At 71.4% G+C, this 56603-nt stretch carries 53 protein-coding genes, 1 tRNA gene and 1 pseudogene (2 of these 55 running past the window's edge); 15 read left to right on the forward strand and 40 right to left on the reverse strand.

Annotation, left to right across the window (positions count from 1 at the left end):
• The 7 genes and pseudogenes from AB0J74_RS19540 to AB0J74_RS19570 form a co-directional block, all read right to left on the reverse strand.
• Positions 1-122, reverse strand: partial view of an FxLYD domain-containing protein gene (locus AB0J74_RS19540; RefSeq protein WP_363449747.1) — the 5' end (the start) only. It extends 271 nt beyond the left edge of the window; 122 of the gene's 393 nt are visible here — the first part of the coding sequence; it begins with the start codon at positions 120-122; the stop codon falls past the left edge of the window.
• Between the two features lie 11 nt (positions 123-133).
• Positions 134-718 carry an RNA 2',3'-cyclic phosphodiesterase gene (gene thpR / locus AB0J74_RS19545; protein WP_363449749.1) on the reverse strand — a complete coding sequence of 195 codons (585 nt, stop codon included), beginning with the start codon at positions 716-718 and terminating at the stop codon, positions 134-136.
• Positions 715-1206: a hypothetical protein gene (locus tag AB0J74_RS19550; protein ID WP_363450215.1), complete on the reverse strand. Its 492-nt coding sequence runs from the start codon at positions 1204-1206 to the stop codon at positions 715-717. Before AB0J74_RS19550 ends, thpR begins: the two co-directional genes overlap by 4 nt.
• A gap of 104 nt (positions 1207-1310) precedes the next feature.
• Positions 1311-2057: a maleylpyruvate isomerase family mycothiol-dependent enzyme gene (locus tag AB0J74_RS19555; protein ID WP_363449751.1), complete on the reverse strand. Its 747-nt coding sequence runs from the start codon at positions 2055-2057 to the stop codon at positions 1311-1313.
• A gap of 149 nt (positions 2058-2206) precedes the next feature.
• Positions 2207-3469 (reverse strand): annotated as a pseudogene (locus AB0J74_RS19560) (MFS transporter); the annotation flags it as partial.
• Between the two features lie 68 nt (positions 3470-3537).
• Positions 3538-3987, reverse strand: coding sequence for a MarR family transcriptional regulator (locus AB0J74_RS19565; RefSeq protein WP_363449753.1), 450 nt, complete (start codon positions 3985-3987; stop codon positions 3538-3540).
• A gap of 61 nt (positions 3988-4048) precedes the next feature.
• Positions 4049-5524, reverse strand: a complete 1476-nt coding sequence (locus tag AB0J74_RS19570) for an NCS2 family permease (protein WP_363449755.1) — start codon at positions 5522-5524, stop codon at positions 4049-4051.
• A gap of 137 nt (positions 5525-5661) precedes the next feature.
• Between AB0J74_RS19570 and AB0J74_RS19575 the strand changes: the two genes are divergently transcribed.
• Positions 5662-5889, forward strand: a complete 228-nt coding sequence (locus tag AB0J74_RS19575; protein WP_363450218.1) for a DUF2530 domain-containing protein — start codon at positions 5662-5664, stop codon at positions 5887-5889.
• Here AB0J74_RS19575 and AB0J74_RS19580 read toward each other — a convergent pair.
• A complete protein-coding gene (locus tag AB0J74_RS19580; protein ID WP_363449757.1) occupies positions 5853-6626 on the reverse strand; it encodes a DUF3027 domain-containing protein in 774 nt (257 codons plus the stop codon). The two genes, AB0J74_RS19575 and AB0J74_RS19580, sit on opposite strands and share 37 nt — an antisense overlap.
• A 44-nt stretch (positions 6627-6670) precedes the next feature.
• On the opposite strand from AB0J74_RS19580, the gene AB0J74_RS19585 reads away from it, so the two are divergent.
• The 3 genes from AB0J74_RS19585 to AB0J74_RS19595 are packed head-to-tail and all read left to right on the forward strand — an operon-like array spanning position 6671 to position 9950.
• Positions 6671-8485, forward strand: coding sequence for an MFS transporter (locus AB0J74_RS19585; RefSeq protein ID WP_363449759.1), 1815 nt, complete (start codon positions 6671-6673; stop codon positions 8483-8485).
• Positions 8482-9111, forward strand: a complete 630-nt coding sequence (locus tag AB0J74_RS19590) for a futalosine hydrolase (protein WP_363450220.1) — start codon at positions 8482-8484, stop codon at positions 9109-9111. Before AB0J74_RS19585 ends, AB0J74_RS19590 begins: the two co-directional genes overlap by 4 nt.
• A 5-nt stretch (positions 9112-9116) precedes the next feature.
• On the forward strand, positions 9117-9950 hold the full coding sequence (locus AB0J74_RS19595) for a 1,4-dihydroxy-6-naphthoate synthase (RefSeq protein ID WP_363449761.1): 834 nt from the start codon (positions 9117-9119) through the stop codon (positions 9948-9950).
• Here the strand turns inward: AB0J74_RS19595 and AB0J74_RS19600 are convergent.
• Together AB0J74_RS19600 and AB0J74_RS19605 are read right to left on the reverse strand one after the other, a co-directional pair.
• On the reverse strand, positions 9911-10297 hold the full coding sequence (locus AB0J74_RS19600) for a cold shock domain-containing protein (protein ID WP_363449763.1): 387 nt from the start codon (positions 10295-10297) through the stop codon (positions 9911-9913). The two genes, AB0J74_RS19595 and AB0J74_RS19600, sit on opposite strands and share 40 nt — an antisense overlap.
• Before the next feature lie 42 nt (positions 10298-10339).
• The gene (locus AB0J74_RS19605; protein WP_363450222.1) at positions 10340-10957 is read right to left on the reverse strand and encodes an HAD hydrolase-like protein; all 618 of its coding nucleotides are present in this window, start codon (positions 10955-10957) and stop codon (positions 10340-10342) included.
• Between the two features lie 83 nt (positions 10958-11040).
• Here AB0J74_RS19605 and AB0J74_RS19610 point away from each other — a divergent pair, with 83 nt between their 5' ends.
• The gene (locus tag AB0J74_RS19610; protein WP_363449765.1) at positions 11041-13452 is read left to right on the forward strand and encodes a helicase-associated domain-containing protein; all 2412 of its coding nucleotides are present in this window, start codon (positions 11041-11043) and stop codon (positions 13450-13452) included.
• Between the two features lie 3 nt (positions 13453-13455).
• Here AB0J74_RS19610 and AB0J74_RS19615 read toward each other — a convergent pair whose 3' ends face one another.
• The 4 genes from AB0J74_RS19615 to AB0J74_RS19630 form a co-directional block, all read right to left on the reverse strand.
• On the reverse strand, positions 13456-15348 hold the full coding sequence (locus AB0J74_RS19615) for an ABC transporter permease (RefSeq protein WP_363449767.1): 1893 nt from the start codon (positions 15346-15348) through the stop codon (positions 13456-13458).
• A 2-nt stretch (positions 15349-15350) separates the two neighbouring features.
• A complete protein-coding gene (locus tag AB0J74_RS19620) occupies positions 15351-16121 on the reverse strand; it encodes an ABC transporter ATP-binding protein (RefSeq protein ID WP_363449769.1) in 771 nt (256 codons plus the stop codon).
• A gap of 173 nt (positions 16122-16294) precedes the next feature.
• Entirely contained in the window at positions 16295-16513 is a 219-nt protein-coding gene (locus AB0J74_RS19625) for a hypothetical protein (protein WP_363449771.1), read from the reverse strand.
• Positions 16514-16541: 28 nt separating this feature from the next.
• Positions 16542-17408, reverse strand: a complete 867-nt coding sequence (locus tag AB0J74_RS19630) for a L,D-transpeptidase family protein (protein WP_363449773.1) — start codon at positions 17406-17408, stop codon at positions 16542-16544.
• A gap of 127 nt (positions 17409-17535) precedes the next feature.
• Between AB0J74_RS19630 and AB0J74_RS19635 the strand changes: the two genes are divergently transcribed.
• Positions 17536-19176: a DNA repair helicase XPB gene (locus AB0J74_RS19635; RefSeq protein WP_363449775.1), complete on the forward strand. Its 1641-nt coding sequence runs from the start codon at positions 17536-17538 to the stop codon at positions 19174-19176.
• Here AB0J74_RS19635 and ligD (AB0J74_RS19640) read toward each other — a convergent pair.
• Together ligD (AB0J74_RS19640) and ligD (AB0J74_RS19645) are read right to left on the reverse strand one after the other, a co-directional pair.
• Positions 19173-20117, reverse strand: a complete 945-nt coding sequence (gene ligD, locus AB0J74_RS19640) for a non-homologous end-joining DNA ligase (RefSeq protein ID WP_363449777.1) — start codon at positions 20115-20117, stop codon at positions 19173-19175. The two genes, AB0J74_RS19635 and ligD (AB0J74_RS19640), sit on opposite strands and share 4 nt — an antisense overlap.
• On the reverse strand, positions 20110-21030 hold the full coding sequence (ligD, locus tag AB0J74_RS19645; RefSeq protein ID WP_363450224.1) for a non-homologous end-joining DNA ligase: 921 nt from the start codon (positions 21028-21030) through the stop codon (positions 20110-20112). The genes ligD (AB0J74_RS19640) and ligD (AB0J74_RS19645) overlap by 8 nt, the downstream gene beginning before the upstream one ends.
• 130 nt (positions 21031-21160) lie before the next feature.
• Here ligD (AB0J74_RS19645) and AB0J74_RS19650 point away from each other — a divergent pair, with 130 nt between their 5' ends.
• A complete protein-coding gene (locus AB0J74_RS19650; protein WP_363449779.1) occupies positions 21161-22132 on the forward strand; it encodes a Ku protein in 972 nt (323 codons plus the stop codon).
• Here AB0J74_RS19650 and AB0J74_RS19655 read toward each other — a convergent pair.
• From AB0J74_RS19655 to AB0J74_RS19685, 7 genes are all read right to left on the reverse strand, one after another.
• The gene (locus AB0J74_RS19655; protein WP_363449781.1) at positions 22129-22650 is read right to left on the reverse strand and encodes a GNAT family N-acetyltransferase; all 522 of its coding nucleotides are present in this window, start codon (positions 22648-22650) and stop codon (positions 22129-22131) included. The two genes, AB0J74_RS19650 and AB0J74_RS19655, sit on opposite strands and share 4 nt — an antisense overlap.
• Positions 22647-22937, reverse strand: a complete 291-nt coding sequence (locus AB0J74_RS19660; protein ID WP_363449783.1) for a DUF1778 domain-containing protein — start codon at positions 22935-22937, stop codon at positions 22647-22649. Before AB0J74_RS19660 ends, AB0J74_RS19655 begins: the two co-directional genes overlap by 4 nt.
• Before the next feature lie 41 nt (positions 22938-22978).
• On the reverse strand, positions 22979-24598 hold the full coding sequence (locus AB0J74_RS19665; RefSeq protein ID WP_363449785.1) for a fatty acid--CoA ligase: 1620 nt from the start codon (positions 24596-24598) through the stop codon (positions 22979-22981).
• A gap of 37 nt (positions 24599-24635) precedes the next feature.
• The gene (locus AB0J74_RS19670; RefSeq protein ID WP_363449787.1) at positions 24636-26243 is read right to left on the reverse strand and encodes an MDR family MFS transporter; all 1608 of its coding nucleotides are present in this window, start codon (positions 26241-26243) and stop codon (positions 24636-24638) included.
• Between the two features lie 106 nt (positions 26244-26349).
• Complete coding sequence (locus AB0J74_RS19675) at positions 26350-26883, reverse strand: type 1 glutamine amidotransferase domain-containing protein (protein WP_363449789.1); 534 nt, start codon at positions 26881-26883, stop codon at positions 26350-26352.
• 16 nt (positions 26884-26899) lie between these two features.
• On the reverse strand, positions 26900-27373 hold the full coding sequence (locus AB0J74_RS19680) for an Hsp20/alpha crystallin family protein (RefSeq protein ID WP_363449791.1): 474 nt from the start codon (positions 27371-27373) through the stop codon (positions 26900-26902).
• A 43-nt stretch (positions 27374-27416) separates the two neighbouring features.
• A tRNA-Thr gene (locus AB0J74_RS19685) sits at positions 27417-27493 on the reverse strand.
• Positions 27494-27642: 149 nt separating this feature from the next.
• Here AB0J74_RS19685 and AB0J74_RS19690 point away from each other — a divergent pair.
• On the forward strand, positions 27643-29376 hold the full coding sequence (locus tag AB0J74_RS19690) for a metallophosphoesterase (RefSeq protein ID WP_363450226.1): 1734 nt from the start codon (positions 27643-27645) through the stop codon (positions 29374-29376).
• A 524-nt stretch (positions 29377-29900) separates the two neighbouring features.
• On the opposite strand, the gene ricT is transcribed toward AB0J74_RS19690, so the two are convergent.
• Positions 29901-30746: a regulatory iron-sulfur-containing complex subunit RicT gene (gene ricT, locus AB0J74_RS19695; protein ID WP_363449794.1), complete on the reverse strand. Its 846-nt coding sequence runs from the start codon at positions 30744-30746 to the stop codon at positions 29901-29903.
• A 355-nt stretch (positions 30747-31101) separates the two neighbouring features.
• Positions 31102-31806 carry a helix-turn-helix domain-containing protein gene (locus tag AB0J74_RS19700; protein ID WP_363449796.1) on the reverse strand — a complete coding sequence of 235 codons (705 nt, stop codon included), beginning with the start codon at positions 31804-31806 and terminating at the stop codon, positions 31102-31104.
• Positions 31807-31925: 119 nt separating this feature from the next.
• Here AB0J74_RS19700 and folE point away from each other — a divergent pair, with 119 nt between their 5' ends.
• Together folE and AB0J74_RS19710 are read left to right on the forward strand one after the other, a co-directional pair.
• Positions 31926-32516, forward strand: coding sequence for a GTP cyclohydrolase I FolE (folE, locus tag AB0J74_RS19705; protein ID WP_363450228.1), 591 nt, complete (start codon positions 31926-31928; stop codon positions 32514-32516).
• 13 nt (positions 32517-32529) lie between these two features.
• A complete protein-coding gene (locus AB0J74_RS19710) occupies positions 32530-33756 on the forward strand; it encodes an FAD-dependent oxidoreductase (RefSeq protein WP_363449798.1) in 1227 nt (408 codons plus the stop codon).
• On the opposite strand, the gene AB0J74_RS19715 is transcribed toward AB0J74_RS19710, so the two are convergent.
• The 5 genes from AB0J74_RS19715 to tmk all read right to left on the reverse strand — a co-directional run bounded on the left by AB0J74_RS19715 (position 33753) and on the right by tmk (position 38596).
• Positions 33753-34394: a hypothetical protein gene (locus AB0J74_RS19715; RefSeq protein WP_363449800.1), complete on the reverse strand. Its 642-nt coding sequence runs from the start codon at positions 34392-34394 to the stop codon at positions 33753-33755. The genes AB0J74_RS19710 and AB0J74_RS19715 overlap by 4 nt on opposite strands.
• A gap of 55 nt (positions 34395-34449) precedes the next feature.
• Positions 34450-34752 (reverse strand): hypothetical protein, encoded by a 303-nt coding sequence (locus AB0J74_RS19720; RefSeq protein ID WP_363449802.1) that lies wholly within the window; start codon positions 34750-34752, stop codon positions 34450-34452.
• Entirely contained in the window at positions 34749-35075 is a 327-nt protein-coding gene (locus AB0J74_RS19725; protein ID WP_363449804.1) for a YbaB/EbfC family nucleoid-associated protein, read from the reverse strand. The genes AB0J74_RS19720 and AB0J74_RS19725 overlap by 4 nt, the downstream gene beginning before the upstream one ends.
• Before the next feature lie 118 nt (positions 35076-35193).
• Positions 35194-36378, reverse strand: coding sequence for a DNA polymerase III subunit delta' (locus AB0J74_RS19730; RefSeq protein ID WP_363449806.1), 1185 nt, complete (start codon positions 36376-36378; stop codon positions 35194-35196).
• The gene (gene tmk / locus AB0J74_RS19735; protein WP_363449808.1) at positions 36371-38596 is read right to left on the reverse strand and encodes a dTMP kinase; all 2226 of its coding nucleotides are present in this window, start codon (positions 38594-38596) and stop codon (positions 36371-36373) included. The genes AB0J74_RS19730 and tmk overlap by 8 nt, the downstream gene beginning before the upstream one ends.
• 270 nt (positions 38597-38866) lie before the next feature.
• Here tmk and AB0J74_RS19740 point away from each other — a divergent pair, with 270 nt between their 5' ends.
• The gene (locus AB0J74_RS19740) at positions 38867-40072 is read left to right on the forward strand and encodes an amino acid deaminase/aldolase (RefSeq protein ID WP_363449810.1); all 1206 of its coding nucleotides are present in this window, start codon (positions 38867-38869) and stop codon (positions 40070-40072) included.
• Between the two features lie 7 nt (positions 40073-40079).
• Here AB0J74_RS19740 and AB0J74_RS19745 read toward each other — a convergent pair whose 3' ends face one another.
• A complete protein-coding gene (locus tag AB0J74_RS19745; protein ID WP_363449812.1) occupies positions 40080-40709 on the reverse strand; it encodes a TetR family transcriptional regulator in 630 nt (209 codons plus the stop codon).
• Positions 40710-40878: 169 nt separating this feature from the next.
• Here AB0J74_RS19745 and AB0J74_RS19750 point away from each other — a divergent pair, with 169 nt between their 5' ends.
• The gene (locus tag AB0J74_RS19750) at positions 40879-42192 is read left to right on the forward strand and encodes a D-arabinono-1,4-lactone oxidase (protein ID WP_363449814.1); all 1314 of its coding nucleotides are present in this window, start codon (positions 40879-40881) and stop codon (positions 42190-42192) included.
• Here AB0J74_RS19750 and AB0J74_RS19755 read toward each other — a convergent pair.
• Positions 42181-42888 carry a protein phosphatase 2C domain-containing protein gene (locus tag AB0J74_RS19755; RefSeq protein ID WP_363449816.1) on the reverse strand — a complete coding sequence of 236 codons (708 nt, stop codon included), beginning with the start codon at positions 42886-42888 and terminating at the stop codon, positions 42181-42183. The two genes, AB0J74_RS19750 and AB0J74_RS19755, sit on opposite strands and share 12 nt — an antisense overlap.
• Positions 42889-42953: 65 nt before the next feature.
• On the opposite strand from AB0J74_RS19755, the gene AB0J74_RS19760 reads away from it, so the two are divergent.
• Both AB0J74_RS19760 and AB0J74_RS19765 read left to right on the forward strand, forming a co-directional pair.
• Complete coding sequence (locus AB0J74_RS19760; RefSeq protein WP_363450230.1) at positions 42954-43946, forward strand: AAA family ATPase; 993 nt, start codon at positions 42954-42956, stop codon at positions 43944-43946.
• A 155-nt stretch (positions 43947-44101) separates the two neighbouring features.
• On the forward strand, positions 44102-47176 hold the full coding sequence (locus tag AB0J74_RS19765; RefSeq protein ID WP_363450232.1) for a M14 family zinc carboxypeptidase: 3075 nt from the start codon (positions 44102-44104) through the stop codon (positions 47174-47176).
• 30 nt (positions 47177-47206) lie between these two features.
• Here the strand turns inward: AB0J74_RS19765 and AB0J74_RS19770 are convergent, their stop codons facing one another.
• The 8 genes from AB0J74_RS19770 to AB0J74_RS19805 form a co-directional block, all read right to left on the reverse strand.
• Complete coding sequence (locus tag AB0J74_RS19770; RefSeq protein WP_363449818.1) at positions 47207-47563, reverse strand: DUF1801 domain-containing protein; 357 nt, start codon at positions 47561-47563, stop codon at positions 47207-47209.
• 25 nt (positions 47564-47588) lie between these two features.
• Positions 47589-48389, reverse strand: a complete 801-nt coding sequence (locus AB0J74_RS19775; protein ID WP_363449820.1) for a GNAT family N-acetyltransferase — start codon at positions 48387-48389, stop codon at positions 47589-47591.
• 10 nt (positions 48390-48399) lie between these two features.
• Positions 48400-51213 carry a type I DNA topoisomerase gene (gene topA / locus AB0J74_RS19780; RefSeq protein ID WP_363449822.1) on the reverse strand — a complete coding sequence of 938 codons (2814 nt, stop codon included), beginning with the start codon at positions 51211-51213 and terminating at the stop codon, positions 48400-48402.
• Positions 51214-51399: 186 nt separating this feature from the next.
• A complete protein-coding gene (locus tag AB0J74_RS19785; RefSeq protein ID WP_363449824.1) occupies positions 51400-51987 on the reverse strand; it encodes a hypothetical protein in 588 nt (195 codons plus the stop codon).
• On the reverse strand, positions 51978-52475 hold the full coding sequence (locus AB0J74_RS19790) for a hypothetical protein (protein WP_363450234.1): 498 nt from the start codon (positions 52473-52475) through the stop codon (positions 51978-51980). Before AB0J74_RS19790 ends, AB0J74_RS19785 begins: the two co-directional genes overlap by 10 nt.
• A 156-nt stretch (positions 52476-52631) precedes the next feature.
• A complete protein-coding gene (locus AB0J74_RS19795) occupies positions 52632-54998 on the reverse strand; it encodes a sodium-translocating pyrophosphatase (RefSeq protein WP_363449826.1) in 2367 nt (788 codons plus the stop codon).
• A 199-nt stretch (positions 54999-55197) separates the two neighbouring features.
• Positions 55198-55635, reverse strand: coding sequence for an ATP-binding protein (locus AB0J74_RS19800; protein WP_363449829.1), 438 nt, complete (start codon positions 55633-55635; stop codon positions 55198-55200).
• On the reverse strand, positions 55632-55979 hold the full coding sequence (locus tag AB0J74_RS19805; RefSeq protein WP_363449831.1) for an STAS domain-containing protein: 348 nt from the start codon (positions 55977-55979) through the stop codon (positions 55632-55634). Before AB0J74_RS19805 ends, AB0J74_RS19800 begins: the two co-directional genes overlap by 4 nt.
• Positions 55980-56117: 138 nt before the next feature.
• Between AB0J74_RS19805 and AB0J74_RS19810 the strand changes: the two genes are divergently transcribed.
• Positions 56118-56603, forward strand: partial view of a DEAD/DEAH box helicase gene (locus AB0J74_RS19810; protein ID WP_363449833.1) — the 5' portion only. It continues 2295 nt past the right edge of the window; only the first 486 of its 2781 coding nucleotides appear in the window; it begins with the start codon at positions 56118-56120; the stop codon falls past the right edge of the window.

Here is a 56603-nt window from a genome sequence, read left to right on the forward strand (position 1 = left end):
CGGCTCTCCCGGGCGCCGGACCAGACGCTGACCGCCAGCAGCGCGAGGATGACGGCGAGGGTCGCCGCGCCGGGCCAGGTGGTCCAGAAGTTCTGCTTCGCCGGGCGGGGCGAAGGGGGCATAACGGACGTCACTACCGCAAACTACCCGCCAGGAGCCAGTTCGTCAGGCGTTCGTACGTTGGGTTCGGTCCCAGCTGGCTGCGCATCAGCACCAACTCGCGCACCGGCCACCGTGGACCTTCGTAGTCGTTGAGCGCGGCCCGGTCGGCGTCGACCTCGGCCCGCGGCAGTCGGTCGCCCGGCCGCGCCAGGGTCAGGTGTGGTTTCCATGGGCGCTCGTCGTAGGGCAGCCGGGCCCGCTTCAACTCGCGGCGGAGGCCCTTGTGCAGCGCGCGCATCGGGTCGAGGTCGCCGGTGACGCCGACCCACATCAGCGTGAACGCGCCGCGGCCGAAGCGCCCGCCACCGGCCAGGGCCACCTCGGGCACCGGCGGCGGGACCCGGTCGACGGCCCGGCCGACCGCCACCTCGACGTCGGCGAGCCGCTCGTCGGCGACCTCGCCCAGGAAGGCCAGGGTCAGGTGATAGGTCTCGGGCCGGGCGAGGCGGGTGTTGACGCCCGCGGCCGCCGCCCGGCCGACCCGCAGCCCGGAGACGAAGGCCGCCAGATCGGCCACCGCGCCCGCCGGCGGGTAGGCGGCGACGAACAACCTCACCGCTGCTCGCGGCGCTCGGCCCCGGCCGTCGGCAGCGTCATGCCGCGGGCCTGCAACTCGCCCTCGACCCGGACCCGCTCGATCTCCAGGTCGACACCGACCAACTCGCTCAGGTGTTGCGTCACGCCCAGGCAGGCACTCGCCAACCGGAGTTGCTCGTCGTAGGCGCGCAGCACCGCCGTCTGCCAGACCTGCGACCGCTGCGCCACGCCGAGCCGCTGCTGGCCCAGCCGGTGCAGGTCGGCGGCGATCTGCTCAATGGTTGGACGTTCGTGGTCGTCGGGTGCGACCAACGCGACCTCGACGGTCGGCCCGATCGAACGGTCGAGCCGGCTGATCGCCCGGCGCTCGCGCCGGCTCAGCCTGGCCTGATGCATGGCCCGGGCCGCGCGCTCGATCAGCTCGTCGGCACAGACGATCGCGGCGACGATGGCAGGCAGACAGAGCAGCGTCAGAATCGCCACCGCCAGCACGAGTGTGTGCGGGATCGCCACTCTTCGACGCTATGCGGCTCCGGCAGCGACCGCCACCGATTTGGGTTTCATTTGGTGCACCGACCGGCCATTTCGGGTGCGTACGCCATTCGTTTTGATCACTGCGTGGCGGCCTCCAGGAGCGCGCGCAGCCGGGCCACCGCGGTCGTGTCACCCTCCACACGGACCGCGCTGTCACCCACCCGCCGCCAGAGCCACAACAGCACGTCATGGGGACCGCCGGAGACCTGCGCCACCGCCTGCCCGGCGGTGTCGGGTGCGATCTCGACACTGCCGTGGTCGAGCCGGACCAGCCAGCGGGCGCCGCCGGCACTGACCAGGACCGCCCGGTTGCCGTTGGCGCGCAACAGGTCGCCGAAGTCTTCGGGCCACTGCCGGGTGGCGTAGGACAGGAAGACCTCGAGCACCTCGGCGATGCCGTCGTCGGCCAACTCGGCCGCGATAGGCGAGATCGGGAAGCCGGCGGCCAACTCGGCGTCGACCCGGTGGATCACCGTCTCCTGTGCCATCCGGCGAACCCAGAAGCCGACCGTCTGGTCGGGCTCATACCAGGTCGGGCAGGGCTGGTCGTCGGGTCGGTCGGCGAACTCGGCGACCAACTCCACATAAGCCCGGTCGAGCAGGGCCAGCGTCTTCTCGCCGGTCGGCTCCGGCGGCCACGGCTTGGGCAGGGCACCGCGCCGCATCGTCTCGACCTTGTGCAGGTAGACCTGGGCGACGTGGCCGGCCAGGTCGTCGACCGTCCAGCCCGGACAGGACGGCACCGGTGCCGACAGGTCGACGGCCGCCGCACGCAGGTCGCGGAAGTCGGCGTCGAGACATCGGAGGAATACGTCGCGCGTCATGTCGGACAGCAAATCAGATCGGTACGACGTGGGCGCACCCGCAGCGCCGCCACGGGTCAGACCCGTTCGGCAACCGACCCGGCCGGCACCGCGGCCGGCACGGCACCCACGGCCAGCACGGCCCGCGGCACGGCGCCCGCGGCCGGCACGATCCGGAAGCGGGGCACCGGGCGCAGGTGCATCCGCAGCCGGTTGCCGCTGTGCCGGAGCTGGGCGGCCAGGGCCACCGTGGTCGCGACCAGGGCGGCCGCACCGCCGAGCCAGATCGCGGCGCCGGCGCCGTAACGGTCGGCGAACCAGCCGACCAGCGGCCCGGAGACCGGGTTGACGCCCATGAAGACCAGCACCCAGAGGGCCATCACCCGGCCGCGGTAGGCGGCGTCGGTGCCGAGCTGCACCCGCTGGTTGGCCGCCTGCGCGAACAGGACCATGAAGAACCCGGTGGGTACGAGCGCCGCGACCACCAACCAGTACACCGGCAGGATGCCGACCAGGATGCCGAACGCGCTGAACACCATGGCCGAGGTCAGCACCGTGTAGACCGAGGGCCGGGCCCGCCGGGTGCCGCCGACCAGCGCGCCGACCAGCGCGCCCAGCCCGACCGCGGTGGTGAACAGGCCGAACGAGGCCGCGCCGGTGTGGAAGCCGGTCTTGGCCAGCGCCTGGAGCGTGACCGGGAAGTTGAACAGCGTGAACGCGAGGACGCTCATCAGCACCATGGGGAGCATCAGGTCCGGCCGCCGCCAGACGTAGCGCAGGCCGTCGACCACCTTGGCCGGCTCGCGCGTGGCGGCCGGGGCCAGCTCGGAGCGGTAGAGCTCGGCCGGGCGCATCCGGAACAGGCAGACCAGCGGAGCGACCGCGAGCACGGCGCTGAGCACGAACACCGGGCCGACGTCGAACAGCGCGATCGCCAGGCCGGCCAGCGAGGGGCCGACCACCCGCGCGCTGTTGAAGGTGGCGGCGGACAGGCCGAGCGCGTTGGGCAGCAGCCGGGTCTCGACCAGCTCCGACACGAACGACTGGCGCACCGGCGTCTCGACAGCGCTGGCCACGCCGAGCAGGGTGGCGAACACGTAGACGTGCCAGAGCTGTGCGGCGCCGCTCACGACCAGGATGCTGAACAGCACGCAAAGCGTGGTCCAGGCGAAGTTGGCGACGAAGAGGATCTTGCGCTTGTCGTAGCGGTCGGCGAGCCGGCCGGAGAGCAAGGTCAGCACCAGCACCGGCGTGAACTGCAGCGCCGTGACGATCCCGAGCTGAGCGGCCGTGCCGCCCAACTGGAACACCAGCCAGTCCTGCGTAGTGAACATCATCCACACGCCGATCAGCTTCACCAGCTGACCGAGCGCGAAGAGCCGGTAGTTCCTCACCTGGAGGGACTGGAACGTGGTGTTGAGCCTGGCCCGCAAGGGTGCTGCGCCTCCTCGGAGATACGCGGAAGGTATGCGTCATCCACAAAGGACGAAGCGGCGCGGCCTCAGGCGCGCGCGACCTTCTGCAGGATCTCCGCCGCCCGTCGGAGCGTGTCTCGCTCCTCCGGGGTCAGCGCGGCGAGTCGAGGGGCCAGCCATTCATCGCGGGCCCGCTCGTGCTGGGCAAGGATCGCCCGCCCCGCCTCGGTGGCGGCCAGGATGACCTGGCGCCCGTCGGTCGGGTGCGGGGTGCGTTGCACCAGCCCGCGCTCCTCCAGCTTTGCGACGATCTTGGTCATCGTCGGCGGCTGGACGCGTTCGACATCGGCGAGCTCACGGGGTGACAGCGCGCCCGCCAGCTGAAGGCTGGTCAGGGCGGAGAGCTGGGTGACCGTGAGATCGCCGACGGGGCGGGTCTGCCTGACCCGCCGGTTGAACCGGGTGATCGCGTCGCGCAGCGATGACGCGAGTTGCGCCACCGAGACACGCTTCGCCGTCACCGTCCGCTCCGTCACGATCCTTAGCTTAACTAATGAGCCCGGCTAACAACCAGCGGTTATGGCCGCGGTCACCCTGCTAGGAGATCAACGTCTCGATCGGGCCACGGAGGAAGTAGACCACGAACAGCGCCGCGACGGCGTACAACAGCGGGTGAACCTCCCTTGCCTTCCCCCGGGCGAGCTTGACCAGGGCGTACGCGATGATCCCGGCCCCGATCCCGTTGGAGATCGAGTAAGTGAACGGCATCAGCACGATCGTCAGGAACGCCGGCACCGCGATCTCGTAGTCGGTCCAGTCGATGCTGCGCACGGCCGTCATCATCAGGAAACCGACGATCACCAGCGCGCCCGACGCCGCCTCGAACGGCACCACCGTGACCAGCGGTGCGACGAACATCGCGAGCAGGAAGAGGCCGCCGGTGACCAGGTTGGCCACGCCGGTCCGGGCGCCCTCGGCGACACCCGACGCGCTCTCGATGAACGAGGTGTTGCTGGAGACGCTCGCCGCGCCGCCGGCGGCGGCCGCGACCGAGTCGACGAGCAGGATCTCCCGGGTACGGGGCGGCATGCCGCTCGAGTCGAGCAGGTCGCCCTCCTGGCCGACCGCGACCATCGTGCCCATCGTGTCGAAGAAGTCCGTGATCAACAGGGTGAAGACGAACATCAGGACGATCAGCCAGCCGGCGCGCGACCAGGAGTCGAAGATGTTGAACTTGCCGAGCAGCGACAGGTCGGGCAGGTCGAAGATCTTGTCGGGCAGCGTCGGTACGTTGAGCGACCACCCGGTCGGCACGGGCTTGCCGTCGACGAACGACGGGCCGATGTTGCCGATCGCCTCGACGATCACCGCCAGCACGGTCGCCGACAGGATGCCGATCAGGATCGCGCCCCGGACCCGGCGCACGAACAAGACGATGGTCAGCAGCAGCGCGAACACGAACACCAGCGCGGGCCAGCTGACCAGCCGGCCGTTGATGCCGAGCCCGACCGGCACGGTGGTGCCGGCGGCGTCCGGGATCCGGCGCACGAAGCCCGAGTCGACCAGCCCGATGATCGTCAGGAACAGGCCGATGCCGACCCCGATCGCGGCCTTGAGCTGGGTCGGCACGGCGCGGAAGATGCTCTCCCGCAGGCCGGTGAGCACCAGCACGGTGATCAGCAGGCCCTCGATGACGACCAGGCCCATCGCGTCGGCCCAGGTCATCTGCGGCGCGATCTCGTAGGCGACCATCGCGTTGACGCCGAGGCCGGCGGCCAGCGCCAGCGGGAAGCGGGCGACGACACCCATCAGGATCGTCATCACGCCGGCGACCAGGGCGGTGGCGGCCGCGATGGCCGCGATCGCGAGATGCGCGCCGGTCGCGTCGCTGGCGCTGCCCAGGATCAGCGGGTTGAGCACGACGATGTAGGCCATCGTGAAGAACGTCGCGAAACCGCCGCGCACTTCCCGGCCGATCGTCGACCCGCGGGCGCTGATCGAGAAGTAGCGGTCGAACCCACTCTCCGGGCGGCCTGAGCTGGTGGCCCGCTGTGTGGTCGGTGCCTCGGTCATGCCGGCTCCCCACGGAGATCATCGATTGACGGGGGCATCCTGCCACAGCCGGTGTTTCACCGAAAGATCTTCCTGGTTACCCTTTTCGAGTGGCTGAGCAGCGGCAACAACCTCGGGTGGCACCGCTCGACCCACCGATGACGCCGTTCGCGGTGGGTGGCATCGTCGTCTGGGCGGTCGTCGGGCTGGTGGTGCTCGCCTTTTTCCGCGACGGACGCGAAAACTGGCTGTGGACCTGCCTGGCCGGATTCCTACTCGGATTCCCCGGCCTGGCGGTCATGATCAGGCACGACGCCAACCGTCGCCGGCGCCGGCTGGCCGCACCCGTTCAGTCTTCGACCGACTCGACTTCGCCGTCGTCGTAGACGGTCGGCAGTTCCTCGGCCGGCGCGTTGTCGGCCAGCGCCTCGGAGTGCGCGCCGCAACCGTGGTCGACGCTGACCGCGCGGCCGTCGTCGGGCGCGAACATGTTGCCGCAGACCCCGAACGCCTGGCGCATCGCACCGGCCAGCGGCAGGTAGAAGCCGCAGGTGACGCAGCGTGCCGTCTTCGGCGCGGCCGTCGCGATGGCCGCGTCGGGGCCGTGGTCGCCGTCGTACCACCGCTGCGCGGTCTCCTCGCGCCCTTCCTTCGACATCACCCGGACGCGGCCGAGGCCCAGCTCCCAGGTCACCTCGTCGACGGCCGGGTCGCCCGCGAGCGTGTAGCCCGGCACCAGGCGGTCGTCGTCGGGCGGCGTCAGCAGCAGGTCGCCGACGCCCAGGTCGCCCGGCTGCAGCCGGTCTTGCCAGGGCACCCAGCTCTGGGCGAGGAGCGCGTCGGTGCCGGGCAGCAGCACCGTCTCGCAGATGGTCACGTGCTTGCTGCGCGAGACGCGGGTCACTGTGACCGCCCAGCGCCACCCTCGGTAACCGGGCGTCTCGCAGGCAAAGTAGTGAGTGACCAGTCGCTCGCCCTCGGCGACCACGTCGAGGTGGGGGCCGACCTCCGAAGGGTCGACCTCGGTGACCGCCGACCTCGCGAGGTCTACGGCCGCGGCGCAGACCTGGTCGAGCTTCGCGGATCGCACTGCCGCACTCCTGGTCACCCAGACATTCTTCACTACGCGTGTGGGCCCGCGACAGCGGGATGGGAGAGGATGGCTCCATGCCGTTGATACGTCGCACCGGGTCGACGCTCGGCCGTTTCATCGGCACCACGGTCAAGGGTGGCCGCCTGGTCAGCCGGGGCGTCCGGCGCGGCGTCGGCACCGCCCGCTCGAAGGGCGCCCGCGGCGAAACCGGCATGATGCGCCTGTTCGACCTGCACGCGGCCTCCTGTGCCGGCGACACCCTGATCACCATCGGGCTCGCCGGCACCATCTTCTTCGACGTGCCGCTCGGCGAGGCCCGCGCCAAGGTCGCTCTCTACCTGTTCATAACGATGGTCCCGTTCGCCCTGCTGGCCCCCGTGGTCGGCCCGCTGCTCGACCACTTCCGGCACGGCCGGCGCTGGGCCCTGGCGGCGACCTTCCTCGGCCGGGCCTTCCTGGTCTGGGCGATCGCCGACAACTTCAACTCCTACGCGCTCTACCCGGCGGCCTTCGGGGTGCTGGCCCTCTCCCGGGCCTACGGGGTGGCCAGGTCGGCGGCCGTCCCCCGGCTGCTGCCCGAGGGCCTCGGCCTGTCCCAGGCGGGTGCCCGCGCGAGCATCTACGGCACCGTCGCCGGCGCGATAGCCGCGCCGATCGGGGTCGGCGCCTTCGCGATCGGCCCGGCCTGGCCGCTGCGCATCGCGGCGGTCATCTTCCTGGTCGGCATGGTGATCTCGCTGCGGCTGCCGCCCCGGGCCGACTCCGACCCGCCCGAGACCGTCCCCCGGCCGATAGCCGTGATCTTCGGTGCGTTCGGCCGCAACGGCGACCGGCCGCTGTCCGGCCGGCTGGTGGTCGCGGCGCTGGTCGGCAGTGCCACGCTCCGGGCGTTCTACGGTTTCCTGCTGCTCTTCCTGGCGTTCGCGGTCAAGGGCGGCTATCTCGACACCACGCTGTTCGGCCGCTCGTTCAGCGACGCGATGGCGCTGAGCATCATGGGTGCCGCGCTCGGCGTGGGCACCTTCCTGGCCACCGCGGTCGGCACCCGGCTGCGGATTCACCGGCCGGTGGCGCTGCAGTCGGCCGGCCTGATCATCACCGCGGGCGTGGCGGTGCTGACCACGATCGGCTTCTCGCTCGGCATGGTCGCGCTGCTCTGCCTGGTCACCGCGACCATGAGCGGCATCGCCAAGCTCTCCAACGACGCGACGATCCAGGAACGGGTCCCGGAGCGGATGCGGGCCAGCGCGTTCGCCCACTCCGAGACCGTGCTGATGCTGGCCTTCGTGGCCGGCGGCGGCCTCGGGCTTATCCCGGTCAGCGGCCGGCTCGGCATCGGCCTGCTGGCCGGCGTCGCCGCACTGGCCGCGCTCCGCACCGTGCTGGTCGCCAGCAAGCTGCGCAAGGAACGCCTGCACGGCCGCTTCGACGTGGGCGCCGACGAGACGATCGACGAGTCGGCCCGCGCCGGTGCGCAGCCGACCGACACCGCCCGGCGACCGGCCGCCGACGCGCCACCGCGGCCCCGCCCGGCCACTGGCGGGCCGCCATGGCCAGGCCCAGCCACTCACGCGCCACCGTGGCCCGGCCCGGCCACCGACGGGTCGGCACGGCCGGGTCCGGCCACCGGCGGGAACGCGCGGCCCGGCTCGGCTGCCGAACCCGCGGCCACCGCCGAGTTCCGCCGGTCGGGACGCCGCTGGTGGCGGCGGGCGAAGGTCGACCAGACCAAGCGCACGCTGCCGATGCCAGCCGTCGACCCGGCCGAGGGCGACACCACACAGCAGACCGCGGTCGCACCGCCGGGCTACCACGTCTACCGGCCCAGTGCGGCGGTCGACGGGCCCGGCGAAGACCCGTGGCGCGACACCGCCGGGCCGCCGGCGTGACCGACCTGCTCGTGGTGACGGCCGTCGAAGCCGAGGCCGAGGCGGTCCGGGCCGGGCTCGACGGCCGGCTCACCGTGGCCGCCGTCGGTGTCGGTCCGGCCGCGGCCGCCGCCGGCACCGCCCGACTCCTCGCGCGGGCCGAAGCGGGCGACCGCCCGTACGCCGGCGTGGTCGTGATGGGTATCGGCGGGGGGTTCGCCGGCCGCGTGGAGGTCGGCGGCACCGCCATCGCCACCCGCAGCATCGCGGCCGACCTGGGCGCGGAGAGCCCCGACGGGTTCCTGCCGATCGACGACCTCGGGTTCGGCACGGCCCGGGTCGACGGCGACGCCGGCCTGGTCGCGAGGCTGCGCGCGGCGCTGCCCGACGCGGCCGCGGGCACCGTGCTGTCCGTGAGCACCGTCACGGGCACGGCCGCGACGACCGCCGCGCTCATCGCCCGGTTTCCCGACGCGGTGGCCGAGGGGATGGAGGGCTACGGCGTGGGATGCGCCGCCGCCGGCCTGCCGTTCGCCGAGGTCAGAACGATTTCCAACGTGGTCGGTCCACGCGACCGGGCCGCCTGGCGGATCCCGGCCGCGCTGGCCGCCCTCACCGAGGCCGCGGGGGCCGTGGGGTTAGCGTGAAGGGCATGGCCCTCTCGCTGGCTTTCTCGCCGTGCCCCAACGACACGTTCGTGTTCCACGCCCTCGCACACGGGCTGGTGCCCGGTGCGCCGCCGGTGGAGGTGACCTTCGCCGACGTCGACGTGACCAACACGGCTGCCGAGCAGGGCACGTTCGACCTGGTCAAGGTGAGCTACGCGGCGCTGCCGTGGCTGCTCGACGACTACGAGCTGCTGCCCTGCGGCGGCGCGCTCGGTCGCGGCTGCGGCCCGCTGGTGCTGACCCGCCAAAACGGCCCGCGCGACCTCGACGGGGCCCGGGTCGCGGTGCCCGGCGACCGCACGACCGCCTACCTGCTCTTCCGGCTCTGGGCGCAGGGGCAGCGGCCGGCGGCCATCGACGTCGTGCCGTTCCACGAGATCATGCCGGCGGTCGCGGCCGGTCGCTACGACGCCGGGCTGGTGATCCACGAGGCCCGGTTCACCTACCCACGGCACGGCCTGACCGCCCTGGTCGACCTCGGCGAGTGGTGGGAGGGCGACACCGGGCTGCCGATCCCGCTCGGCGCGATCCTGGCCAAGCGCGGCACCGTCGACCCGGCGCAGGCGACCGCCTGGGTGCGCGAGTCGGTGCGCCGGGCCTGGGCCGATCCGGCCGCCAGCCGCGACTACGTGCTCGCGCACGCCCAGGAGATGGAGCAGTCGGTCGTCGACCAGCACATCGCCCTCTACGTCAACGAGTTCACCGAGGACCTAGGCGACGAGGGCCGCGAGGCGATCGACGCACTCCTCGGCCGCGCCGCGGTGGCGGGGCTCGTCCCTCAGACCTCGAACTCGCGCGCCACCGCGTGGACGAGCTGAGCGACCTGCTGCGCGGTCTTCTTGTCGGGGAACCGGCCCCGGCGCAGGTCGGGCTGGACCCGGGCCTCGAGCACCTTGATCATGTCTTCGACCATGCCGTGCAGTTCGTCGGCGGGCCGGCGGCGCAACTCCGACACCGACGGTGGCGCCTCGATCAGCTTGACGCCGAGCGCCTGCGCACCCTTGCGGCTGTCGACGACGCCGAACTCGATCCGTTGACCGCCCTTGAGGTCGGTGACGCCGGCGGGCAGCGCGCCCTTGGGCAGGAACACGTCGCCACCCTCGTCACTGGTGACGAACCCGTATCCCTTGGTCGCGTCGAACCACTTCACTCGACCGGTCGGCACTGCAACCTCACTGAATCTCGTCCTGCTGTGGACTTGTTGACCTCACAAGGCTAGCCGGACCAACCCAGGAAGCGCCGCCGGGAATTCGCGGAGGTCGGGCAGAACCAGGTGGGCGCCCGCCGTCTCGAGGTCGTCGGCCGAGCACGGGCCGGTCGTGACGCCGACACCCGGCACGCCGGCGGTCCGCGCCGCGACCATGTCGGCGACGTGGTCGCCGACGTAGACCCCGCAGCCGTGCTCGGTCAGCGCCGCCGCCTTGCCCTCGGCGAACAGGTCGCCGGCGACCGCGTCGACGGTGAGGCCGAGGTGCCGCAGGTGCAACTCGGCGAGCCGGCCGAGTTTCGAGGTGACGACCACCACACGGCCGCCCTGCTCCCGGACGGCGTCGACGGCCTCCCGGGCTCCGGGCAGCAACACGGTCGGTGTGATCGCGTAGTCGACGTAGATCTGCCGGTAGGTGGTGACCGCCGACTCGATCTGCTCGGGCGGGAACCAGTGGGCCAGCTCGGTCCGCAACGGCGGGCCGAGCCGGGAAATGGCGGCCTGCTCGTCCACATAGGTGCCGGTGACCGCGGTCAGCTGCCGGAAAGCGGCGGCGATCCCGGGGCGGGTATCGGCCAGGGTCATGTCGAAGTCGAAGCCGACGGCCAGCGAGGTGATCACGGGCCCGATGGTCGCACACGCTGGGGCGGATGGTCGCTCGCGCTCTGGCCGGGTGGTCGGGCGTATAGCGTGGGTAGACGATGACCACCATGCTCGTCGACCACCTGCGGTCGCTGCCAGACGAGACGCTCGCGGCGTTGCTGCGCATGCGTCCGGATCTGGTCGTCCCGGTGCCGTCCGACCTGTCCGCGCTGGCGCTGCGTGCCCAGTCGCGGATGTCGATCGCCCGGGTCCTCGACGGTTTCGACCGGTTCACGCTGGAGATCCTCGATGCGGCCCGGCTCAGCCGGGGCCAGTCCGGCACCACCAGCCTCGAAGCGATCTTCGCGCTGGCCACCGCGGCCGACCACGACGCCGTCCGAGCGGCCATCGGCCGCCTGCGCGCCCGGTTTGTCCTCTACGGCCCGGAGCACGCCCTGTCCGTCGCGACCGGCGTCGACGAGGTTTCCAGCCCCTACCCCGCCGGTCTCGGCCGGCCCGCCGACCTGCTCGACCCGGCCGCGGCCGAACTCGTCGCCGATCCGGCCCGGCTGCGCCGCACGGTACTCGCGGCCCCGCCGCCGGCCCGGGCGGTGCTCGACCGGCTCGCGGCCGGCCCGCCGGTCGGCACGCTGGCCGGCGGTGGGGACGCCGGCTCGCCGGTGCGCTGGCTGGTCGACAACGCCCTGCTCGTGCCGGTGCCCAACCTCGGTTTCGAGCTGCCGCGCGAGGTCGGCCTGCTGCTGCGCCGCGACACCGGCCCGCTCGGCCCGGTGCACCCGGCGCCGCCCGGGCTCGACGCGGCGGCCCGCGAGCCGAAGGCCGTCGACTCCGCCGGCGCCGGCCAGGCGATGGACGCGGTCCGGCACGCCGAGTCGCTGCTGCTGGCCCTGGAGGCCGAGCCCGCGACCGTGCTGCGCTCGGGCGGCCTGGGCGTCCGCGAGTTGCGCCGGCTGGCCCGCGCGGCCGGGCTCGAGGAGGCCGCCGCCGCGACCCTGCTGGAGGCGGCCTACGCCGCGGGCCTGGCCGGCGAGGCCGACGCGCACGCCGCGCCGATCGGCCGACCGGCGCCGGAAACCCAGGTGCTGCCCACCGCACGCTTCGACGCCTGGCGGGCCTCGTCGATCGCCCGCCGCTGGACCGACCTGGCGGCCGCGTGGCTGACCATGACCCGCCAGCCCGGCCTGGTCGGCCAGCGCGACGAGCGGGACCGCCCGATCACCGTGCTGGCGCCCGAGGTCGAGCGCTCCGGCGCGCCGGCCACCCGGCGCACGGTGCTGGCCCTCCTGGGCGCGCAGTCGCCCGGCGTGGCGCCGACGCCCGACGAGTTGCTCGCCCTGCTCGACTGGGAGGCGCCGCGGCGCACCCGCGGCCGGGAGGGCACCTACCGCGAGGTGCTCACCGAGGCGGCGCTGCTCGGCGTCACCGGTCTGGGCGCGCTGACCGCGCAGGGCCGGGCGCTGCTGGCCGACGACGCCGCCGAACTCGGCCACGACCAGCGAGCCGCCGCCGACCCGCTCGGCACCCGCGCCGAGGGCGTCCGCGCACCCGACGACCCGCCGACCGCGGTCAAGGTGCTCGACGCCCTGCTGCCCGCCCCGGTCGACCACTTCCTGCTCCAGGCCGACCTGAGCGTGGTCGTGCCCGGTCCGCCGGAGCCGGAACTCGCGTCCGAGCTCGAGGTCGTCGCCGAGCCGGAGTCGGCCGGCGGCGCGAGCGTCTACCGGGTGACGCCGGAGGCCGTGCGGCACGCGCTCGACACCGGCTACGCGGCCGACGACCTGCACGCGCTGTTCCGCCGCCGGTCGCGCACCCCGGTGCCGCAGGCGCTGACCTACCTGATCGACGACGTGGCCCGCCGGCACGGCGGCCTGCGGGTCGGCAGCACCGGGTCCTACCTGCGCAGCGAAGACGAGGCGCTGATCGCCGAGGTGCTCGCCGACCGCCGGCTCTCCGGTCTGACGCTGCGCAAGCTGGCACCGACCGTGCTGGTCACCCCGCTGGCCAGCGGGCGGCTGCTGCAGGAGTTGCGGGAGGCCGGCTACGCGCCGGTGCCGGAAGACGCCACCGGCGCGACCGTGCGCGGCCGGGTCCGGGTCCGTCGCGCGCCCGCCCGCAGCAGCGGGCTGGCCCGGTTGGGCGCGGCGGGCGCCGTCGACGCGATCGCCGGGGTGCAGCTGACCCAGCCGCGGCTGCTCGGCATCGTCGAGCAGATCCGGCGCGGCGACGCGGCGGTCCGGGCGTCCCGCCGAGCGCCGGCCGCCGTGCGACCGGGCAACGGCAGCGGCCCGGTCGCGGTGCAGACGCATACCCAGGCGCTGGCCGTGCTCCAGCAGGCGATTCGCGACAAGGCACTGGTCTGGGTCGGCTACGTCGACGCGCACGGCTCGACGACGTCCCGCCTGGTCCGCCCGGTCTCGATCGGCGCCGGCTACCTGCGCGCCGAAGACGAGCGCACCGAGATGCTGCACACCTTCGCCCTGCACCGGATCAGCGCCGCCGTGCTCGACTGAGCCCTACTCCTTCGCGGCGACCAGCCGGATCGCGGGGGTACGGGTGGCCGACAGCGTCGTCAGCACGCTGGCCGTCGCGACCACGACCACCGCGACCGCGACCACGGCGCTGCCCAGCGCCCACGGCACGCTGGCGACGCTGACGCCGATCATGTCGCGCACGGCGGCGGCCATCCCGGCCAGCGTGCCAGCCGCGGCCAGGATGCCGAGCAGCACACCGATCGCGACCACGCCCATCGACTCCGCGAGCGCGGCGCCGACCACCTGGCCTCTGGTCAGGCCGGTGACCCGGGCGGCGGCGAACTCGGCCCGGCGGTCCGACGCGGCGATCACGACGGCGTTCACCATCGCGATCAGCGTGTAGACCATCGCCATGCCGAGCAACGCGATCATGATGTTGGTGCTCATCTGCTGCTGGTCGTCGGTGTAGGCGTCGACCCACTGCGTGGTGGTCATGACCTGCCCGAGCCCGGCGAGCCCGGTGGCGACCGCGGTCGGATCGGCGGCCTGGATGACGTACTGCCGCGGGCCAGCGCGCATGAGGTCGGCCGGGAGCAGGATGTAGGGGCCGGAAACCGTCTCCGGCAGCAGCGCGACCACTCGCAACTGCTGCGGGCCGCCGTCCATGTGCACCGGCATCATGTCGCCGATCCGCCAGCCGCCGCTCTCACTCGGGCTGATCGCGACCGTCGCACCGCGCAGGTCGGCGAGGTTGCCGGCGGTCGCCACCATCCGATGTGTCGCGGTGTATCCGGCGGGATCGATGGCCAGGCCGGTCGTCCCCTCGAATTCCAGGCCGTCTTCGCCGTCGTCCTCGCCGATGTCGAAGCTGACCTGCCCCTCCTCGGAGACGGCCTCGACGCCGGGCAGGGCGGCCACCTGGTCGCGCACCGGCCGGTCCGTCGTGAGCACCAGGTCGGCGCGCAGGTCGCGGCTGATCTCCTGCCGGCCGGCCTCGGTGATCGTCCCGGTGGTGCCGGCCATCCCGACGACGAACGCCACCAGCACCATGATCGGTGCCGCCGTTGACGCGCTGCGCCGCACGCCGGTGCGCAGGTTGGCGTGCGCCAGCACGCCCAGCCGGCCGCGGAAGACCAGCCCGAACGGCAGCGCCACCAGCGGCACGATCAGTGGTGCGAACGCCGCGAACGCGGTGACCAGGGTGAACGACGCGCAGATAGACAGCGGCAGGGCCGCCTCGCCACCGACCGCCGCCACCACGCTCAGCATCGCGATGCTGCCGGCGAGGAAGATGACGCCGAACACCCAGCGGGACGCGGTCATCACCCGGCCCGCGCCGCCGACGTCCCGGAGCGCTTCGAGCGGGCGCACCTTGCCGGCCCGCCGGGAGGCCGCCAACACCCCCAGCACGGCGACGCCGATGCCGACGCCGGCGGAGACGCCGAGAATCCACTCCCGCCACTGGCCGGTGAAGCCGGCCGGCACGAAGCCGAACCGGTCGAGCATCGCGCCCTGCAGCCGCATGACCGGCAGGCCGAGCAGCGCGCCGAAGGCGGAGCCGAGGACGCCGAGCAGCAGCGCCTCACCCACCAGCAGCGTGCGGATCTGGCCACGGGCCGCCCCGGTCATCCGGAGCAGCGCCAGGTCACGGCGGCGCTGCGCCACGGTGAACGCGAACGTCGAGCTCACCACGAAGATGGCGACGAAGACGGCCAGGCCGAGCGTCATGCCGAGCAGGGAGATCGCGCCGACGTACCCGTCGCGAATGGCCCGTTCCTGTTCGGGTGGCAGCCCTGGCGGCACCTTCGCGGTGGCGGCCGACACCAGGGTGAGCAGTGACGACTGCACCAGCGCGACGCCGAGGCAGACGCTGATGATGGCGCCGACGAAGACCTGCCAGCGGTCCCGGAAGGTGCTCCACGACATCCGCAGCATGGCTATTCCTCCCAGCGCGCGAGCCGGTCGGCGACCGCCCGGGTGGTCGGCCGCTCCAGCCGGTCCACCACTCGCCCGTCGCCGAGGAAGACCACCTGGTCGGCGGCCGCGGCGGCGGCCGGGTCGTGGGTGACCATGACGATCGTCTGCCCGCTGGTCTCGACCATCCCGCGCAGCATCCGCAGCACGGTGCGGGCCGACTTGGTGTCGAGCGCGCCGGTCGGCTCGTCGGCGAAGAGCACGGCCGGCCGGGTGACCATCGCGCGGGCGATCGCCACCCGCTGCTGCTGGCCGCCCGACAGCTCGGCTGGACGGTGCCGGGCCCGGTCGGCCAGGCCGACCGAAGCGAGCACCTCGCGCACCACCTTGCGGGGCGGCCGCTGCCCGGCGAGTCGCAGCGGCATGGCCACGTTCTGCTCGGCGGTGAGCGACCCGATGAGGTTGAAGCTCTGGAAGACGAAGCCCAACACCCGCCGGCGCAGCTTGGTCAACTCGGCGTCGGTCGCGTCGGTGATGTCCTGCCCGGCGACCAGCACCCGGCCGTCGGTGACCCGTTCCAGGCCGGCGGCGCAGTGCAGCAGCGTCGACTTGCCGGAACCGGACGGGCCCATCACCGCCGTCCACGAGCCGGTCGGGAAGCCGATGTTCACATTGTCCAGTGCGCGCACGGTCGCGGTTCGCGCCCCGTACACCCGGGTCACCCCGTGTAGTTCGACCGCTGATGGGGTCGTTCCCGGCGCGTCCAGCGGCCGGTGCGTCGCCTGCGTCTCCACCTACTCATTGCACCCGTCGCGCCTCGCGAGATCAGTAACGCCAACGGGCCTCTTGGCGGTAGGGCTGGCCGGACCGCCCTCCGTCGGGGCGTGGCTCTCCCGGCGTGTCGCGGTCGCCACGCCGGCCGCCCGCGGCCCGCGGCCCACGGCCCACGGCCGCGGCTGGCCCCGACCTAGCCGAAGGCCCGGCGGAGGCTGCCGACGATGGAGACGAACAGCAGCGCGGCGAAGCCGGTGCCGGCCGACTCGCCGACCGAGGCGACGAAACCCTGTCGTTGGACCAGCCAGCCGTAGAGGAACCAGCCGAACACCAGCACGCCCAGCAACGCGTAGGCGGCGACGGTCACCCGCGAAACGGGTGCGACCGCCCGCCCCGACTCATCGATGCCCATGACACTCAGCGTCGCACAACCGGGGCGCTCACGTGCCGGGGCGCCGCCCGTACACGTGGACCGGGGTGCCGACCTTGCCCAGGCTCCACAGCTTGCGGGCGTCGGTGGGCAGCAGGTTGACGCAGCCGTGCGAGCCGATCGCGCCGTTGTGGATGTAGGTGGTCGTCTCGTGGAAGCCGATCCCGTTGATGAAGTGTTGCCAGTAGGGCAGCCACACCTCGTAGGGGTTGGACCACTCCTTGAGGTTGCGGAAGTTGATCTTGTAGTTGCCGGCCGGCGTCTGGAAGCCGCCGGCCATGCCGGTGCGGGTCACGGTCGGCCCGAGGATCACCTTGCCGCCGCGGATGGCCATGACGGTCTGGTTGGTCAGGTCGACGCAGAACGTCAGACCGCTGCCGGCCTTGCACTTGCGGGGGTCGGTGGCGGCGATCCGCTTCGCCACGTCGGCCGTGGTCGGACCGGCGCGGCCCGCGGCCGGCGAGATGCCGAACCGCTGCTGGAAGCTCTTGATGGTCTTGCAGTCCTGCGCCGACTGCTTGCCGTCGACCGTGATCGGCCCGAACGAGCCGAGGTCGGCCAGGACCGCCTCGACCTCGCGCTGGCGCTCGCCGGTCGGGCAGCCCACGGGCGTGGTCTTCGGCTTGGGTTTCGGCTTTGGCTTTTGGGTGGTTTTGCTCGGCTCCGGGGTCGATGTGGCTTCCGGAGTGCCCGGTGTTGCCGTGGCGGTCGGGTCCGGCGGGCCGCTCGCCCCCGTTCCGGCCGTCGCGCTCACCGGCACCGGATTCGCACCCGCCGCCGAAGGCTGCGACGGCGCGAACGCACACGCGCCGGCACCGACCACCGTGACGATCGCGACGGCGACGAGACGCACGGTCGTTCCGCGCACACCATGCATCGAGAGGCCCTCCCCAGAGCGGTCGTCGATTGATAGACGTTCGGGAACCCCCGACGGTTGCGGATCGTTTCACGTTTTCTTCCGTGCAACACTGGAGGGTCGCTTTCCGGACCCCTGGAGTGCCCGCGTGAACAACGGCCCGCTGATCGTCCAGTCCGACAAGACCCTGCTGCTCGAGGTCGACCACCCCGACGCGCTCGCCTGCCGGATGGCCATCGCGCCTTTCGCCGAACTCGAGCGCTCACCCGAGCACGTGCACACCTACCGGCTGACCCCGCTCGGCCTGTGGAACGCGCGCGCCGCCGGCCACGACGCCGAGAGCGTGGTCGACGCGTTGATCAAGTTCTCCCGCTATCCGGTGCCACACGCCCTGCTGGTCGACGTCGCCGAGACGATGGACCGCTACGGGCGGCTGCAACTGGTCAACCACCCCACCCACGGGCTGACGCTGCACGCCACCGACCGGGTGGTGCTGATCGAGGTGGCCAAGAGCAAGAAGCTGGCCGGGATGCTCGGCGCCAAGGTCGACGACGACACCATCGTGGTCCACCCCTCCGAGCGCGGCCGCCTCAAGCAGGCCCTGCTCAAGCTCGGCTGGCCGGCCGAAGACCTGGCCGGCTACGTCGACGGCGAGGCGCACGAGATCGACCTCGCGCAAGACGGCTGGCACCTGCGCTCCTACCAGCAGGAGGCGGTCCAGTCGTTCTGGGCCGGCGGCTCCGGCGTGGTCGTGCTGCCCTGTGGCGCCGGCAAGACGCTGGTCGGCGCGGCGGCGATGGCCGAGGCCAAGGCGACCACGCTGATCCTGGTGACCAACACGGTCGCCGGCCGGCAGTGGAAGCGCGAGTTGATCGCCCGCACCTCGCTGACCGAGGAGGAGATCGGCGAATACTCCGGCGAGCGCAAGGAGATCCGGCCGGTCACCATCGCCACCTACCAGGTGCTGACCACCCGGCGCGGTGGCCAGTTCAGCCACCTCGACCTGTTCGGCGCCCGCGACTGGGGTCTGGTCATCTACGACGAGGTGCACCTGCTCCCGGCACCGATCTTCCGGTTCACCGCCGACCTGCAGGCCCGGCGCCGGCTCGGGCTGACCGCGACGCTGGTCCGCGAAGACGGTCGCGAGGGCGACGTGTTCTCGCTGATCGGGCCCAAGCGCTACGACGCGCCGTGGAAAGACATCGAGGCGCAGGGCTGGATCGCGCCGGCCGAGTGCACCGAGGTGCGGGTGACCCTCACCGACGAGGAGCGGATGGCGTACGCGACCGCGGAGACCGACGAGCGCTACCGGGCGGCCGCGACCGCGCGTACCAAACTGCCCGTGGTCCGGGCCCTGGTCGAGAAGCACAAGGGCGACCAGATCCTGGTGATCGGCGCCTACATCGACCAGTTGCACCAGATCGGCGACTATCTCGACGCCCCGATCGTGCAGGGCGCCACCACCAACAAGGAGCGCGAGCGGCTGTTCGACGCGTTCCGCACCGGCGAGATCCCGACCCTGGTCATCTCCAAGGTCGGCAACTTCTCCATCGACCTGCCCGAGGCGGCGGTGGCGATCCAGGTGTCGGGGACGTTCGGCTCGCGCCAGGAAGAGGCGCAGCGACTCGGCCGGGTGCTGCGGCCCAAGGCCGACGGGCGGCAGGCGCACTTCTACACGGTGGTGTCACGGGACACGATCGACACCGAGTACGCCGCGCACCGGCAGCGGTTCCTGGCCGAGCAGGGTTACGCGTACACCATCGTCGACGCCGACGACGTGCTCGCCTAACGACCCACCCGCGGGCCGACCGCCGGCGGGCTGTTGGGCACCTTGGGGCCCTTCTCGAGCAGGGGGGCCATCAGGTCGCCGAACTCGGCGACCCGGTCGAGCACCTCGCTGGCGGTGAACTGGCGCACGGCGCCGTCTTCGACCTCGTCCCAGGTCAACGGCGTCGAGACGGTGGGTGTCGGCTGGGCCCGCAGCGAATAGGCGGCGACCGTGGTCTTGGCCGCGGCGTTCTGGCTCCAGTCGATGAACACCTTGCCCGGGCGGAGGTTCTTGGCCATCTTCGAGGTGATCAGGCGCGGGTGGGCCTTCTCCAGTTCTTCGGCGATCACCTTCGCGTACCCGGTGACGATCTCCGCCGGCTGGCTGCCGGCGATCGGGCAGCACAGTTGCATGCCCTTCTTGCCGGAGGTCTTCGGATAGCTGTCGATGCCGTCGGCGGCCAGCCGCTCGCGCAACAGCGCGGCGACCCCGGCGCACTCGGCGAGCCCGGCCGGCGCGCCGGGGTCGAGGTCGACCACCATCAGGTCGGGCTTGGGCTCCTTGCTCCGGCCGATCCGCCACTGTGGAGTGTGCAGTTCCAGACCGGCCATGTTGGCCACCCAGACCAGGGTGGGCAGGTCGTCGCAGACGACGAAGTCGATCGTCTCCCGGCCTTGGCTGGAGCCGGGGGTGGGCAACTCCTTGAGGCGGACCCATTTCGGCGTGCCGGCGGGCGCGTTCTTCTCGAAGAACGACGGACCGTCGACGCCGTTGGGATAGCGGATCCGGGTCAGCGCCCGGTCGCGCAGGTGCGGCAGCAGGATCGGGCCGACCTGGGTGTAGTAGTGGATGACCTCACCCTTGGTGAACCCGGCGGCCGGATAGAGGACCTTGTCCAGGTTGGACAGTTCCACCTCCTGACCCTCGACCTCCACCCGGATGCGGGTCGGCTGCTTAACCATCGGTCACGTCCTCCGGCGTCATGTCGGGTCGCAGCCGGAGGAACCGCGGGAACCGCAGGCGGCCGTCCGGCGTTTGCTGGCCGTATCGCACTTCGAGCACGATGTCCGGCTTTACCCAGATCGCGCCCCGCGCATCCTCCCGGGGCACCGACTGATCGCCTGTCACGAACGGGCTGTCGGTCGCGACCAGGGGTTCGAGCACCTTCAGCAGCGCCCGTTCGGACGCGGCGCTGATGCCGCCGCCGACCCGGCCGCGGAAGGCCAGGCCCGCCTCGGTGGGCGCGCCGACCAGCAGCCCGCCGATCTTGCGGACGCCGGGGCGCCAGCCGCCGATCACGAACTCGGCGGTGCTCTCCAACTTGACCTTGACCCAGTCGGGGGTACGGACGCCGGCGCGGTAGAGCGACCCGGCGCGCTTGGCGACCACGCCTTCGAGGTGGTATTCCTCGGCCGCCGCCAGCGTGGCCTCGCCGTCGGTGAAGGTCGGCGGGACGGCCCAGTGCGGGGCGCCGAGCCCGAGGCCGTCGAGGATCGCCCGCCGCTCGGTCAGCGGCCGGCCGCTGAGGTCTTCGCCGTCGAGCCGGAGCAGGTCGAAGATCATGTAGGTGACCGGCAGCGTGGCGGCCAGCCGCGCGGCCCGGGCCTTGTCGCGCACGTGCATCCGCTCTGCGAGCTGCGTGAACGACGGGACGCCCTGTGTGTCGAAGACCACGACCTCACCGTCGAGGAGGGCGTCGCCGGCCACGTCGGCGAGCCCGGCGAGCTCCGGATAGGCAGCGGTGATCTCGGCGCCCGAGCGGGCCCATATCCGTCGCTGCCCGGCGGAGATATCGGCGATAGCGCGTACGCCATCCCATTTGAACTCGTAAATCCAGCCGGCACCGGACGGCAGCTCACCTGTGGTGGCCAGCATCGGTTTGATCGGCACGGTTTTACCCTAGGCGGCCCGCACGCTGGTAAGAAGCCCGTAACGGTGCGAGCATGGTCCGTGTCCGGGCTGCTATCCGGCGGCGGGGGTTTTCGGGCAGCACGATGGGAGCGTCATGCGCGCAATCTGGAAGGGCGCCGTTTCGTTCGGCTTGGTGTCGATCGCGGTTCGGCTCTATTCAGCGACCGAGGAAAAGGACATCCGGTTCCACCAGGTGCACCGGGAAGACGGCGGCCGGATCCGTTACAAGCGCACCTGCTCGGTCTGCGGCGAAGAGGTCACCTACGACGACATCGCCAAGGGCTATGACATCGGCGGCGGCGAGATGGTCATCCTGAGCGACGAAGACTTCGCCGACCTGCCGCTCTCCACCTCCCGGGCCATCGACGTGCTGGAGTTCGTCCCCGCCGAGCAGGTCGACCCGATCCTCTACAACAAGGCCTACTTCATGGAGCCGGAGGGCACGGCCACCAAGCCCTACGTGCTGCTCCGCGACGCCCTGCGCGACTCCGACCGGGTGGCGATAGTCAAGGTCGCCCTGCGCCAGCGCGAGCAACTGGCGACGCTGCGCGTCCGCGACGGCGTGCTCCTGCTCAACACCATGTTGTGGCCCGACGAGATCCGCAAGGCCGACTTCGGCTTCCTCGACGAAGACATCTCGGTGCGCCCGCCCGAGCTGGCAATGGCCAGCTCCTTGATCGACTCGATGGCCGGCGACTTCGTGCCGGACGCGTTCACCGACGACTACCGGGCCGCGCTCCAGGAGGTCATCGACGCCAAGGTCGAGGGCCGCGAGATCGTCCAGCCCGAGGAGCAGGAAGAGGCCCCGTCGGCGGCGGTCGACCTGATGGCGGCGCTGAAGGCGTCGGTCGAACGGGCCCGCGCGGCCCGCGGCGAAGCACCGGCCGACACCGACGAGGGCGAGGCCCGCCCGGCGACGCCGATCACCGCGGCCAAGAAGGCGGCCAAGAAGGCCGAGCCCGCCGCGAAGAAGGCCGCACCCGCTAAGAAGACGGCCGCGGCCAAGAAGGCCGAGCCCGCCGCCAAGAAGGCCCCGGCCAAGAAGACCACCCGCAAGTCGGCCTAAGGCGCGATGGCTCGACGGAGGTCTTTGAGCAACAGGAGCAGGTGCATCGGGTCGGTCGGGCTGGGCTCGAACTTGGCCAGTCGCAGGTAGAAGTCGCGCGCCGACTCCGACTCGCAGTGGATCAACACCGCGCGAACGCCGATCACCTCGGCGGCGCCCGCGATGCGGCGGAGGGCGTCGACGACCAGCGCCCGGCCGAGGCCGACGCCCTGCACCGTCTTGTCGACGCCGAGCCGGGTGAGGATCACGACCGGCTGGTAGTAGCGCCCGGCGCCCTGCATCATCCGCCGTGACGCGGACGCCGGGGCGACGCTGCCCGCGGCCAGCGCGTAGAAGCCGACCACCCGGTCTTCGTCTTCCTCGACCCCGCGCACCACATAGACCCGCGACAGGCCGGCCCGGTGTGCCTGGAGCGCGTGGTCGACCAGCCACTCCGACTGCGCCGCCGAGCCGCAGTCGAAACCGGCCAGCGCGTGGGTGGGCGACAGCGGCTCGACAGCGGTGAGGCGGAAGCTCACGTGCCATCTCCGGGCCGGTGCGGGTCAAGCACAGTCGGTGCGGTCAGCAGGTCGCGCAGGCCGGTCACCTCGGCGGCTGGGCGGTCGAGCGCCTCGTCAAAGGCCTGCCACGCGTCGTCGTCGAGCACGAAGACGCGGCGGTCGGCGAGCACGCTGGCCGCCGCCTCGGTGGCGGCGGTCAACACGAACGTCGACACCGTCGAGCCGGTGGCCTCGCTCGCGGCCTCGAGCAGGGCCTTCTGCTCCGGATCGAGACGTAGGTGCAGCCGCTCAGCCTTCGCGCTCATGTTTCGAGCGTACGCACAACGTACGCCAGCGGCAAGCGCGTTCAGGCCAGGGTGTGCACCTCGAGGGTGCCGCCGGCGTAGTCGGAGCGGACGCGCTTCTTGTCGAACTTGCCGACCGAGGTCTTGGGTACCTCAGGGATGAAGCTCCACCGCTCCGGAACCTGCCACTTCGGCAGCCGCTCGCCCAGGAACGCGCGGAGTTCGTCGGGCGTCGCCGTGCTGCCCTCGCGGAGCACGACCGTCGCCAGCGGGCGTTCGTCCCAGCGGTCGTCGGGGACGCCGACCACGCAGGCCTCGAGCACCGCGGGGTGGGCCATCAGCACGTTTTCCAGCTCGACCGACGAGATCCACTCGCCGCCGGACTTGATCACGTCTTTGGCGCGGTCGGTCAGGGTCAGGAAGCCGTTGGCCGAGAGGGTGCCGACGTCGCCGGTGCGGAGCCAGCCGTCGCGGAACTTCTCCGGGTCGGGCTCGTCTTCGCCCAGGTAGTGCGCGGTGACCCAGGGGCCGCGGACCTCGAGTTCGCCGACCGACTCGCCGTCGGCCGGGACCTGCTCGCCGAGCGGGCCGATGATCCGGGCCTGCACGCCGGCCGGGAACCGGCCCTGCGTGTAGCGGTAGGCCCACTCCTCGTCGCCGCTCACGCCGGCCGGCGGGCGGGACACCGAGCCCAGCGGCGACATCTCGGTCATCCCCCACGCGTGCACGATCTGCACGTCGTGCCGCTCCTTGTAGGCGTTCATCAGCGCCGGCGGGCAGGCCGAGCCACCGACGATCGCCTCGCGGAGCCCGGAGCCGGGCTGGATGTGGTCGAGGGCGTCGTTCCAGATCGTCGGCACCGCGCCGGCCTTGGTCGGCTTCAGCGCGGCGATCATCTGCGCGATCGGTGCGCCCTGCAGGAAACGGTCCGGCATGATCAGCGAGGCGCCCGACATGAACGCGGCGAACGGGATACCCCACGACATGGCGTGGAACATCGGGACGATCGCCAGCTCACGGTCGGTCGAGCTGAGGCCGAAGGCCTCCGGCATGCAGACCTCCATCGAGTGCAGCCAGATCGACCGGTGCGAGTAGGCGACGCCCTTCGGGTTGCCGGTGGTGCCCGACGTGTAACAGAGCGCGGCCGCGTCGCGCTCGTCGACCTCGGGCCAGTCGAACGTGGTCGGCCTGCCCGCCAGCAGGTCGTCCCAGTGGTGCACGGTCACCCGCCCGGCCAGCGGTGCCGGGTCGCCGCCACCGACGACGACCACATGCTCGACGCTGGTCATCTGGGGCAGCACCTTGGCCAGCAACGGGATCAGCGTCGTGTCGACCAGGACCACGCGGTCTTCGGCGTGGTTGGCGATGAACGCCACCTGGTCGGGGAACAGCCGGATGTTGAGCGTGTGCAGCACCGCACCCATGCTGGGCACCGCGAAGTAGGCGACCAGGTGCTCGTTGTTGTTCCACATGAACGTCGCGACCCGCTGGTCGCCGGTGACGCCGAGGTCGTCGCGAAGGGCGTGGGCCAGTTGTGCGGCCGTCGCGCCGACCTCGGCGTAGGTCATCCGCCGTGGCTCGGCGCCCGTCCAGGTCACCACCTCCGACGCGCCGTGCACGGTCGCGCCGTGGTCGAGGATCCGGGAGACGAGGAGCGGGGCGTCCATCATCGTGCTGCGCATACCAACAACTTAGTGTCGCAGCTCACATCGGACCAGATCAGATGAGTGTCTCCGCCTTGGCTTCCATCTCGGCCGCGGTCGGCGGCTGGCCGGCGGCCGGCCCACCGCGCAACTCCCGGTCCGGGAGCAGCACCGTGACGACCACCGCGACGATCGCGATCAGGCCGGCGACCAGGAAGACCGTGTGCAGCGAGTCGACGAACGACACCTGGATGGCATTGCGTACGGCGTCCGGCAGCGCCAGGATCTTCGACGGCTCGTTGATCGAGATGTCGCCGGTGCCCAGGGTCCCGCGCACCGCCGCGGTCTGCTCGGGAGTGAGCGTGCTCAGCGCGCCCGGCACCCGCGAGGCCGTCTCGGTGGCCAGCCGGCTGCTCAGGATCGCGCCGAGGATCGCCACGCCGAACGAGCCGCCCAGCGAGCGGAAGAACGTGACGGCGCTCGTACCCGCGCCCAGGTCCTTCATGTCGACCGCGTTCTGCACCGCCATGACCAGCGACTGCATGGACAGGCCGAGGCCGATGCCGATCAGCACCATGAAGCAGAACGCGACGCCGAGCGAGCTGTCCACCTGGAGCTGGGTGAAGAGCAGGATGCCGAGGCCGAGCAGCACCGAACCGGCCACCGGGAACCACTTGTAGCGGCCGATCCGGCTCATCGCCCGCCCGGTGAGCACCGAGGTCACGATCACGCCGGCCATCATCGGCAGCATCAGCAGGCCGCTCTTGGTCGGCGACGCGCCCTTGACGATCTGCAGGTAGAGCGGGATGAAGATGATCGACCCGAACATCACCAGGCCGAGGATGAAGCCCGCGCCGTTGGCCAGGGCGAACGTCGGCCGGCGGAAGAGCCGCAGCGGGAGGATCGGCTCGGACGCCCGGTTCTCCTGCACGAGGAACAGGCCGGAGAACACCACGCCGATCGCGATCAGGCCGAGGATCGTGCCGGAGCCCCACGCGTACTCGGAGCCGCCCCAGCTCAGGGCCAGCAACAGCGCGCTGACCCCGATCACGAGCAGGCCGGCGCCCAACCAGTCGATCTTGTGATCCCGCTTGTGGAACGGGATCAACCGCATCACCCGGTACGCCACGATGATCGCCACGACAGCCAGCGGCACGTTGATGTAGAAGATCCAGCGCCAGTTGGTCTCGGCGAAGTAGCCACCGACCAGCGGCCCGGCCACCGACGCGACACCGAAGACCGCACCGAAGAGCCCCTGGTAGCGACCGCGTTCCCGGGGCGACACCACGTCCGAGATGATCGTGAAGGCGAGCGTCATCAGACCGCCGGCGCCGATGCCCTGGATGCCGCGGGTGAAGATCAGCTCGGTCATGTTCTGCGACAGGCCGGCCAGCAGCGAGCCGACCAGGAACGTGCCGATCGAGAACAGGAAGACCGGGCGGCGCCCGATCAGGTCAGAGATCTTGCCGTAGAGCGGAGTCGACGCCGTCGACGCCAGCAGGTAGGCCGTGACCACCCACGAGTAGTGGTTGATCCCGCCGAGCTCACCGACGATGGTCGGCAGGGCGGTGCCGACGATCGTCTGGTCGAGCGCCGCGAGCAGCATGCCGAGCATGAGGCCCGACATGAGCAGCATGATCTGGCGGTGGCTCAGCTGAGGGCGGACGGGGGTGTCGGTGCTCATTGCGCAAGTGTTCTGCTGAACTACCTGCATCTGCCATGAAATGTGCAGCGCACCACTCAAACACCCCCTGACCAGCGGGGATCAGGGGGTGCGTGCAGCCGGTGGGTTACTTGGCGAATATCTCGACGATCGTCTTGGTGAACGCCGTGATGTCGTTCGGGTTCCGGCTGGAGATCAGGTTGCCGTCGACGTGCACTTCCTCGTCGACCCACTCGGCACCGGCATTGACCAGATCAGTGCGCACGCTGGGGTACGAGGTGAGCGTCCGCCCCCGCACGGCATCGGCCTCGATCAACGTCCACGGTCCGTGGCAGATCACACCGATCGGCTTGCCCGCGTCGGCGAACGCCTTGACGAACGCGACGGCGGCCGGGTTGGTCCGCAGCTTGTCGGGGTTGGCCACGCCGCCCGGCAACACCAGCCCGTCGTAGTCACCCGGGTCGACGTCGCCGACCTCGCGGTCGACCGGGTAGGTCTTGGACTTCTCGGTGTGGTCCATCGACTGGATCGAGCCGCCCTTGATCGAGATCAGCTCGGCGCGCCCACCGGCCTTCTCCACGCCGTCGCGGGGCTCGACGTACTCCGCCTCCTCGACGCCGTCGGTGGCCAGGAACGCTATCCGCTTGCCTTCGAGCTGCATGGGTGGTCGTACCTCCTCAGGATGTCGTGTCGGGGTGGTGCATCTCCCGGTCGGCGGCCGGGTCGGACGGGTTCGGCCGACCCCCTTCGATCACGTTGCGCCCGCCGGACCCGAGGGTGATCGTGCGGCGGCCGCCGCGCACCACCCGAGGGAGGGTCGCGGTCAGCAGCCCGTGATCCATCACCGCGTCGACCCGATCGGGGTCGACGTCGGCCGGCAGCGCGACCCGGTATTCGAAGGCCCGCTCGGCACCGGCCGCGGGCTCGCTGCGGGCCCGGATGACGACCTCGCGCACGTCGACGTCGAGCGCGACCTCCTCGGGAGCCACCCCTGGCAGCCGGGCGGTGATCGTGAAGGCCTCGTCGGTCTGGTCGAGGTCGATGTTGCTCAACGCGCCGCGGCCGAACCCGGACCCGACGAGCCGGCCTAGCTCGGCCCGCAGAGATTGGAGTTCCGCGAAGGGATCCCAGCGCCGTTCGGGTGCGTTCATAGGTTTGTCGCTACCCACGGCGGGGGTGGCAAAACTTGGTTGGTGGAGCCGCCTCCGAGAATCGAACTCGGGACCTACGCATTACGAGTGCGTCGCTCTGACCGACTGAGCTAAGGCGGCGTCTGCCACGCGCGGGCGGACCCGTGCGACGGCCCGCCCAGCATACGGCACCGGGTCGGGTGTCACGCCACCGGTCAGACTCCCGATCGACGGCTGTGCGTCGCACACCGGCCGGGGCTAGGCTCCCGCACGTGACGGATGATGCCACCGTGTCGCCCCCCGTCGAGCGCCTCCCGCAGTCCGAGGCCACGCCCACGCGGCGACCCCGCCCCCGCACGATGAACCCGATCGAGCTGGGCTTCAACCCGCGTCCGCCGGTGCCGTGGCTGGGACCGCTGCTCCTGTTGAGCACCGGCCTGCGTACCCTCCTGGCCATTCTCTTCGGCGCCTATCTGGACAAGCGCGAGCTGCAGAACGCGCTGCCCGGCGACGTGATCGAGGAGCCCGGCACCGACGGCGAGCTGTGGCTCGACTACGTGGCCGACCTGGGCGACGGCTTCAACTCGACCTACTCGATCGCCTACCTGCTGGCCCAGCCCGAGCTCGAGCTCGACGGCCGGACGCTGCCCCGCGGCCAGATGCTGGTGATGGGCGGCGACCAGGTCTACCCGACGGCGAGCGCGCCGGCATACGAAGACCGGTGCAAGGGCCCCTACACCGCGGCGTTGCCGTGCTCGCCGGAGTCCGGGCCGATCCCGACGCTCTACGCGGTGCCCGGCAACCACGACTGGTACGACGGCCTGACCGCCTTCCTGCGGCTGTTCGCCCGGCAGCGGGACGCGTGGCTCGGCGGTTGGCGTACCAAACAGTCGAGGTCCTATTTCGCCGTGCGACTGCCGGCCGACTGGTGGCTGGTGGCGCTCGACGAGCAGTTCGGCGCCTACGTCGACGACCCGCAACTCAACTATTTCGAGGCCGCGGCCCGCCAGTTCGGCCCGGACAGCAAGATCATTCTGGCCACGCCCGAGCCGTCGTGGGTCAAGGCGACCACCGAACACCCCGACGCGTACGGTGCCGTCGACTACTTCATCCGCACGATCATCGCGCCGACCGGCGCCCGCGTCCGCCTGATGCTGTCGGGCGACCTGCACCACTACGCCCGCTATTCCGGCGTCGACCGCGAGCTGGTCACCTGCGGCGGCGGCGGCGCCTACCTGTACCCCACCCACCAGTTGCCGTCGGAGATCACCGTCCCGCCGACCGACACGCTGGCCCGCCGCTCAAGCCAGTCCCGCCCGTTCCGCCTGGCCGCGACCTACCCCGACGCGCCCACGTCGCGCCGCCTGGGCTGGGGCATCTTCGGCCGCCTACCGACCCGCAACGCGGGTTTCACGACCTTGATCGGCGGCCTGCAAACCCTGCTGATGCTGGCGATGGCCGGCATCGCCACCCAACAACGCGACGAGACCGGCCTGCGCCTCTTCAGCATCCCCCTCGTCAGCATGCTCGTACTCACCCTGCTCGGCGCCGCCTTCTTCGCAAAGCCACCCACGGCAACCGGCAAACGCTCCTGGCGCCACTGGATCCTGGGCGCCGGCCACGGCCTGGCCCAGATCGCCCTGGCCGCCCTCGGCACCTGGATCTGGCTGCTGACCCCGTTCCCGGACTGGCCCTGGCCGCTGTCCCTGATCGTCGCGCTGGCCATCTACTGGCCGGTGTCCGGCCTGGTCGGCTCCCAACTCGTAGCCCTCTACCTGCTCATCGCCGGCCGCTTCGGCGTCAACATCAACGAGCTCTACGCCGGCCAGGGCATCGACGACGTCAAAAGCTTCCTACGCCTACACATCGCCTCCGACGGCGCACTGACGGTCTACCCGTTCGCGGTCGACCGCATCTGCCGCGAGTGGCGCACAAACCCAACCGCTCCCGACGACCGCCCTTGGCTGGAGCCGGCACAAAACCTGATCTACCGCCCCGCCGACGCACCCTTCACCCTCCGCTGAGCCTTCGGGCGAACCCGAGGACCGCCCCCGCCGACCCACCCTTCGCGCACCGCCGAGCCATCGGGCGCCCTTCACTTACCGCTGAGCCTTCGGCAACGGATGGCTCGGGTCCGCGGTGGGCGCGACCGTCGCTCCCGCCAGGGAGCGCTCCGCTGCCACGTCCGCGGTCGGTCGCCCTCACCCGCCCGCCGCACCCGGCGGGGGTATCTGTTTCAGGCGGCACATGTTTTGGCATGTACGCACATACCAAAACATGTATGCCCGCGAGACATCGGGCGCTCCAGGGACCAGTCCCAGGGCGGCAAGGCCAAGTCCAAGGCCCACGTCCCCGGCTGGCCCAGACCCGAGCCAGGCCCAGACCGGAATTCCCAAGGCGCGGACCCTGCAGCGCAAGGCACCAGGCCCGCGGACCCTGGGCCCTTGGGTGGGGCAAGGGCCATCCCTTAACACTGTCCCGGGCCCCGGGGGAGGGTCCGGTCGTGCTGTGCGCGGCGAGCGCCGTTTGGGTGGTGGTGGCGGTTGGGTTAGGCGTCGGCGCTGTTGTATTGGGCGTCGTGGGCCTTGCGGGGGCCGCAGACGCTGGCGCGACTGCAGGAGCAGCGGGAGCCGTCGGCGTCCAGGCGGACTACTACTGAGTCGCGGGGGACGCTGTGTGCCACTACCCGGCCGTCGCCTTCCGGGGTGGTTACGCGGGCGCCTACGGCGGGGGCGCTGGCCTGGAAGCTCTGGTATAGCGGGTGTTCGTATTTCAGGCAGCACATGAGACGTCCGCATGCGCCTGAAATGCGTAGCGGGTTCAGTGGCAGGTCCTGGTCTTTGGCCATGCGGATGGTGACCGGCTCGAAGTCGGTCAGGAACGTGGCGCAGCACAGGTCGCGGCCGCAGGAGCCGATGCCGCCCTGCACGCGCGCGGAGTCTCGGGCCGAGAGTTGGCGTAGCTCGACCCGGCAGTGCAGGGTCGCGCCCAGGTCACGGACCAGGGAGCGGAAGTCGACCCGGTGGGGCGCGGTGAAGTAGATCGTGGTGCGGGCGCTCGCGCCGGACGGGTCGAGCACGTGGTCGACGGCGACGACCTTCATCGGGAGGGCGTGTTCGCGGATCAGCTTCTTGGCCGCCGCCTTGGCTTCGGCCTTGCGCTTGCGCTGAACCTCGTCACGCTTGAGATCCGCCTCGGTGGCCATGCCGGCCAGCTTCGGGAAGCCCGACGTGTCGTCGTCGACCCACTGAGCGGCCCAGACGCACTCCGCCACCTCGGGACCGTCGTCCGTGGGGACGAGTACCCGGTCGCCGACCACCGGGGTCAGGTCGACCGGATCGAGGTAGTAGAGGCGGCCGTAACGGTTGAAGCTGACCGCGCACAGCATGCCCATGCCCGCCACCTTACGTCGGTCGGTGTGGCGTACACGACCATGCGCCTTTCGGACGATTTGCATTGTCCGTACGAATGGGACGCTTCTTCGTGCCGCAACCCTCGATCTGGGTGATCGTTGGCCGAGGTGCGTCAAGCGTCGGGGGCCGGCACACTCGGGTCGTGCCGGCCCCCGATTCGTATCGATGTCGGTCGCCGGACGGTTGAAAGCCGCATCGATCGCGGGACAAGGCCGGACCTGTTGGCGTTGAGTGGCACCACCAAGCCTGCGGGGGGTGCAGGAAATGGCCACGGCGTCGCTGCCGGAGCGGTTGCTCCCGAGCGCGACGCCGTCGCCATGTGGAAGGTCGCCGGATCTACCCGTTGCTGGTCGCGCCGCGTAATTCGACGCAGCAGTGCCCCGGACGCGGCGCGAGCACGGCGTCGACGCCGTTGGCTTCGAGGCCCGTGAGAAAGCCGCCGAGATAGGCGTGGTTCATACCGCACACCAGCTCGGTCGAGCGCGCCGCCAGCGGATGGAACGGGCAGTTGAGCAGCCGGATCTCGGTCGGCCCGGTGCGCTCCGGCTCGAAGCCGCGGCGTTCCAGCATCGTCTCGCTCAAGGTGAGGGAGCGTTCCGGGCCTAGCCGGCCGGGGCGGGTGCGGGCGCGCTCGGCCGCGCCGAGTTCCTCGCCCCGCGCGCGGGCCGTGCGCAGCGCCGCGGCCCGCGCGTCTTCGCCGGGCCGGTGGTCGAGGACGGCGTCCAGCAGGATCTCGGCGATCACGTCGGGGCGGCGGTCGGGGATGCTGATCTGGATGTCGGCGTCGGCTGGCTCGTAGACCTTGGGCTTGCGGCCGACCTTGCGGACCCCGCCGGGGCTCTCCTGGCCCGCGCGCAGCAGGCCGGCGGCGACGAGCTTGTCGAGGTGGAACGCGGCGAGCTTGGCGGAGATGCCGGCGTGGGCGGCCGCCTCCTCGCGGGTGACCGGGCGGCGGGCGCGGCGGACGTAGGAGAACAGCCGGCGGCGCTGCTCGTCGCCCAGCACCGCGAGCGACTCGACTGAGTTGCTGGGTGCGGTCATCTCTTCACGATATCGCAAACTTTTGCTGGCACAACCACTGCCCCTTGACCTTTCTCGGCAATAACGCCAATACTTGTTGGTGAAATGAGGACTGAGGAGGCGCCACCGTGCGGCATGAGATGACACTGCAGCGCACCACGGTGCACGAGACCGACGGGATCAACCTCGCCGCCGCCGAGCAGGCCGCCGGGCAGTTTCTGCGGGCGCTCGGGCTGCGCACCGACACGGAGAGCATGCGGGGTACGCCGCAGCGGATGGCCCGCGCGTACGCCGAGCTGTTCAGCCCGCGGCCGTTCGACCTGACCACGTTTCCCAACGACGAGGGCTACGACGAGCTCGTCCTGGCCCGTGCCATCCCGCTGCGCTCGGTGTGCGAGCACCACCTGCTGCCGTTCGTCGGCACCGCTCATGTCGGCTATCTGCCGGGGCAGCGGATCCTGGGCCTGTCGAAGCTGGCCCGGGTCGTCGAGCACTTCGCCTGCCGCCCGCAGGTGCAGGAACGGCTCACCAAGCAGATCGCCGACTGGCTGCAGACCCAGCTCGCCCCGAAGGGCGTCGGCGTCGTCATCGAGGCCGAGCACACCTGCATGACGCTGCGCGGCGTGCAGGCCACCGGCTCGACCACCATCACCTCGACCATGTTGGGCACGCTCCGCGACGACCCGCGCTCCCGCGGCGAGTTCCTCGCGCTCACCCGGGTCGTCGGTTGAAAGGAGGAAGACCATGACCGCATACGCGATCGTCGGCGCCGGTCTCGGCGGCGCCAAGGCCGCACAGACCCTGCGCGAACAGGGTTTCACCGGCCCAGTGGTGTTGATCGGCGAAGAGCACGAACGTCCCTACGAGCGTCCGCCGCTGTCCAAGGGCTACCTGCTCGGCAAGGACGAGCGCGAGAAGATCTACGTCCATTCCGCGCAGTGGTACGCCGAGCACGACGTCGACCTGCGCCTCGGCACCCGGGTGACCGCGGTCGACCCCGCCGCGCACGAGATCACGCTCGCCGACGGCAGCCGGCTGGGCTACGCGAAGCTGCTGCTGACCACCGGTTCCTCGCCGCGCCCGCTCGCTCTGCCGGGCGCCGATCTCGACGGCGTGCTCTACCTGCGCCGGGTGCAGCACAGCGACCGGCTCAAGGAAGCGTTCCAGCCGGGCAAGCGGATCGTCGTCATCGGCGCGGGCTGGATCGGCCTGGAGACGGCCGCCGCGGCCCGCGAAGCCGGCGCGACCGTCACCGTGCTGGAGAACGCGGAGTTGCCGCTGCTGCGGGTGCTCGGTCGCGAGGTGGCCCAGGTCTTCGCCGACCTGCACGCACGGCACGGCGTCGACCTGCGGCCCAGCGTGCAGGTCGCCGAGATCAGCGGCAGCGGCGGCGTGGCCGACGGCGTGGTGCTCGCCGACGGCACCCGGATCGACGCCGACACGGTGGTCGTCGGGGTCGGCATCACCCCCAACGTCGAACTCGCGGCCGCCGCCGGGCTGGCGATCGACAACGGCATCGTCACCGACGAGCACCTGCGCACCTCGGACGCCGACATCTACGCGGCCGGCGACGTGGCCAACGCCTTCCATCCGTTCCTCGACCGGCACGTCCGGGTCGAGCACTGGGCCAACGCGCTCAACCAGCCGCAGACGGCGGCCCGCGCGATGCTCGGCCAGGACACGACCTACGACCGGTTGCCCTACTTCTTCACGGACCAGTACGACCTGGGCATGGAATACACCGGCTACGTCGAGCCCGACGGCCATGGCCAGGTCGTCTTCCGTGGCGACCCGGGCGCCGGCGAGTTCATCGCCTTCTGGCTCGGCGACGGCCGGGTCCTGGCCGGGATGAACGTCAACGTCTGGGACGTCACCAAGCCGATCCAGGAACTCATCCGCTCCCGCGCCCCGATCGACCCGGCCCGGCTGGCCGACCCGCGGGTGCCGCTGGAGGCGCTCGCCGAGGGCTAGAAGGTCAGCCGGGTGGTCCGCTCATAGCTGGCCGGCGGTGCGCCGGTGCCGCCGGCCGGCCGCGCGGCGGCGATGTGATGCCGGTGCAGCAGGGCCTCGCCGTCGGTGACGGCCTCGTCGATGACCGCCAGCACGCGGGTGGCGATCGCCGCGGCCGACCGCGGCGCGTCGGCCAGGCCGAGCACCACCGAGACCGCCGAGGCCGAGCCGAGCGCTGCGGCCAGGACGGCAGCCAGGCGCGCCCGCGTGCGGGTGATCCAGTCAGCGACCTCGTCGGCGAACCACGCGGTCGCCGCCAGGTCGTCGGCCGCCGCGCCCAGGTCGCCGGCGAGCCGCTCGGCGTGTGCGGCGAATGCCTCGCCGGCCGGGCCTTCCCACGCCGCCGGTGTGGTCACCGAGGCCCGGGCGCCGGCATAGGGGCCGGCCCGCGCGCGCACCTCGACCGCCGCCGCCGCGATCGGAGCTGCCGACAGAGACGGCACCAACGCCGTGACCGCCTCACCCGGCAGCGCCCGCATCCGCCGCAACAGCGCCCAGACCGGATCGTCTTGCGCGGCCCCGAACCGGGCCAGCACGTCGTCAACGCGCGCCAGCAACTCCCCCGCCGGCCCAGCGAGATGATCGAGCGCGTCAGCCATCACCCACCGCCATCACCGGACGGCGCCGGCGCGGGCGACCGAACGCCGCGACCGGTCATGACTCACCGGCCGAAGTGGCGCGTCGGGCCGACGAGCCCTCGGCGCCCGCGTAGCCGCCGCCGGCCGCGCGGAGCGTGGATGCCGTCTCGGTCAGCCGGGCCGCGAGCGCGGCGGACGACCGCTCGCGCGCGACAAGCTCGCCGGCCCAACGGGCATGCAACTCACCCGCGAGCGCACCCAGCGCACCCGGCACCCCAGCGCCGAAGGCCGCCGGGCCCGGATCGACCGGGGTCAGCCCGACAAGCTCACCGGCCGCCGCCTCCAGCCCCCGCGCCGCTGCCGACAACGGTGACGTCATGGCTCCTCCAGCGGCGGATAGTCGGCGAAGGTCTCGGCCCGCAGCTTCTCCCGCGCCCAGCGCGCCGCATCGGTCGCCGCCGCGATCGTCGTGGTCAGCGACACCGACACGTCGCGGTTGCCGCGCCCTTGCAGGTTGCCCACCACACGCACCTCCGTCACCTCCCCCGCCGCGGTCACGACCACCTCGACCAGGCCGTCGGGCGAGCGGACCGTCACCTCGGTAGCCCGCACCGCCTTGTCGAATTCGGCGCGCAACGAATCGATGCGGCGGTAGCGCGCAATCGCCTCTTCGACCCAGGCCTCGTCGATCTCTCGCGGCATTCGGCTCCCTCACCGACGGTGTCGCGACCACCACCACACGTCGTCCAGGCATCGAACCGTACCGCTGGATCAAGGACCGCGAAAGTCCGCCTGTGGATAACCGCCAGCCTGTGGATAACTATTGCCAGAGGGAGAGCATCATCGCCTCGACGGCGATGCGGGGCTTGACGTTGGCGTCGATCGCCGTGCGGCACTCGAGGACCGCCTCCAGGCGGCGCAGCGCGTCGTCGGGGCTCCACTTGCGGGCGGCGGCCTCGGCCAGCGACACCGCGTCGGTGTGCACCGGCGCCACCGGCGCGGCAAGAGTCCGCACCAGCACGTCGCGGTAGAAGCCGGCCAGGTCGACCAGCGCCCGGTCGAGCGCGTCGCGCTGCGCCCGGGTGGCCCGCGACTTCTGCCGCTTCTCCAGGTCTTTGAGCTGCCCGGCCGACCCGCGCGCGGCGCCGGCCGCGCCCCGGCCGGTGCCACCGGCGCCCAGCGCGGTCTCCAGGGCCGACCGCTCGCTGGTGTCCATCTCGGACACCGCCGACGCGGCCTCGGCCTCGGCCGACTCGATCAGCGCCGACGCCGCGTCGAAGCAGGCGCCGACCCCGGTCAGCCGGCGCGGCACCGCGAGGACCGCCTCGCGGCGGCGGCGGGCGTCGGCATCGCGGGCCAACCGCCGGGCCCGGCCGACGTGCCCCTGCGCCGCGGCGGCGGCCCACGCCGCCGTGTCGGGCTCGATGCCGTCGCGCGCGGTCAGGACCGATGCCACCGCGAAAGCGGACGGCTGGCGCAGCGTCACCACCCGGCACCGGGAGCGGATCGTCACGGAGATGTCGTCGGGGTGCGTCGAGGGGGTGCAGAGCAGGAAGACCGTACGCGGTGGCGGCTCTTCGATCGCCTTGAGCAGCGCGTTGCCGGCCTGCTCGGTCAGCCGGTCGGCGTCTTCGATCACCACGGCCTGCCACCGCCCGCCGGTCGGCGAACTGGCCGCCCGCAGCACCAGGGCGCGCATCTCGTTGACGCCGATCGACAACCCGTCGGGGGTGACCATCCGCACATCGGCGTGGGTGCCGCCGAGGGTGGTGTGGCAGCCGGGGCATTCGCCGCAGCCGACGCCGGTGCGGCACTGCAACGCCGCCGCGAAGGCCCGGGCGGCGACCGACCGGCCGGAGCCGGGCGGCCCGGTGAAGATCCACGCGTGCGTCATCGCCGAACCGGTGCCCGAGCCGTCGAGGATCGCCGCCGCACCCGCCGCCGCGCGGCGCAGGGTGTCGACGGCCTCCTCCTGGCCCACCAGGTCGGCGAAGACGTCAGCCACGTGGTTCGAACTCCCGTTCCGGCGGCGCGCTGCGTTGGGTGGCGGGCACCCGGGCGGATGGCTTGCCGTCGTCAGGAGCTTCGTCCGGAGAGTCCGGATCGTCCGGCTGATCCCGCTTGGCCGCGTCGATTATCGAGGCTATCTCCTGCTCGGAGAGTTCCGGCTCGGTCGTCGTGTCGGGCTGCCGCGCCGGCGACGGGTGCTCCGGCCCCGGGTCACCGAGCATCGGCGTCACCCGGTCGAACACCGCGAGCGCGATCTCGTCGCTCGGCCGGGTGCCGTCGAGCACCAGGTAACGACGCGGGTCGGCGGCGGCCAGGTCGAGGAACGCGTAGCGGACCCGCTCGTGGAACGCCACCGACTCGGTCTCCAGCCGGTCGTGCGCGCCACGGGCCGCCGCGCGCGCCAGCCCGACGGTCGGTTCGACATCGAGCAACACCACGAGGTCGGGCTTGAGCCCGCCGGTGGCCCAGGAGGAGAGCCAGGACACTTCTTCGACCGGGAGGGTACGACCGGCGCCCTGATAGGCCAGCGACGAGTCGACATAGCGGTCGCTGATCACCACCGCACCGCGGGCCAGCGCCGGCCGGACGACGCTGGCCACGTGGTCGGCCCGGTCGGCGGCGTAGAGCAGCGCCTCGGCCCGGGGCGACAGCTCGGCGTCGCCCTCGAGCACCATCGAGCGGATCCGGCGACCGACCTCGGTGGCGCCCGGCTCGCGGGTGACCACCACGTCACGCCCCTCCGCCCGCAGCGCGTCGGCGAGCGCGGCGACCTGGGTCGACTTGCCGCTGCCCTCGCCACCCTCGAAGACCACGAACACGCCGCGCCAGGCCGACGGCTCGGCCGGGGAAAGCGGCCGGCCGCGCATCGAGCCCCAGAGGTCGGCCAGCACGCCGACGCCCGGCTTGTCGTCCATCTGCTTGAACGCGCTGATCCCGGAGAGGATGCCGGCGATGCCGGCGGCCAGCAGCAGCAGCCGGGTCGACGAGATGGAGATGCCGAGCGAGGCGATGTCGAGTCGGCGGGAGCCGCCGACGCCGACCAGCAGGCTGCTCAGCGCGATCGCGACCATCAGCACGATCCGGGTGCCGGTCTGCACCACCGCGAACACCCGGCCGCGGACCTCGTCGGCGACCTCGATGCCGAGCAGCGTGATGCCGGCCAGGAAGGCCATGCCGGCACCGGCGCCGACCAGGATGCAGCCGACGATGGCCATGGACAGGTGGATCGACGCGGCCAGCACGATCACGGACGCGGCGGCCAGCACGATGCTCATGCCGAACCAGCGCCGCCGGGACAGGTCCTTGATGATCGCCGGGCCGAGGCCGATGCCGACCGAGAGGCCGACGAACAGGAACGCGAAGAGCAGGTAGAAGGCCGCGTCACCGGCGTTGAGCGACTGGGTGAAGAACCGGGCGGTGCCGATCACCACGCCGCCGCCGGCGAACGCGCCGAAGATGCCCAGCACGAGGCCGCGGACCAGCGGCGAGCTGCCGATGAACTTCCAGCCGTCGATGAACTGCCGGACCATGCTGGTGTTGACCCGGTCCGCCGCCGCGGTGCGGCCACTGATCTCTTTGATCCCGTAGAAAACGACGATCGCGGTGGCCAGCCGGGAGAACGCGTTGAACCAGAGCGCGAGTTGGGCCGGCTCGGCCCAGTTGGACGGCTCGCTGCCGGTGATGCCGCGCACGCTCGCGTCCAGCGCCGACAGGGCGACGGCGGCGAGCACCGGCGTCAGCCCGTACGTCGTGATCAGGGTCAGCTGGTTGGAGACCTCGAGGCGGGACTTCGGGATCAGGTTGGGAACGGAGGCTTCCTTCGCCGGGATCCAGATCAGCGTGATGGCCTCGATCAGGAAGGTGGCGACGGCCGCCCATCCGACGACCAGGCCGCCGGAGACGCCCAGCAGCGCGACCACGGGGATCGACGCGAACAGCACGAACCGCAGCAGGTCGCAGATGACCATCGTGTAGCGGCGGTCGAACCGGTCGGCGAGCACGCCGGCCACCGGACCGAGCACCAGCGCCGGCAGCAGCCGGACGGCGATCACGCCACCGAACGCGAGGCCCTTCGCGGTGTCGCCGCTGACCTGGGCGGATGCGAAGATCGAGGTGGCCAGCAGGCCGAGCCAGTCGCCGAACGACGCGACACCGAGCACGAGCCAGAGCCGGCGGAAGGGCCGGATCCGCAGGACGGCGCGCAACGCACTCACGCCCGACAGGTCGACCTGTTGAGCGCGGTTGGTGGTGCCTGACCCCTCGGACCGTGTGCCTACCGCGGGCCGCTCGAGCTGTTCGTTCGTGTCGATGGCCGTACCTCCGCGTGCCGGCCCATCGCTGGGCTCCCCCGCACACACTCTAGCGGCGGGGACGATCTCGACTACCCCGACATTCCCCTGACCGGACCAGGGCGGACGCACCCTTACGGGTGCCTCGTACGTGAGGGTGTTTCGGATTCCACAGGGACCCGATACCGTGACGCTGTGTCCGGTAAAAGCACCGAAAACCCCCAAAGGGCGAGACTCGACCGCGTGACGGCGGCGCTCGATCCGCCCTTCGCGGTCGTCGACCTCGCCGCGTTCGACGCCAACGCCGACGCGCTGGTCGCCCGCGCGGCCGGCAAGCCGTTGCGGGTCGCGAGCAAGTCGGTGCGCTGCCGCGAGCTGTTGACCCGGGCGCTGGCCCGGCCGGGCTGGGCCGGTGTGCTCGCCTTCACGCTCGCCGAGGCTAACTGGCTGGTGCGGACGGGGGTGACAAACGACGCGGTAGTCGCATATCCGACGGCCGACCGCGCCGCCCTGCGCGACCTCGCGGCCGACGAGCGACTGCGGGCCGGCGTCACCCTGATGGTCGACAGTGTCGAGCAACTCGACTTCATCGAGTCGGTCACCGGCAGCGCCGCCATCCGGCTCTGCATCGACCTCGACGCCTCCTACCGGCTCGCCGGCGGCCGCGTCCACCTGGGTGTGTTCCGCTCTCCGGTGCACGCTCCCGACCAGGCCCGCACGCTCGCCGAGGCGATCGCCAAGCGCCCCGCCACAAGGCTGACGGGCATCATGTCGTACGAGGCTCAGATCGCCGGCCTCGGCGACGCACCACCCGGCCGGCGCGCCCGCGGCCTCGCCATCCGCGCGCTGCAGAGCCGCTCCTACCAGGAACTGCTCGACCGCCGCGGCAAGGCGGTCGCCGCCGTCCGCGAGATCGCCGACCTGGAGTTCGTCAACGGCGGCGGCACCGGCAGCGTCCGGCGCACCGGCGAAGACCCGTCGGTCACCGAGATCACCGCGGGCTCCGGCCTCTACGGCCCCACGCTGTTCGACGCCTACCGGGCCTGGCGCCCGACCCCGGCCGCGTTCTTCGCCCAGCCGGTGGTCCGCCGCCCCGGGCCCGGCCTGGTCACCGTGCTCGGCGGCGGCTGGATCGCCTCCGGCCCGGCCGAGCCCAGCCGGCAACCCAGCCCCTGGCTGCCCGCCGGCCTGAAAATGATCGGCACCGAGGGTGCCGGCGAGGTGCAGACCCCGCTGCGCGGCGCGGCCGCCGACTCGCTGAAGGTCGGCGACCGGGTCTGGTTCCGCCACGCCAAGGCCGGCGAACTCAGCGAGCACGTCAACGAACTACACCTGATCGAGGGAGACGCGGTGACGGCGGTGGCCCCCACCTACCGCGGTGAGGGCCACGCCTTCCTATAAGTGCGCGCTAGACCGACACGTGCCGGTGCAGGTATTCGCGGATCAGTGCCTTGGCCTCCGCGAGCACCTGCTCGTCACCGTCGGTGCGGCGGCGGAACGCGAGCTTGATCAGCGCGTCGGCCGCCTCCACGGCGATCTCCAGCGCGAACCGCAGGCGCGGTTCGTCGGCGACGTGGAACTGCTCGACCAGCAGCCGCGCGAGTTGCTCGGCGATGACCGCGTTGTTGTCGCGCTCCTCGTCGAGCAGGTGCACGTCGACGACGTCGCCGAAGTGCAGGGTCCGGAAGCCGGGGACGGTGCGATGCATCTCGATGTATTCGTCGATGCCCGCGTCGACGCCTTCCCACCAGTCAGCGAAGGTGCCGCTGCCGAAGCGGGTGGCCAGCCGCTCCAGATAGGCCTCCATGTTGCGCAGGGTCAGCGCCTGCACGATGGCCCGCTTGTCGGGGAAGAACTGGTAGACGGAACCGATCGCCACTTCGGCGCGCTCGGCGAGCAATGTGGTCGTCAGGCCCTCGTAGCCGACCTCGTCGACGATCTCGGCGCACGCATCGAGCATCCGCTGAACGCGGGCCACACTGCGGCCCTGCACCGGCACCCGGCGCAGCGGGCCCGTGGTGACGGCTGATGTCGTCATGCCTCACCACATCCTTCCTCTTTCGGCCCCGCCGCGCGGGGGGAACGTTACTCGGCTCAACGAGCAACCCGGATGAGAGGTATTCAGCAGAAGGGCGGTATTTGCACGGAGTATGGCCAGCACGCTCTTACACGTTCCGCCGGATACTGATATGAAGGCGGTTCACATTATGGAGGGCGCCGTGAACGCGAGTCGAGTGACTGACTGGCGCAACTGGGCAGGCAACCAGCGGGCCGCCTCGCGGGTCGCCCGACCGGGCAGCACCGACGAGCTCGTCGAGATCATCAAGGCGGCCGCCGGCGGGCGGGTCAAGCCGGTCGGGTCGGGTCACTCGTTCACCGACATCGCGGTCACCGACGGGATCCGGCTCGATGTCGGCGCCCTGGCCGGCCGGGTCGACGTCGACCGCGTGCTGCGCCGGGTGACCGTGCCGGCGGGCATGACCCTCGCGACCCTCAACGCGCTGCTCGCCACACACGGCCTGGCGCTGCCCAACCTCGGCGACATCGACGCGCAGACGGTCGCGGGCGCGATCTCCACCGGCACGCACGGCACCGGCGCGGCCCTCGGCTGCCTCTCCACGTTCGTCGCCGGGCTGACCCTGGTCACCGGCACCGGCGAGGTGCTGCACTGCGACGCGCGAAACGAGCCCGAGGTCTTCGCCGCCGCCTGCGTCGGGCTCGGCGCGCTCGGCGTGCTCACCGAGGTGACCCTGCAGTGCGTCGACGCGTTCACGCTGCGCGCGCACGAGCGTCCCGGCCGGGTGGCCGATGTCCTGCGCGGCTGGCAGACACTGGTCGCCGAGAACGACCACTGCGACCTCTACTGGTTCCCCTACACCGACCGGGTCCAGATCAAGACCAACAACCGGGTGCCCGCGCACGACCGGCCGCTGCCCGGCTGGCGCGGCTGGCTCGACGACGACTTCCTCGCCAACACCGTGTTCGCCGGCGTCTGCCGGCTGGGTCGCGCCGTGCCCGCGGCGGTCGGCCCGATCAACGAGATCTCCGCCCGCGCGCTCACCGAGCGGGTCTACACCGGACGGTCCGACGCGGTCTTCTGCACGCCGCGCCGGGTGCGCTTCACCGAGATGGAGTACGGCCTGCCCCGCGAGGCCTTCCCGACGATGCTCGGCGCGCTGCCCGGCCTCATCGACGCGCTGCCGTTCAAGGTGCAGTTCCCGGTCGAGGTGCGGTTCACCGCAGCCGACGACCTACCCCTTTCCCACGGGTACGGGCGGGAGAACGTCTACATCGCGGTGCACCAGTTCGCCGGCGCACCCTACGAGCCCTATTTCCGGGCCGTCGAAGACCTGGCCCGCGAACTCGGCGGCCGGCCGCACTGGGGAAAGCTGCACTACCGCGACGCCGAGTCGCTGGCACCGGTCTATCCGCGGTTCGACGAGTTCGTCGCCCTGCGCGACCGGCTCGACCCGCACCGGGTCTTCGCCAACGCCTACCTCGAGCGGGTGTTAGGCCGCTAGCACGTCGGCGACGACCACGGTGACGTTGTCGAAGGTGCCGCCGGCCAGCGCCAGCGAGACCAGGTGCCTGGCGCACTCGTCGAGATCCGAGACTTCGCGCAGCGTACGCCCGATGATCGCGTCTTCGACGTAGTCGGACAGACCGTCGCTGCACAACAGCAGCCGGTCGCCGGGTTCGACCGGCAGCAGCGACGTCGCCGCCCGGTAGCTGTCGCCCTGCACCGCCTGGGTGATCACCGAGCGCCGCGGGTGCCCCCGGGCCTCCTCGGCCGTCAGCGTGCCCTTGTCGACCAGCATCTGGACGAACGTGTCGTCGCGGGTCAGCCGGACAACGTCGGTCGCGCCCGCGGCCAGCAGATAGCCCCGCGAGTCACCGACGTGCAGGAGCCCGAGGTGCTCGCCGTGCAGCAGGCCCGCGGTCACCGTCGTGCCGGCGCCCTGCCCGTCGGAGGCGATCAGCGCGTTGGCCTGCTCGACCGCGGCGGCGAGCGCCGCGTCGGGGTCCGGGTGGTCGGCGTCTTCCAGGCCGCGCAGCGAGTCGATGACGATCTCGCTGGCCATCTCGCCGGCCGGCATGCCGCCGACACCGTCGGCGATGACCACCAGGCGGCGGCCGGCGAACGCGGCATCCTCGTTGTTGGGCCGGACCGGACCGACGTCGGTCGCGGTCACGGCCTGCAAGATCAAACGGGGCATGCGTACGAGCATCTCAAACCCGTCGATCGCAGTCTCTACGCAGTATTTCGTAGGGTGTGTGCGTGATGCCGGTGACGCTGGTCGGTCGGGCGCGGGAGCGTGCCGAACTGGCCGCTGCGTGGGCGGCCCTGACCAGCGGCTCCGCCGGCCCGCAGGTGGCCGTGCTGACCGGCGAGCCGGGCGCCGGCAAGAGCGCGTTGGTCGCCGCCGTGGTCGGCGCGCTCGACCCCGCACCGGTGACGCTGCTGGCCGGGCAGGCCCGGATCCACTCGCCGGCACCCTACGACTGGCTGGCCGCCGTGCTCAGCGGCCGCGACACCCGGGGCCTGCCCGCGCCGGCGCCGGCGCTGGCCTGGCTGGCACAGCACGACGCGGCCCCGGTCGAGCGGTTCGCACCCGGCGCGCTGCTGCGGGTCGCCGCCCGGGTGGTGCGCGCCCTGGCCGGCGCCGGCCCGGCCGTGCTGGTCGTCGAAGACCTGCACGCGCTCGACCCGGCCAGCCTCAACCTGGTCGGCGAGCTGGCCGCGGCACCCGGGCTGCCGGCGTTGCTGCTCGTGACCAGCCGGCCGAGCGCCGACCCGCTGGTCGCCCGCACGCTGGCCCGGCTGACCGGCACCGCCGGGGCGGTCCGGCAGCACCTCGGCCCGCTGCAACCGGCCGACGTCGCGGCGGTGCTCGCCCAGGTCTACCCGGGTCGGGAGATAACGGCCGAGGCCGCACGGACCGTCTGGAACCGCACCGGGGGCAACGCCTACCGGTTGACCGAGCTGATCGCGACCTGGCCGGCCGACGACCTGCCCGCGCTGCTGGAGGCCGATAGCGACACCGAGCCGCCGGCCGAGCTGACCGCGCGCGAGGTCGAGGTGCTGGTCTGCCTGCGCGACGGGATGGCCAACAAGCAGATCGCCCGGGCGCTGGGCATCTCCGTGCGCACCGTGACCGTGCACGTCTCCAACCTGCTGCGCAAGACCGGCACCGCCTCGCGCACCGAGGCTGCCCTCTGGGCCGTCCGCCACAGTCCCGCCGCTCCGTCGTTGACCCCGCGTAGCCACCCGTAAACCGTAGGGATCCGTCAAGGGTCGCCATCCATTGACCGGCGCCTACGTAGTCGGCAGGCTCCACATTGGTGCTCTTCGACGTGGAGGAGCCCCTTTGTCATGAGCGAGGGGGATGGATGAGATCGAGACGAGCTATGGCGGCGACAACCGCCGCCATGCTGGTGGCCGCGTTGGTGGTGACGGCGTCACCGGCCCAGGCGAAGGCACCCGGGTCCGGTGACCGGCTGGAGGTCTACGTCGGCACCGTGACGCCGGCCCAGATGGGCGAGTTGCGCGCGGCCGGCGTCGACGCCGACGAGGTCACCAGGGGCGCCGACGGGGCCAACACCCGGGTGGAGGCCGTGCTGAGCGGTCGCGAGGCCGACCGGCTCGCCGACCGGGGGGTCAAGCTCTCGGTCAAGAAGATCCACGGCAAGGCGGCGTCGCAGGTGCTGCGCGAGCAGGCGGCGGCCGGCTGGGACGCGTTCCGGCCCTACAGCGCGCCCGGCGGCATCCGCGACGAATACGTCGCCACCGCCGCCCGCTATCCCAAGATCACCGAGGTGGTCAACTTCGGGAAGAGCACGCAGGGCAAGACGATGACCGCCGTGCGGGTGACCAAGAACGCGAAGAACGTTCGCGACGGTTCCCGGCCGGCGACGCTCTACATGTCGGCACAGCACGCCCGCGAGTGGATCACCGTCGAGATGAACCGGCGGTTGCTGCACTACGTGCTCGACAACTACGGCAAGGACCCGGCGATCACCAACCTGGTCGACAAGACCGAGCTGTGGTTCGTGCCGGTGGCCAACCCCGACGGCTACGACTTCACGTTCACCGCCGACCACCGGCTGTGGCGCAAGAACCTGCGCGACAACGACGGTGACGGGCAGATCACCACCGTCGACGGCGTCGACCTGAACCGCAACTACGCCTACAAGTGGGGCTACGACAACGAGGGCTCCTCGCCCAACCCGACCAGCGACACCTACCGCGGCCCCGGTCCCAACTCGGAGCCGGAGACCAAGGCGCTCGACGGGCTTTACGGCAAGATCCGCCCCGAGTTCTTCATCAACTACCACTCGGCCGCCCAGTTGCTGCTCTACGGCGTCGGCTGGCAGGTCAGCACCCCGTCGCCGGACGACGTCATCTACGAGACGATGGCCGGCGACGACGCCCACCCGGCGGTGCCCGGCTACGACCCCGACATCTCGGCCGAGCTCTACACCACCAACGGCGACGCCGACTCGCACCTGTCGGCGCGCTGGGGCGGCCTGGGCTTCACGCCGGAGATGAGCACCTGCGCGACGGCCTCAGACTCGGTGCCCGACGACCAGTGGGTGGCCGAAGACTGCGTCAGCGACTTCATCTTCCCCGACGACGAGAACCTGATCCAGGCCGAGTTCCAGAAGAACATCCCGTTCGCCATCGCCACCGCCCAGTCCGCGCTCGACCAGGACGACCCGGTGTCGGTGGTCGGTCGCAGCACGCCGGACTTCGTGGTCGACAAGTTCGACGTCTCCTACGGCACCAAGCAGCCGGTCGCGGTGACCGCCCGGCGGGCGCTGCGCGACGTCGAGATGCACTACGTCGTCAACGGCGGCCGGCCGCGCACCACCGGCGTCCGCGAATGGCGCGGCGGTGAGCGCTACGGCAACGAGGGCGACGAGTTCTACGCCGAGTTGCGCGGCAACGTCACCGGCAGCAAGAAGGGTGACCGGGTCGAGGTCTGGTTCAGCGGTCGCAAGCCCGGCAAGGGCGTCGTGGCCAGCGAGCACTTCACCTACACGGTGTCGCAGGACATCGGCGGCGACGTGCTGGTGCTGGCGGCCGAAGACGTGACCGGCATCAGCCCGGCCCAGGAGGGCACGTCGGCCAAGTACGCCGACGAGATGGTCGCCTCCCTGACCGCCGCGGGCCGCAGCAGCGACGTCTACGACTTCGACACGCAAGGCCGCGAGGCACCGCACCCGCTTGGCGTGCTCTCGCACTACAAGGCGGTGGTCTGGGAGACCGGCGACGACATCATCATGCGGTCGCAGGGCCAGGTCGGCGGCACGACGACGAAGTCGGCGCTGGAGACCGAACTCGCCGTGCGCGACTATCTCAACGAGGGCGGCAAGGTCTTCATCACGGGCAAGAACGCGCTCTACGCCCAGGGCATCAACGGCGCCTACTACTACGAGCCGGAGGTGCCGGCCCAGCCCGAGTGCACGGTGCCCAACGACCCGCCGTGCCTGCCGCTGTTCAACGACTTCCAGCAATATTATCTGGGCGCCTACGCCTACATCGACGGCTCCGGCTCCGACGACGAGGGCAACCCGCAGCCGCTCAGCGGCACCAGCGGGCGGTTCGACGGCTTCACCGGCACGCTCAACGCGCCGGGCTCGGCGCAGAACCAGGACCACACCGCGTCGTTCCTGGCCACCTCGAGCATCCTGCCGCAGGACGAGTTCCCGTGGTTCGGGCCCAGCTCGGCACCGGTCGGCTGGGTCCGCCCGGGCGCGCCGCCGTTCGACCCCTACGAGGGCGACTACTACGCCTTCAGCGGGCGCGGTGACGCGGCCTACAAGCGGCTGGCCCAGACCGTCGACCTGACCCAGGCGACGTCCGGCGAGCTGAAGTTCTGGAGCTCCTACGACACCGAGGCCAACTGGGACTTCATGTTCGTCGAGGCACACGTGGTGGGCAGCGACGACTGGACGACCTTGCCGGACCGCAACGGCAAGACCACCCAGAACCCGGGCGACAGCTGCTCGGCCAACCTGCCCAACCGGCTGCACCCGCAGCTCAACCACTACGTCAAGTTCGTGGCCACAGACCAGCCGTGCGAGCCCACCGGCACCACGGGCAGCTGGAACGCGGCGACGGGCTCGTCCGGTGGGTGGAAGGAATGGTCGGTCGACCTCACGCCCTACGCGGGCAAGCAGGTCGAGTTCTCGATCACCTACATGACCGACTGGTCGACCGAGGGTCTGGGCGTCTTCGTCGACGACGTGCGGGTCACCGCCAACGGCCAGCCGGCCGCGTCGACCGGCTTCGAGACCGACCTGGGCGGCTTCACGGTGCCCGGGCCGCCCACGGGCTCCGGGCCCAACCCGTCCGACTGGACCCGCACGCAACTCGGGTTCGAAGAGGGTGCGGTCGTGGTGACCAGGGACAGTGTCTACACCGGGTTCGGCTTCGAGGGCCTCGCGCCCGCGGAGCGCAACGACCTGGTCAAGCGGGCCATGCGGCACCTGATCGGCTGAGTTCGCGTCACATGGCAGAGGGCCCCTTCGTCATGAAGGGGCCCTCTGTTCATGCAGCACGCGTACGACCCGGGTGATCAGGTCGTGCGGGATCGGCTCGGTCCAGCGGAACTGCAGCGCGTCTTTGGCGCCGCGGTAGGGCGCGACCGCCCGCTCGAAGTCGTCGTCGGCGCGGGGCGCGGGGTAGAGCGAGACGAACTTCTTCCAGGCGGCGTAGTAGACCAGCACCTTGCCGCCCACCGTCACCGCCGGGATGTTGTAGCTGATCTTCTCGCCCGTGTTCGGCAGGGCGGCCAGAACGGTCCGCCGCACGGCTCGGGTGATCTCCTGCTGGTCTGCGGGCAGCGCGTCGAGATAGTCGTCGACGCTCGCGAACTTGGCGGCCATAGGGCCAGGATGGCGGATCCGGCGGTCAGAACAGGTAGACCTGTCGGTCTTCGACCGACTGGTAGCCGATCTTCTGGTAGATCGAGTTGCTGATCGGGTTGTCCAGGTCGGTGAACAGCACGACCTCGTGCGGGCGGGCGGCGGCGCTGACCGCCGCCGTCACCGCGGCGCCGTAGCCGTGGCCGCGATGTTCTGGCGGGGTGTAGACCGGGCCGACCCGCACGACGCCGCCGGCCGGTTGGCGGACCCCGGCCGTGGCCACCGGTGCGCCGTCGACTTCCCAGACAGTCAACCCGCCGTAGGCGAGGCTGGCATCGACCGAGTCGGCCGGCGACCCGACCGGCTCGTCGATCTCCACGGAGAAGGCGGTCAGCCACCCGATCAACAGGTCGCGGTCGGCAGCGCCGGCGACCCGGGCCCGGCCGGGCACCGCGGGTGTCACCAACTCGCCGAGCCGGTAGAGGCGGGACCGCACGCCGGGGCGGGCGGTCGTGCCGGTGCGGCGGCACCAGGCGTCGACGAACGCCCGGGCGGCCTCGTCGGTGGAGTTGACCCCGGGCACGCCGTCGAGCAGCGCCGCGAGTTGCGTCGCGGCCGCGGGCGCGGCGGTGCCGCCCAGCAGCAGCGGCCGGGGCGGGGTCCAGACGAAGGCGGAACCGTCCGGGTGCCAGCCGAAGACCGGTGAGACGCCACCGACGGCGGCCGCGCCGCCCGCGGCGACCTTCCCGGAGATGGTCAGCAGCAGCGTGTTCGCCACCGGGCGGGCCAGCAGGCCGGGGCCCGCCGCGGCACGGAACTTATCGACGTCCGACGTGATGGACCACATCGGACGCAGGTTAGTCGCCCGTCTTCTTCGCCGCAGTCGACTTCTTCGGCGCCGCCTTCTTCGCCGCGGTCGTCTTCTTGGCCGCGGTGGCCTTCTTGGCGGTCGTCTTCTTGGCCGCGGTCTTCTTGGCGGTGCCCGTGGCCGACTTGGTGGCCGCCTTCTTCGCCGCCTTCTTACGCGGCGCCGGGCCCTTGGCCCGCTTCTCGGCCAGCATCTCCGACGCCTGCTCGATGGAGAGCGACTCGGGCGTCTGGCCGCGGCGCAACGACGCGTTGACCTCGCCGTCGGTCACGTAGGGGCCGAACCGGCCGTCTTTGATCACCAACGGCAGCTCGGTCAGCGGGTCGGGGCCCATCTCGCGCAGCGGCGGGGCCGCGGCCCGGCGCTGGCGGGTCTTCGGTGCCGCGAGCAGTGCCTTGGCCTCGTCGAGGGTGACCGTGAAGAGCTTGTCTTCGGACTCGAGCGACCGGAACTCGTCGCCCTTCTTCACGTAGGGGCCGTAGCGGCCGGACGCCGCCAGGATCTCCACGCCGTCGTCGTCTTTGCCGACTAGCCGGGGCAGCGACAGCAGCCGCAGCGCCTCTTCGAGCGAGAGCGTCTCCGGGGAGTGCGACTTGAACAGCGACGCGTTGCGCTCGCCGCTGGAGACGTAGGGCCCGTAGCGGCCGGACTTGAGGACGATGTCTTCGCCCGTCTCCGGGTGGGTGCCCAGGTTGCGCTCGCCACCGCCGCCGAGGAACAGCTCGTCGACCTTCTCCGGCGTCAGCTCGTCGGGTGCCAGGCCCTCGGGGATCGACGCGCGGTCTTCGTGGTCGCTGCCGTCACCGTTGCCGTTGGCCGACGGGTGCTCGGCACCGCGCTGCAGGTAGGGACCGTAGCGGCCCACCCGGACCACGATGTCGCGGCCGTGGTCGTCTTTGAACAGCGGGATCGAGTTGACGCTGCGCGCGTCGATCTCGCTGAGGTTGTCGGTGACCAGCCGCTTGAGGCCGCCCGAGGCGGCGATCGTGCCGTCGGCGGAGACGTCACTGCCGAAGTAGAACGAGGTCAGGAAGTCGGCCGCGGCCATGTCGCCGCCGGCGATCTCGTCGAGCTCGTTCTCCATCGCCGCGGTGAAGTTGTAGTCGACCAGCCGGGGGTAGTGCCCCTCGAGCAGGCCTATCACCGCGAACGCCAGGAACGACGGGATCAGCGCCTGGCCGCGCTTGACCACGTAGCCGCGGTCCTGGATGGTCGCCATGATCGACGCGTAGGTCGACGGGCGGCCGATGCCAAGCTCTTCGAGGGCCTTGACCAGCGACGCCTCCGTGTAGCGCGACGGCGGCTGGGTGCTGTGGCCGAGCGCCTCGAGCTGCTCGGCGGTCAGCGGCTGGTCCTTGACCAGGTTGGGCAGCCGGCGCTCGGCGTCTTCCGCCTCGGCCGACTCGTCGTCGGAGGACTCCACGTAGGCGCGCAGGAAACCGGGGTCGGTGATGGTCTTGCCGGTGGCGCCGAAGTCGGCCTCTTCACCCGCGCTGGAGACCGCCCGGATCCGGATCGACACCGACATGCCGACCGCGTCGGTCATCTGCGACGCGATCGTGCGCCGCCAGATCAGCTCGTAGAGCTTGAACTCTTCGGTCGACAGCTCGCCCGCGACCTCACCGGGGGTGCGGAAGTGGTCGCCGGCGGGGCGGATCGCCTCGTGCGCCTCCTGCGCGTTCTTCACCTTGCCGGTGTAGCGGCGCGGCTCCGGCGGGACGCTGCCCTGACCGTAGAGCTCGGCGATCTGCCGGCGGGCGGCCGCGATGGCGGTCTCCGACAGGTTGACCGAGTCTGTACGCATATAGGTGATGTAGCCGTTTTCGTACAAACGCTGCGCGGTGCGCATTGTCTGTTGTGAAGAGAAACGCAGCTTGCGCGCCGCCTCCTGCTGGAGCGTGGAGGTGATGAACGGCGCATACGGCTTGCGCCGGTAGGGCTTCTCCTCCACCCGGGTGACAGTGAACGGCCGCCCGTCCAGGCGGGCGGCCAGGCCTCGGGCGCCGTCGGCGTCGAGATGCACGACCGCGGCTCCCGGCCTCACCCGGCCCGTCGTGGGCTCGAAGTCTTTGCCGGTGGCGACCCGGTCGCCGTCGAGCGCGACCAGGGTGGCGGTGAACGTGCGCGGGCCCTCCTTGGCCGCTGCCGCGTCGACCGCGAGCAGCGCCTGGATGTCCCAGTAGTCGGCGGAGCGGAACGCCATCCGCTGGCGCTCGCGCTCGACCACGATGCGGGTCGCCACCGACTGCACCCGGCCCGCCGAGAGCCGCGGCATGACCTTCTTCCAGAGGACCGGCGACACCTCGTAGCCGTAGAGACGGTCGAGGATCCGCCGCGCCTCCTGGGCGTCGACGAGGTCGCGGTCGATGTCGCGGGGATTGGCCACCGCGGCCTGGATCGCCTGCCGGGTGATCTCGTGGAAAACCATCCGCTTGACCGGGACCTTGGGCTTGAGGGTCTCGACCAGGTGCCAGGCGATCGCCTCGCCCTCGCGGTCCTCATCCGTCGCGAGAAAGACCTCGTCGACCTCCTTGGCCAGCTTGGTCAGCTTGGTGATCTGCTGCTTGCGGTCGGCGGAGACGACATAGAGGGCCGCGAAGCCGTTGTCGACGTCGACGCCGAGGCGGGCCCAGGGCTCCTTCTTATATTTGGCCGGCACGTCCGCGGCGTTGCGCGGCAGGTCACGGACGTGACCCAGGCTGGCCTCCACCACGTACCCCGGGCCGAGATAGCCCGAGATCGTCTTGGCCTTCGCCGGTGACTCGACGATGACAAGACGGGTGCTCCTGGCGTTGCTCGGCACTGCACTCCCTCACATGTTCGTGGATGTCCAAGGTAACGCGCGGCGTGGTGGCGAGGTCGCGATACGGAGGCGACCCGTGGCCTGGACGCAGCGTCACGCTGGACGGCGACACCGTACACCCAGGTAGAAGGGTGACGGGTGCCACCGCACCGGAACCGGTGTCGATCGAACAGTTGAACAACGCGTTCACCCTGGCCAGCATTCCTGCGGTGCGGGAGATGGACGATCACCGACAAGCTCGCCCAGCCGGGCCAGCCGGCGCCGGCCGGTCACCCGGTAGGCGGGTCCGCCGGCGCGCGGGCCGAGCAGCGCGGCGGGCAGGCCGACCGCGGCCAGCGCGGCGCCGACCTGGTCCCACTGCCCCTCGTCGTTGGCGCCCAACCGGAGGGTATAGCCCGCGTCGTCCGGTGCGCCCGCCGCTGCCACCCATAGCCGGAGTCTTCGCCCATCCAGGAAAAAACCGGGCGGCGGGCGCTTAACCGCGCCGCGCAGCCAGGCGACGCCGAGGGTCGCGAGGGCGGTGGAATATGAGGTACGCACGCCCAGGTGCCCGTCGACCTCGGTGGGCGACCAGGTCGGCGCCAGCCCGCGCAAGGTCAGCTCGGCGACCAGCACGTGCACCCGCCAACCGGCGTCGACCACCACCGAGACCCGGGCGGTGCCGCCCATCCGCACCACCTGGCCCGGGCCGGCGAGCAGGCCCGCGAGGTCACCCGGCGTCGGTTCGCGGGCCTCGACGCCGAACAGCGAGAGCTGCCGCGGCGTCAGCGACACTCCGGGACCTCATCGAAGGCGCGCACCAACTCCGGGGAGTCGAGCTTGCTGGTGTCCAGCGCGCTGGCGTCGTACTCCTTGTTGAGGGTTTCGACCGCCGCACCGACCTCGTCGTAGAAGGCCGGGCCGGTGTCGAGTCCCTCGATCGTGCGCTTGGCCTTGCCGTAGGCATCGCGGACCGCGGCCAGCGAGCCGACGAAACCGCTGGCCACCGGCGCGCCCTGATCGACGTCGGGCACACCGGCCCGTTCCACCGAGACGCGCGCCTTCTCGCTGGCCGTCTCGGCCCCGCCCAGCAGCCGGACCAGGTTCTCCTTGGCCTGCGCCGGGGTGGTCTTGGCGGTCATCTGCTGCTGCGTGCCCGAGGTGAGGGTGTCGATCTCGTCGCGCCAGGGGCCCAGCGCGTCGCAGACGTCCGCCGCCCAGGCCTGCGGTGCCGGCCCGCCGCCGCAGCCGGCGAGCGCCAGCAACACCAGCACGGCGAGCATGACTGCGCGGGGGGAACGCATGCCGTGCAGCATAGAAGCAACGGCACCCGGTTGACGCGCTGCGTCAACCGGGTGCCGCTGCGGAGCAGCTTGGAAGCAAAGACCCCCGGCTGACGCGACCGCGTCAACCGGGGGCTCCGCTCACTGGGCGCCGGGTCAGACGTTCACCCGCTCCTCTTCGGACGCGCCCGCGTCCTCACCGGCTTTTCCCGCTTCGGCCTCCGACATGGCGACCGGCTTGCGCTTGCTGAACAGCACGGCGCCGACGATGACCGCGACCGCGGCGACGGCGATGCCGACCCGCAGGCCGGTGTTGGCGTCGTCGCCGACGCTGAACGTGATGACGGCCGGCGCGATCAGCAGCGCGACCAGGTTCATCACCTTGATCAGCGGGTTGATGGCCGGGCCGGCGGTGTCCTTGAACGGGTCACCGACGGTGTCACCGATGACGGTCGCGGCGTGGGCCTCGGAGCCCTTGCCGCCGTAGTGACCGTCTTCGACCAGCTTCTTCGCGTTGTCCCAGGCGCCACCGGAGTTGGCCAGGAACACCGCCATCAGCGTGCCGGCACCGATCGCACCGGCCAGGTAGCAGGCCAGGGCGCCGGCACCGAGGCCGAAGCCGACCGCGATCGGCGCGAGGATCGCCAGCAGACCCGGGGTGATCAGCTCGCGCTGCGCGTCCCGGGTGCAGATGTCGACGACCTTGCCGTACTCGGGCCGCTGGGTGCGGTCCATGATGCCCGGGAACTCCCGGAACTGGCGGCGCACTTCGACCACGACCGCACCCGCCGACCGGGCCACCGCGTTGATCGCGAGGCCGGAGAACAGGAACACCACCGCGGCGCCGACGATCAGGCCGACCAGGTTCCGCGGGTTGCTGATGTTCAGCAGGTTGAGGATGTAGTTGTCGACGTCGCCGATGCCGGCGTCGCCGAGCGACGACGACAGCGAGTTGGTGTAGGAGCCGAACAGCGCGGTCGCGGCGAGGACGGCCGTAGCGATCGCGATGCCCTTGGTGATGGCCTTCGTGGTGTTGCCGACCGCGTCGAGCTCGGTCAGCGTCTTCGCGCCGGCCTCGTCGATGTCACCGGACATCTCGGCGATGCCCTGCGCGTTGTCGGAGATCGGCCCGAAGGTGTCCATCGCGACGATGACGCCGACGGTGGTCAGCAGGCCGGTGCCGGCCAGCGCGACCGCGAACAGCGACAGCGTCAGCGAGCCGCCGCCGAGCAGGAACGCACCGAACACGCCGGCGCCGATCAGCAGCGCCGAGTAGACGGCCGACTCGAGGCCGACGGAGATGCCGGCCAGCACGACGGTCGCCGCCCCGGTCTGCGAGGCCCTGCCGATGTCTTGCACCGGACGGCGCTGGACCTCGGTGAAGTAGCCCGTCAGCGCCTGGATGGCGGCGGCGAGCACGATGCCGATGACGACCGCGCCGATGGCGACCCAGCGCGGGTCGCGGGTGATCGCGGCGACCGACGGGTCGACGCCCTCGAAGTCGGCGAACGACGGCTTGAGGTAGAACCAGGAGACCACCGCGACCGCGACGGCGGAGATCACCGCCGAGATGTAGAAGGCGCGGTTGATCGCCTGCAGGCCGTTGCGGTCCGAGGCGCGCAGCCGGGTGATGAACACGCCGATGATCGCGATGATCGCGCCGATGCCCGAGACGATCAGCGGGAAGACCAGACCGTCCTGGCCGAAGGCGGCCCGGCCCAGGATCAGGGCGGCGACCAGGGTCACGGCGTACGACTCGAACAGGTCGGCCGCCATGCCGGCGCAGTCACCGACGTTGTCGCCCACGTTGTCGGCGATGGTCGCCGCGTTGCGCGGGTCGTCCTCCGGGATGCCCTGCTCGACCTTGCCGACCAGGTCGGCGCCGACGTCGGCGGCCTTGGTGAAGATGCCGCCGCCGACCCGCATGAACATCGCGAGCAGAGCGGCGCCGAAGCCGAAGCCTTCGAGCACGGTCGGCGCGTTGCCCTTGTAGAGCAGCACGACGACGGTCGCGCCGACCAGGCCGAGGCCGACGGTCAGGAAGCCGACGACGCCACCGGTGCGGAACGCGATCTGCATCGCCTTCTCGCGACCGCCTTCGGACTCCCGGGCAGCGGCCGCGACGCGCAGGTTGGCGCGGGTCGCCAGCGCCATGCCGGCACCGCCGATGAACGCGCTGAACACGGCGCCGACGACGAAGAACGCCGACCGGCCGAGCTTGACCATCGTCTCGTTGCCGTCAACGCCGTGTACCGGCAGGATGAACAGCAGGATCACGGCGATCACTACGAAGATCGCAAGCGTTCTGAACTGGCGGCGCAGGTACGCTGAAGCGCCCTCCTGCACAGCAGCAGCGATCTCCTGCATGTTGGTGGTGCCCTTACCAGTCGCCAGAACCGTCCTACGCAGTGCGGCCGCGAAGCCAAGCGCCACAAGGGCGATGACCAAGGCAACGATCACGTACGAGAAGTTCGCATTGGTAAGGGACAGCCCGCCGCTTTCGGCGGCCAAGGTCCCGGACATCTATGTCCTCCAATAACCGACCATCGCGCCCTGCCGGAGGACTAGCCCGGCACGGACGTCTCCATGTGGAGAGCAACGACTCACCTGACCACGCGGATGGCGAGGTCAGGGCGTTAGCTGATAACCCGCGTACTCTAGCCGTACACAGTGTTGACATTCACATCGGCGCGGTGTTGTTGGCCACAAACCGTTATCCCGGTCAGCGCGCGACGGGCCACACCATGCGTACTTCGGTGCCGATCCCGTCGTCGACGGGACGCACCTGGAGATCCTCCACGAACCCGGCGAGCAGGGCGAACCCGACACCGACTGTCAGCGCCTCGTCGGTCAGCGACTCGTTGGCGAGCTCGTCCGGCGGCAGCGCGGCGATGCCGAGACCGGCCTCGATCGGCGCGCGGTCGATGACCCGCACGACGTAGTTGCCCCCGTCGGACATCTCGACCAGCACGAGATCGGCCAGTCCGTACTGCCGGTGCAGCGCGACCGCCCGGGTGCACGCCTCACCGATCGCGAGCCGCACCTCGTCGAGCAGTTCCTCGGCGACCCCGGCGCGCCGGGCCACCGCCACGCCGACCAGGCGGGCGGTGCGCACGTGGACCGGAGCCGGAGAGAACGAGAGACGAACAGTTGCCATCACGCGGCCGGACCGGCCTCGGTCGCCGCGTCGACGGTCGCGTACAGCGGGAAGACCTGGTCGAGGGCGGTGATCCGGAAGATCTTCAGCAACGGCTCCTTGTCGCACACGAGGCTGAGCCCGCCGCCCGCGGCACGCAGCCGCTTGAGCGCGCCGACCAGCACACCGAGACCGGTGGAGTCGAGGAAGTCGACCCGGCCGAGGTCGACGACGATTTGCGTCGCGCCGCCGTCGACCAACTCGATGAGCCGCTCGCGTAGGCGGGGAGCCGTGTAGACGTCGACCTCGCCGCCGACCTCCAGGACCGTGTGCTCGCTCTGGGTCCGGGTCGAGAGCGACAGCTCCATCGAACGCCTCCCGTGGTGGTGGTCGTCGGGTTGACCTAACCGTTCGGTCGACCCCGATCTAACCATCGACACGCTGTGCATGCAGCGACGACCCGACCCGGCGTCGACTGATCAGTACATCAGTGCGAGAGTGCAGGCATGACCACCGCGGTTGGGGCGCCGGCAGCGCTGCTCGCCGGCATGTTGGCCCGGCCGCCGGTCACCCATGTCGAAGAGGTCGCAGCCCGCACCGGTGACCCCGTCCCGTGGCCGTCGTGGGTGCCGCCGACGGTGGTCTCCGCGTTCCAGGCGCGCGGGGTGACCGCGCCGTGGCGACACCAGGCCGAGGCGGCGTCACTGGCCTTCGACGACCGGCACGTGGTGATCGCGACCGGCACCGCGTCGGGCAAGTCGCTGGCCTACCAGTTGCCGGCCCTGTCGCGCCTGACCCTGGACCCCCGCGCGACGGCCCTCTACCTGGCACCGACCAAGGCCCTCGCCGCCGACCAGTTACGCTCCGTCTCCGGTCTGGCCGTCGAGGGTGTCCGTCCTGCGTGTTATGACGGCGACACGCCGCGCGCCGAGCGGGAGTGGATCCGCCAGCATTCCCGTTTCGTGCTGACAAATCCCGACATGCTGCACCGG

It is taken from the genome of Asanoa sp. NPDC049573 (assembly GCF_040676615.1).
Classification (GTDB): Bacteria; Actinomycetota; Actinomycetes; order Mycobacteriales; family Micromonosporaceae; genus Asanoa.

Bases quoted from the DNA above. Each gene is read 5' to 3' on its own strand.
- AB0J74_RS19715 (WP_363449800.1), bottom strand. From the start codon at position 34,394: ATGGCTGACGCGCTCGATCATCTCGCTGGGCCGGCGGGGGAGTTGCTG.
- AB0J74_RS19575 (WP_363450218.1), top strand. From the start codon at position 5,662: ATGACGCCGTTCGCGGTGGGTGGCATCGTCGTCTGGGCGGTCGTCGGG.
- AB0J74_RS19680 (WP_363449791.1), bottom strand. From the start codon at position 27,373: ATGAACGCACCCGAACGGCGCTGGGATCCCTTCGCGGAACTCCAATCT.
- AB0J74_RS19675 (WP_363449789.1), bottom strand. From the start codon at position 26,883: ATGCAGCTCGAAGGCAAGCGGATAGCGTTCCTGGCCACCGACGGCGTC.
- AB0J74_RS19610 (WP_363449765.1), top strand. From the start codon at position 11,041: ATGACCACCATGCTCGTCGACCACCTGCGGTCGCTGCCAGACGAGACG.
- AB0J74_RS19700 (WP_363449796.1), bottom strand. From the start codon at position 31,806: ATGACCGCACCCAGCAACTCAGTCGAGTCGCTCGCGGTGCTGGGCGAC.
- AB0J74_RS19805 (WP_363449831.1), bottom strand. From the start codon at position 55,979: ATGGAGCTGTCGCTCTCGACCCGGACCCAGAGCGAGCACACGGTCCTG.
- AB0J74_RS19720 (WP_363449802.1), bottom strand. From the start codon at position 34,752: ATGACGTCACCGTTGTCGGCAGCGGCGCGGGGGCTGGAGGCGGCGGCC.
- ricT (WP_363449794.1), bottom strand. From the start codon at position 30,746: ATGGGCATGCTGTGCGCGGTCAGCTTCAACCGTTACGGCCGCCTCTAC.
- AB0J74_RS19630 (WP_363449773.1), bottom strand. From the start codon at position 17,408: ATGCATGGTGTGCGCGGAACGACCGTGCGTCTCGTCGCCGTCGCGATC.
- ligD (WP_363450224.1), bottom strand. From the start codon at position 21,030: ATGCTGGCCACCACAGGTGAGCTGCCGTCCGGTGCCGGCTGGATTTAC.
- AB0J74_RS19745 (WP_363449812.1), bottom strand. From the start codon at position 40,709: ATGACGACATCAGCCGTCACCACGGGCCCGCTGCGCCGGGTGCCGGTG.
- AB0J74_RS19665 (WP_363449785.1), bottom strand. From the start codon at position 24,598: ATGCGCAGCACGATGATGGACGCCCCGCTCCTCGTCTCCCGGATCCTC.
- AB0J74_RS19790 (WP_363450234.1), bottom strand. From the start codon at position 52,475: ATGCTCGCCGTGCTGGTGTTGCTGGCGCTCGCCGGCTGCGGCGGCGGG.
- AB0J74_RS19555 (WP_363449751.1), bottom strand. From the start codon at position 2,057: ATGACGCGCGACGTATTCCTCCGATGTCTCGACGCCGACTTCCGCGAC.
- AB0J74_RS19765 (WP_363450232.1), top strand. From the start codon at position 44,102: ATGCTGGTGGCCGCGTTGGTGGTGACGGCGTCACCGGCCCAGGCGAAG.
- AB0J74_RS19570 (WP_363449755.1), bottom strand. From the start codon at position 5,524: ATGACCGAGGCACCGACCACACAGCGGGCCACCAGCTCAGGCCGCCCG.
- AB0J74_RS19795 (WP_363449826.1), bottom strand. From the start codon at position 54,998: ATGTCCGGGACCTTGGCCGCCGAAAGCGGCGGGCTGTCCCTTACCAAT.
- AB0J74_RS19670 (WP_363449787.1), bottom strand. From the start codon at position 26,243: ATGAGCACCGACACCCCCGTCCGCCCTCAGCTGAGCCACCGCCAGATC.
- AB0J74_RS19585 (WP_363449759.1), top strand. From the start codon at position 6,671: ATGCCGTTGATACGTCGCACCGGGTCGACGCTCGGCCGTTTCATCGGC.
- AB0J74_RS19750 (WP_363449814.1), top strand. From the start codon at position 40,879: ATGGAGGGCGCCGTGAACGCGAGTCGAGTGACTGACTGGCGCAACTGG.
- AB0J74_RS19650 (WP_363449779.1), top strand. From the start codon at position 21,161: ATGCGCGCAATCTGGAAGGGCGCCGTTTCGTTCGGCTTGGTGTCGATC.
- AB0J74_RS19660 (WP_363449783.1), bottom strand. From the start codon at position 22,937: ATGAGCGCGAAGGCTGAGCGGCTGCACCTACGTCTCGATCCGGAGCAG.
- AB0J74_RS19625 (WP_363449771.1), bottom strand. From the start codon at position 16,513: ATGGGCATCGATGAGTCGGGGCGGGCGGTCGCACCCGTTTCGCGGGTG.
- AB0J74_RS19775 (WP_363449820.1), bottom strand. From the start codon at position 48,389: ATGTGGTCCATCACGTCGGACGTCGATAAGTTCCGTGCCGCGGCGGGC.
- ligD (WP_363449777.1), bottom strand. From the start codon at position 20,117: ATGGTTAAGCAGCCGACCCGCATCCGGGTGGAGGTCGAGGGTCAGGAG.
- AB0J74_RS19755 (WP_363449816.1), bottom strand. From the start codon at position 42,888: ATGCCCCGTTTGATCTTGCAGGCCGTGACCGCGACCGACGTCGGTCCG.
- AB0J74_RS19615 (WP_363449767.1), bottom strand. From the start codon at position 15,348: ATGCTGCGGATGTCGTGGAGCACCTTCCGGGACCGCTGGCAGGTCTTC.
- folE (WP_363450228.1), top strand. From the start codon at position 31,926: ATGACACTGCAGCGCACCACGGTGCACGAGACCGACGGGATCAACCTC.
- AB0J74_RS19725 (WP_363449804.1), bottom strand. From the start codon at position 35,075: ATGCCGCGAGAGATCGACGAGGCCTGGGTCGAAGAGGCGATTGCGCGC.
- AB0J74_RS19710 (WP_363449798.1), top strand. From the start codon at position 32,530: ATGACCGCATACGCGATCGTCGGCGCCGGTCTCGGCGGCGCCAAGGCC.
- AB0J74_RS19595 (WP_363449761.1), top strand. From the start codon at position 9,117: ATGGCCCTCTCGCTGGCTTTCTCGCCGTGCCCCAACGACACGTTCGTG.
- AB0J74_RS19770 (WP_363449818.1), bottom strand. From the start codon at position 47,563: ATGGCCGCCAAGTTCGCGAGCGTCGACGACTATCTCGACGCGCTGCCC.
- AB0J74_RS19760 (WP_363450230.1), top strand. From the start codon at position 42,954: ATGCCGGTGACGCTGGTCGGTCGGGCGCGGGAGCGTGCCGAACTGGCC.